The 57,131-nt window shown below is 45.7% G+C and carries 57 protein-coding genes (2 of these 57 cut by a window edge); 37 read left to right on the top strand and 20 right to left on the bottom strand.

The window, feature by feature from the left end:
* Positions 1-1,039 carry the 3' portion of a MacB family efflux pump subunit gene (locus R7P80_RS14350; RefSeq protein ID WP_029855402.1) on the top strand. 926 nt of this gene lie to the left of the window's left edge, so only the last 1,039 of its 1,965 coding nucleotides appear in the window; the start codon falls outside the window, past its left edge; its stop codon occupies positions 1,037-1,039.
* A 14-nt stretch (positions 1,040-1,053) separates the two neighbouring features.
* A complete protein-coding gene (locus R7P80_RS14345) occupies positions 1,054-2,430 on the top strand; it encodes an efflux transporter outer membrane subunit (RefSeq protein WP_225491663.1) in 1,377 nt (458 codons plus the stop codon).
* A gap of 96 nt (positions 2,431-2,526) precedes the next feature.
* Here the strand turns inward: R7P80_RS14345 and R7P80_RS14340 are convergent, their stop codons facing one another.
* Positions 2,527-3,069, bottom strand: a complete 543-nt coding sequence (locus R7P80_RS14340) for a carboxymuconolactone decarboxylase family protein (RefSeq protein WP_005374097.1) — start codon at positions 3,067-3,069, stop codon at positions 2,527-2,529.
* Between the two features lie 111 nt (positions 3,070-3,180).
* On the opposite strand from R7P80_RS14340, the gene R7P80_RS14335 reads away from it, so the two are divergent.
* On the top strand, positions 3,181-3,780 hold the full coding sequence (locus tag R7P80_RS14335) for a TetR/AcrR family transcriptional regulator (protein ID WP_213874378.1): 600 nt from the start codon (positions 3,181-3,183) through the stop codon (positions 3,778-3,780).
* A gap of 155 nt (positions 3,781-3,935) precedes the next feature.
* Here R7P80_RS14335 and R7P80_RS14330 read toward each other — a convergent pair whose 3' ends face one another.
* Entirely contained in the window at positions 3,936-5,192 is a 1,257-nt protein-coding gene (locus R7P80_RS14330; RefSeq protein ID WP_017819748.1) for a type 2 secretion system lipase, read from the bottom strand.
* A 466-nt stretch (positions 5,193-5,658) separates the two neighbouring features.
* Between R7P80_RS14330 and R7P80_RS14325 the strand changes: the two genes are divergently transcribed.
* The gene (locus tag R7P80_RS14325; RefSeq protein ID WP_053307150.1) at positions 5,659-7,689 is read left to right on the top strand and encodes a S8 family serine peptidase; all 2,031 of its coding nucleotides are present in this window, start codon (positions 5,659-5,661) and stop codon (positions 7,687-7,689) included.
* Between the two features lie 9 nt (positions 7,690-7,698).
* Positions 7,699-8,061, top strand: coding sequence for an ATPase (locus tag R7P80_RS14320; RefSeq protein ID WP_225491664.1), 363 nt, complete (start codon positions 7,699-7,701; stop codon positions 8,059-8,061).
* 218 nt (positions 8,062-8,279) lie between these two features.
* On the opposite strand, the gene R7P80_RS14315 is transcribed toward R7P80_RS14320, so the two are convergent.
* From R7P80_RS14315 to R7P80_RS14305, 3 genes are read right to left on the bottom strand one after another with little or no spacing between them, the layout of a single operon-like run.
* The gene (locus R7P80_RS14315) at positions 8,280-9,536 is read right to left on the bottom strand and encodes a PTS ascorbate transporter subunit IIC (protein WP_138939774.1); all 1,257 of its coding nucleotides are present in this window, start codon (positions 9,534-9,536) and stop codon (positions 8,280-8,282) included.
* Between the two features lie 9 nt (positions 9,537-9,545).
* Positions 9,546-9,833 carry a PTS sugar transporter subunit IIB gene (locus R7P80_RS14310; RefSeq protein ID WP_005374080.1) on the bottom strand — a complete coding sequence of 96 codons (288 nt, stop codon included), beginning with the start codon at positions 9,831-9,833 and terminating at the stop codon, positions 9,546-9,548.
* Between the two features lie 58 nt (positions 9,834-9,891).
* The gene (locus R7P80_RS14305) at positions 9,892-10,335 is read right to left on the bottom strand and encodes a PTS sugar transporter subunit IIA (protein WP_005384357.1); all 444 of its coding nucleotides are present in this window, start codon (positions 10,333-10,335) and stop codon (positions 9,892-9,894) included.
* A 214-nt stretch (positions 10,336-10,549) separates the two neighbouring features.
* On the opposite strand from R7P80_RS14305, the gene R7P80_RS14300 reads away from it, so the two are divergent.
* Positions 10,550-11,578, top strand: a complete 1,029-nt coding sequence (locus R7P80_RS14300; RefSeq protein ID WP_005442357.1) for a LacI family DNA-binding transcriptional regulator — start codon at positions 10,550-10,552, stop codon at positions 11,576-11,578.
* A gap of 86 nt (positions 11,579-11,664) precedes the next feature.
* Here R7P80_RS14300 and phnX read toward each other — a convergent pair whose 3' ends face one another.
* From phnX to phnW, 3 genes are all read right to left on the bottom strand, one after another.
* Positions 11,665-12,480, bottom strand: coding sequence for a phosphonoacetaldehyde hydrolase (gene phnX / locus R7P80_RS14295; RefSeq protein WP_064376695.1), 816 nt, complete (start codon positions 12,478-12,480; stop codon positions 11,665-11,667).
* A gap of 356 nt (positions 12,481-12,836) precedes the next feature.
* Entirely contained in the window at positions 12,837-14,216 is a 1,380-nt protein-coding gene (locus tag R7P80_RS14290; protein WP_225491665.1) for an aspartate aminotransferase family protein, read from the bottom strand.
* Positions 14,217-14,242: 26 nt separating this feature from the next.
* Complete coding sequence (gene phnW / locus R7P80_RS14285) at positions 14,243-15,346, bottom strand: 2-aminoethylphosphonate--pyruvate transaminase (RefSeq protein ID WP_225491666.1); 1,104 nt, start codon at positions 15,344-15,346, stop codon at positions 14,243-14,245.
* A gap of 266 nt (positions 15,347-15,612) precedes the next feature.
* Between phnW and R7P80_RS14280 the strand changes: the two genes are divergently transcribed.
* The 5 genes from R7P80_RS14280 (at position 15,613) to R7P80_RS14260 (ending at position 21,655) form a co-directional block, all read left to right on the top strand.
* Positions 15,613-16,623, top strand: coding sequence for a putative 2-aminoethylphosphonate ABC transporter substrate-binding protein (locus R7P80_RS14280; protein WP_115386467.1), 1,011 nt, complete (start codon positions 15,613-15,615; stop codon positions 16,621-16,623).
* A gap of 506 nt (positions 16,624-17,129) precedes the next feature.
* Complete coding sequence (locus R7P80_RS14275; RefSeq protein ID WP_009705055.1) at positions 17,130-18,236, top strand: putative 2-aminoethylphosphonate ABC transporter ATP-binding protein; 1,107 nt, start codon at positions 17,130-17,132, stop codon at positions 18,234-18,236.
* Between the two features lie 8 nt (positions 18,237-18,244).
* Entirely contained in the window at positions 18,245-19,969 is a 1,725-nt protein-coding gene (locus tag R7P80_RS14270) for a putative 2-aminoethylphosphonate ABC transporter permease subunit (RefSeq protein WP_225491667.1), read from the top strand.
* Positions 19,970-19,978: 9 nt separating this feature from the next.
* Positions 19,979-20,683 carry a phosphonate utilization transcriptional regulator PhnR gene (gene phnR / locus R7P80_RS14265; RefSeq protein WP_005442366.1) on the top strand — a complete coding sequence of 235 codons (705 nt, stop codon included), beginning with the start codon at positions 19,979-19,981 and terminating at the stop codon, positions 20,681-20,683.
* Positions 20,684-20,749: 66 nt separating this feature from the next.
* Positions 20,750-21,655 (top strand): EamA family transporter, encoded by a 906-nt coding sequence (locus R7P80_RS14260; protein ID WP_025768027.1) that lies wholly within the window; start codon positions 20,750-20,752, stop codon positions 21,653-21,655.
* Positions 21,656-21,723: 68 nt separating this feature from the next.
* Here the strand turns inward: R7P80_RS14260 and R7P80_RS14255 are convergent, their stop codons facing one another.
* Both R7P80_RS14255 and R7P80_RS14250 read right to left on the bottom strand, forming a co-directional pair.
* The gene (locus R7P80_RS14255; RefSeq protein WP_005374044.1) at positions 21,724-22,275 is read right to left on the bottom strand and encodes an outer membrane beta-barrel protein; all 552 of its coding nucleotides are present in this window, start codon (positions 22,273-22,275) and stop codon (positions 21,724-21,726) included.
* A gap of 12 nt (positions 22,276-22,287) precedes the next feature.
* Positions 22,288-23,214, bottom strand: coding sequence for a VirK/YbjX family protein (locus R7P80_RS14250; RefSeq protein WP_005384371.1), 927 nt, complete (start codon positions 23,212-23,214; stop codon positions 22,288-22,290).
* 412 nt (positions 23,215-23,626) lie between these two features.
* Here R7P80_RS14250 and R7P80_RS14245 point away from each other — a divergent pair, with 412 nt between their 5' ends.
* The 5 genes from R7P80_RS14245 to R7P80_RS14225 all read left to right on the top strand — a co-directional run bounded on the left by R7P80_RS14245 (position 23,627) and on the right by R7P80_RS14225 (position 29,348).
* Positions 23,627-23,986 carry a DUF3316 domain-containing protein gene (locus tag R7P80_RS14245; RefSeq protein WP_064369428.1) on the top strand — a complete coding sequence of 120 codons (360 nt, stop codon included), beginning with the start codon at positions 23,627-23,629 and terminating at the stop codon, positions 23,984-23,986.
* A 218-nt stretch (positions 23,987-24,204) separates the two neighbouring features.
* Entirely contained in the window at positions 24,205-25,605 is a 1,401-nt protein-coding gene (locus R7P80_RS14240; protein WP_149192176.1) for an FAD-dependent oxidoreductase, read from the top strand.
* 113 nt (positions 25,606-25,718) lie between these two features.
* Complete coding sequence (locus R7P80_RS14235) at positions 25,719-26,843, top strand: M14-type cytosolic carboxypeptidase (protein ID WP_017819760.1); 1,125 nt, start codon at positions 25,719-25,721, stop codon at positions 26,841-26,843.
* Positions 26,844-27,297: 454 nt separating this feature from the next.
* A complete protein-coding gene (locus R7P80_RS14230; protein WP_005374035.1) occupies positions 27,298-28,278 on the top strand; it encodes an OmpA family protein in 981 nt (326 codons plus the stop codon).
* A 200-nt stretch (positions 28,279-28,478) separates the two neighbouring features.
* Complete coding sequence (locus R7P80_RS14225; protein WP_025768024.1) at positions 28,479-29,348, top strand: LysR substrate-binding domain-containing protein; 870 nt, start codon at positions 28,479-28,481, stop codon at positions 29,346-29,348.
* Between the two features lie 68 nt (positions 29,349-29,416).
* Here R7P80_RS14225 and R7P80_RS14220 read toward each other — a convergent pair whose 3' ends face one another.
* Positions 29,417-30,292: a LysR family transcriptional regulator gene (locus R7P80_RS14220; RefSeq protein ID WP_225491668.1), complete on the bottom strand. Its 876-nt coding sequence runs from the start codon at positions 30,290-30,292 to the stop codon at positions 29,417-29,419.
* 248 nt (positions 30,293-30,540) lie between these two features.
* Between R7P80_RS14220 and R7P80_RS14215 the strand changes: the two genes are divergently transcribed.
* Positions 30,541-30,777, top strand: a complete 237-nt coding sequence (locus R7P80_RS14215) for a hypothetical protein (protein WP_005374030.1) — start codon at positions 30,541-30,543, stop codon at positions 30,775-30,777.
* A gap of 121 nt (positions 30,778-30,898) precedes the next feature.
* Here R7P80_RS14215 and R7P80_RS14210 read toward each other — a convergent pair whose 3' ends face one another.
* On the bottom strand, positions 30,899-32,269 hold the full coding sequence (locus tag R7P80_RS14210) for an L-serine ammonia-lyase (protein WP_225491669.1): 1,371 nt from the start codon (positions 32,267-32,269) through the stop codon (positions 30,899-30,901).
* A 131-nt stretch (positions 32,270-32,400) separates the two neighbouring features.
* Here R7P80_RS14210 and R7P80_RS14205 point away from each other — a divergent pair, with 131 nt between their 5' ends.
* Entirely contained in the window at positions 32,401-33,243 is an 843-nt protein-coding gene (locus R7P80_RS14205) for a YdcF family protein (RefSeq protein ID WP_225491670.1), read from the top strand.
* On the opposite strand, the gene R7P80_RS14200 is transcribed toward R7P80_RS14205, so the two are convergent.
* Together R7P80_RS14200 and R7P80_RS14195 are read right to left on the bottom strand one after the other, a co-directional pair.
* The gene (locus tag R7P80_RS14200) at positions 33,233-33,889 is read right to left on the bottom strand and encodes a hypothetical protein (protein WP_005374025.1); all 657 of its coding nucleotides are present in this window, start codon (positions 33,887-33,889) and stop codon (positions 33,233-33,235) included. The two genes, R7P80_RS14205 and R7P80_RS14200, sit on opposite strands and share 11 nt — an antisense overlap.
* A 249-nt stretch (positions 33,890-34,138) precedes the next feature.
* A complete protein-coding gene (locus R7P80_RS14195) occupies positions 34,139-34,405 on the bottom strand; it encodes a DUF333 domain-containing protein (RefSeq protein WP_005374023.1) in 267 nt (88 codons plus the stop codon).
* Positions 34,406-34,682: 277 nt separating this feature from the next.
* Here R7P80_RS14195 and R7P80_RS14190 point away from each other — a divergent pair, with 277 nt between their 5' ends.
* Entirely contained in the window at positions 34,683-35,201 is a 519-nt protein-coding gene (locus tag R7P80_RS14190) for an NUDIX hydrolase (RefSeq protein ID WP_005374021.1), read from the top strand.
* A gap of 436 nt (positions 35,202-35,637) precedes the next feature.
* Here R7P80_RS14190 and R7P80_RS14185 read toward each other — a convergent pair whose 3' ends face one another.
* From R7P80_RS14185 to flgA, 4 genes are all read right to left on the bottom strand, one after another.
* Positions 35,638-36,384 (bottom strand): lytic transglycosylase domain-containing protein, encoded by a 747-nt coding sequence (locus R7P80_RS14185; protein WP_053349351.1) that lies wholly within the window; start codon positions 36,382-36,384, stop codon positions 35,638-35,640.
* A complete protein-coding gene (flgN, locus tag R7P80_RS14180) occupies positions 36,365-36,802 on the bottom strand; it encodes a flagellar export chaperone FlgN (RefSeq protein WP_005374018.1) in 438 nt (145 codons plus the stop codon). The genes R7P80_RS14185 and flgN overlap by 20 nt, the downstream gene beginning before the upstream one ends.
* Before the next feature lie 20 nt (positions 36,803-36,822).
* Positions 36,823-37,104 carry a flagellar biosynthesis anti-sigma factor FlgM gene (flgM, locus tag R7P80_RS14175; protein ID WP_005374016.1) on the bottom strand — a complete coding sequence of 94 codons (282 nt, stop codon included), beginning with the start codon at positions 37,102-37,104 and terminating at the stop codon, positions 36,823-36,825.
* Positions 37,105-37,238: 134 nt separating this feature from the next.
* On the bottom strand, positions 37,239-38,036 hold the full coding sequence (gene flgA / locus R7P80_RS14170) for a flagellar basal body P-ring formation chaperone FlgA (protein ID WP_225491671.1): 798 nt from the start codon (positions 38,034-38,036) through the stop codon (positions 37,239-37,241).
* 77 nt (positions 38,037-38,113) lie between these two features.
* On the opposite strand from flgA, the gene flgB reads away from it, so the two are divergent.
* From flgB to R7P80_RS14110, 12 genes are read left to right on the top strand one after another with little or no spacing between them, the layout of a single operon-like run.
* On the top strand, positions 38,114-38,476 hold the full coding sequence (gene flgB, locus R7P80_RS14165) for a flagellar basal body rod protein FlgB (RefSeq protein ID WP_005374013.1): 363 nt from the start codon (positions 38,114-38,116) through the stop codon (positions 38,474-38,476).
* A gap of 2 nt (positions 38,477-38,478) precedes the next feature.
* Positions 38,479-38,913, top strand: a complete 435-nt coding sequence (gene flgC / locus R7P80_RS14160; protein WP_005374012.1) for a flagellar basal body rod protein FlgC — start codon at positions 38,479-38,481, stop codon at positions 38,911-38,913.
* Positions 38,913-39,596 carry a flagellar hook assembly protein FlgD gene (gene flgD / locus R7P80_RS14155; protein ID WP_005384410.1) on the top strand — a complete coding sequence of 228 codons (684 nt, stop codon included), beginning with the start codon at positions 38,913-38,915 and terminating at the stop codon, positions 39,594-39,596. Before flgC ends, flgD begins: the two co-directional genes overlap by 1 nt.
* A 27-nt stretch (positions 39,597-39,623) precedes the next feature.
* Positions 39,624-40,820 carry a flagellar hook protein FlgE gene (flgE, locus tag R7P80_RS14150; RefSeq protein WP_005374010.1) on the top strand — a complete coding sequence of 399 codons (1,197 nt, stop codon included), beginning with the start codon at positions 39,624-39,626 and terminating at the stop codon, positions 40,818-40,820.
* A 12-nt stretch (positions 40,821-40,832) separates the two neighbouring features.
* A complete protein-coding gene (gene flgF / locus R7P80_RS14145; protein ID WP_064369422.1) occupies positions 40,833-41,564 on the top strand; it encodes a flagellar basal-body rod protein FlgF in 732 nt (243 codons plus the stop codon).
* Between the two features lie 24 nt (positions 41,565-41,588).
* A complete protein-coding gene (flgG, locus tag R7P80_RS14140) occupies positions 41,589-42,374 on the top strand; it encodes a flagellar basal-body rod protein FlgG (protein WP_005374008.1) in 786 nt (261 codons plus the stop codon).
* A 32-nt stretch (positions 42,375-42,406) separates the two neighbouring features.
* Positions 42,407-43,078 (top strand): flagellar basal body L-ring protein FlgH, encoded by a 672-nt coding sequence (gene flgH / locus R7P80_RS14135; RefSeq protein ID WP_017635111.1) that lies wholly within the window; start codon positions 42,407-42,409, stop codon positions 43,076-43,078.
* Positions 43,063-44,199: a flagellar basal body P-ring protein FlgI gene (locus R7P80_RS14130; RefSeq protein WP_139831986.1), complete on the top strand. Its 1,137-nt coding sequence runs from the start codon at positions 43,063-43,065 to the stop codon at positions 44,197-44,199. The genes flgH and R7P80_RS14130 overlap by 16 nt, the downstream gene beginning before the upstream one ends.
* 10 nt (positions 44,200-44,209) lie before the next feature.
* Complete coding sequence (locus R7P80_RS14125; protein ID WP_005374002.1) at positions 44,210-44,758, top strand: rod-binding protein; 549 nt, start codon at positions 44,210-44,212, stop codon at positions 44,756-44,758.
* On the top strand, positions 44,759-46,132 hold the full coding sequence (flgK, locus tag R7P80_RS14120; protein ID WP_005374000.1) for a flagellar hook-associated protein FlgK: 1,374 nt from the start codon (positions 44,759-44,761) through the stop codon (positions 46,130-46,132). It begins immediately after the preceding gene.
* 13 nt (positions 46,133-46,145) lie between these two features.
* Positions 46,146-47,045: a flagellar hook-associated protein FlgL gene (gene flgL, locus R7P80_RS14115; protein WP_005373998.1), complete on the top strand. Its 900-nt coding sequence runs from the start codon at positions 46,146-46,148 to the stop codon at positions 47,043-47,045.
* 18 nt (positions 47,046-47,063) lie between these two features.
* Complete coding sequence (locus tag R7P80_RS14110; protein WP_136976308.1) at positions 47,064-48,104, top strand: flagellin; 1,041 nt, start codon at positions 47,064-47,066, stop codon at positions 48,102-48,104.
* An 88-nt stretch (positions 48,105-48,192) separates the two neighbouring features.
* Here the strand turns inward: R7P80_RS14110 and R7P80_RS14105 are convergent, their stop codons facing one another.
* Complete coding sequence (locus tag R7P80_RS14105) at positions 48,193-50,856, bottom strand: DUF2339 domain-containing protein (protein WP_406707482.1); 2,664 nt, start codon at positions 50,854-50,856, stop codon at positions 48,193-48,195.
* Between the two features lie 440 nt (positions 50,857-51,296).
* Here R7P80_RS14105 and R7P80_RS14100 point away from each other — a divergent pair, with 440 nt between their 5' ends.
* From R7P80_RS14100 to R7P80_RS14085, 4 genes are all read left to right on the top strand, one after another.
* Entirely contained in the window at positions 51,297-53,096 is a 1,800-nt protein-coding gene (locus tag R7P80_RS14100) for a cation:proton antiporter (protein WP_005373994.1), read from the top strand.
* 238 nt (positions 53,097-53,334) lie between these two features.
* Positions 53,335-54,354: a type 2 isopentenyl-diphosphate Delta-isomerase gene (fni, locus tag R7P80_RS14095; protein WP_213903198.1), complete on the top strand. Its 1,020-nt coding sequence runs from the start codon at positions 53,335-53,337 to the stop codon at positions 54,352-54,354.
* A gap of 194 nt (positions 54,355-54,548) precedes the next feature.
* Positions 54,549-54,812 (top strand): DUF3012 domain-containing protein, encoded by a 264-nt coding sequence (locus R7P80_RS14090; protein WP_005373992.1) that lies wholly within the window; start codon positions 54,549-54,551, stop codon positions 54,810-54,812.
* A 251-nt stretch (positions 54,813-55,063) separates the two neighbouring features.
* Complete coding sequence (locus tag R7P80_RS14085) at positions 55,064-55,462, top strand: GFA family protein (RefSeq protein ID WP_033906292.1); 399 nt, start codon at positions 55,064-55,066, stop codon at positions 55,460-55,462.
* Positions 55,463-55,558: 96 nt separating this feature from the next.
* On the opposite strand, the gene R7P80_RS14080 is transcribed toward R7P80_RS14085, so the two are convergent.
* Positions 55,559-55,909, bottom strand: coding sequence for a rhodanese-like domain-containing protein (locus tag R7P80_RS14080; RefSeq protein WP_151515805.1), 351 nt, complete (start codon positions 55,907-55,909; stop codon positions 55,559-55,561).
* A gap of 267 nt (positions 55,910-56,176) precedes the next feature.
* Here R7P80_RS14080 and R7P80_RS14075 point away from each other — a divergent pair, with 267 nt between their 5' ends.
* Both R7P80_RS14075 and groL read left to right on the top strand, forming a co-directional pair.
* On the top strand, positions 56,177-56,467 hold the full coding sequence (locus R7P80_RS14075) for a co-chaperone GroES (protein WP_005373989.1): 291 nt from the start codon (positions 56,177-56,179) through the stop codon (positions 56,465-56,467).
* Between the two features lie 33 nt (positions 56,468-56,500).
* Positions 56,501-57,131: the start of a chaperonin GroEL gene (gene groL / locus R7P80_RS14070; RefSeq protein WP_053304624.1), read on the top strand. It continues 968 nt past the right edge of the window; 631 of the gene's 1,599 nt are visible here — the first part of the coding sequence; its start codon is at positions 56,501-56,503; its stop codon lies beyond the right edge, outside the window.

The raw sequence follows: 57,131 nt of genomic DNA, 5'->3' as shown, positions 1-57,131 counted from the left end.
GAATATTTCATCCATGGGAACAAACACCATTGATGTCAGGCCGGGCAAAGGGTTTGGTGACCGCCGCTCCGGACGAGTGAAAACGCTAACCGCCGACGATGCTAAATCGTTGGAGAGTCTACCTTTTGTCGACAGTGTCACGCCGTCTTTATCCAACAGCTTAACCGTGCGTTATGCCAATCAGGATGCAACCGCGTCTGTGGAAGGGGTTGGGGAAGATTATTTCCGTGTGCGCGGTTATGAGATCGCCAAAGGTCAGTTTTGGGATGAAGAGAGCGTGAATTCGCTCGCCCAAGAAGCAGTGATTGATGACAACACCAGAAAGGAAATGTTTGCGGATAGAAATCCGATTGGTGAAGTGATTTTTCTTGGTTCATTGCCAGTGCGTATTGTGGGTGTCACGCAGAAAAAAGAAGACGCGTTTGGCAACAGCGACGCGCTGAAAATTTGGGTGCCATACACCACCATGTCGGGACGAATGATGGGACAACGCTACCTCAACGGCATTACTGTACGGATTGATGAGAACGCCCCAAGCGCAGCGGTAGAACAGAGCATCATCAACTTGTTAAAAATGCGCCACGGTACAGAAGATTTCTTCACGATTAACACTGACACCATTCGTCAGAGCATCGAGAAAACCACCGCAACCATGACGTTACTGATCTCAGCGATTGCGGTGATCTCCCTAATTGTCGGCGGAATTGGCGTAATGAACATCATGTTGGTGTCGGTGACAGAGCGCACGAAAGAGATCGGTGTACGAATGGCTGTGGGTGCGCGGCAAGCGGATATTTTGCGTCAGTTTTTGATTGAAGCGGTACTGGTGTGTTTGTGTGGTGGCATTGCTGGTATTGGCTTGGCATTTTTGATTGGTTTTGCATTCAGTACATCTGGCAGCAGCTTCCAAATGATTTACTCAATGAACTCGATCATCTGGGCGTTTATTTGCTCAACGTTGATTGGCATCGCCTTCGGCTTTTTACCCGCTCGCAATGCCGCCAAACTCGATCCGATAGAAGCGCTAGCGAGAGACTAAAAATGAGTAACACAATGAAATTCAAAACTCGATTGGTCGCGGCTGCCTTAAGTGCAGTGTGGTTGTCAGGTTGTGGGTCGCTTATGCGTAGTGACTATCAAGCACCTGCGGTGCAAGTGCCTGCAAATTGGCAACAGATGCATGTTGCGGGTGATGTCAGTATGGATCCTTGGTGGTTGGCGTTTAACGACCCAACGCTTAATCAATACATTACTCAGGTGTTGGCTCAAAACAACGATTTGACGCTGGCAACGCTAACGCTAAAGAAAGCGCGTTTACAGCTGGGTTTAGCGCAAGATGACCTTTTCCCTACGTTGAGTTCTTCCACATCAGGACAAGTTCAAAAATCTCTTGATAGCGGGGAATCGGCAGATAGCTACAGCACTAACTTGTCCGTCAATTACGAGTTGGATTTGTGGGGAAAAATCTCGGCGGACGTTGACCAAGCCAAGTGGACGGCGATGGCAAGTCAACAAGATCGCGAGGCGACCGCACAAAGTTTGGTGGCAACGACGGCATCGTTATATTGGCAAATCGGCTATCTGAAACAGCGTTTAAACCTCAATCAGCGTAATGTGGAAGGCGCAGCTCAAACGCTACAATTGATTGAAAAACAGTACCAACTTGGCGCTGTGGATCAGTTAGATGTGCTTGAAGCCAAACGTACGTTGGCAAGCTTACAAGCGCAGCAAAGTGAATTTGAACAGAGTTTACTTGAGGCAAACAACGCCTTTGCGATTTTGTTCAATCAACCGCCGAAGAGCATCAGTGCGACCATCCAAATGCTGCCTGAAGGCGATATGCCATCGTTGAGTGTTGGTGCTCCGTCTGATTTATTGATCCGCAGACCCGACATTAAAGCAGCGATTTACGAAGTCAAAGCCGCGCTAGCAAATAAAGACGCAGCAGATTTGGACTATTTGCCTAAGCTGACGCTCACTGGGGCTTTGGGTGGATCGTCACAAGCGCTCAAAGACCTGCTTTCCAACCCGATCGGCAGTTTAGGTGCGGATATGACGCTACCGTTTTTGCAGTGGAATGAGATGAAAAACAGCCAAGCCATTGCCGATTTAGACTATCAATCGGCCATTGTGAGCTATCGCCAAGTGTTGTACGCCGCCTTCCAAGATGTCGAAAATGCCTTGTCAGCACGAGAAAAATTGAAGTATCAAGCGGCGCGTTTACAAGAACAATATGATGCCGCAAGTGCCGCTGAGTCCATATATGCTGCGCGGTATCAGTATGGCTCGACATCGATCATGGACTATTTGAATGCCCAAGAAGACACCAGAAACGCACAAGCTTCTTTGTTGGAGAACCGCTACAACCAGTTTCTCACTCAGGTTACGCTTTACCAGTCTTTAGGAGGAACCGACGTTGCGCCGTTGTAATTAGGTGTCAGCTCACACTAGCGAAGCGCCATGCAACAAAGCCTTTTTTGAAGGTATTACTGGTCCCATGAATGGGACCAGTAATAAAAGCTTAAGTTACTTGGCGAACTTCTTGAAAGGTGCATCAACCGGGGTGTCAGCTAGGTGATTGGTGTAGTTACTCATCACTTTTTGCGCTAGACCAAGAACAATTTCAAGCAGTTGCTGCTGTCCGTAACCTGCCGCAAAGAATTTCTCTATCTGAGACTCTTCCACTACACCACGTTGACGCACCATTTGAAGCGTTGTTTCTCGTAGTGTTTCAAGTTTTTCGTCTGCCAATGGTGTTTGGTTGACGAGAGCATCAACAATCTCCTGATCCACTTTCATTGACGCCGCGATCGCACTATGAGCAGGAACGCAGTAGTGACAACCATGTTCAACGTTGATGGTTTGCCATACGACGGTCAATTCTTCTGCGTTAAATGATGTTTGTTGAAAGAGCTCATGCACAACTTGATAACCCTCAAGCAAGGTTGGCGCTTCAGCCATAACAGCATGAAGATTTGGTAGCATGCCAAACGCTTTGACTGAATTTTCAATCAGATGCTTTGATCCTTCGGGTGCGTTTTCTGCGGTATACAGTTTAAATTCTGCCATGTTTAAATCTCCTGTAATTGGATATGAGCGGATTAGGCAAGAACAGGATAGTTGATTTTGAGCGGTCGCTCAATATAAAATTGAGCACATGTTCAAAATTGATAATTGCTCATGGCGAATACAAAGAAATTCCAACGTGATGAAGTGGTGAAAGCTGCCTCGGATCTATTCTGGAAGAAAGGTTTTCATGCAACATCTACACGTGATTTACAAGATAGCGTTAATCTGCGTCCTGGAAGTATCTATGCGACGTTTGGGTCAAAAGAGGGGCTATATTGTGAAGCGCTAAAAATGTACGTTGCGAACTTACAAGCCCTGTTTGAGTTGCATTTAGCTCAGAACACAACGGTTCTAGATGCAATAGAAGCTTTCGCGATTGATGTGGTTATCAATCAGCGAGACTCCAATCCCAGTGAAGTGTGCATGTTAGTCAAATCAGCAAGTGAATTTGCTGAGGATTTTAATGCGCTGCGCAATCAAACAAACAGCTTAGCAAACCAATTTGAATCTTTTCTTGCAAAGCTGTTTGAGCGAGCAATCGAGAATGGCGAAATTGAAGCCCAGGATACATTGCTTCTTGCTCAGTTGTTCCAGGTTCAGTTTACGGGTATACGAGCCTACTCATACCGCAGTGATGATGAAACCTTAAAGACGTTGATCTCTATTATGGTGAACAGCTTCCGCGGTAACGTACCAAAAACAGAAAGCTGAATGAGGCTGCTCAAAGTCAACGTCTCTAAATCAACGGCTTGAACTAAGCGAGCTCAAATAAACCCGTTATCGGGGTTCGATATCGATAAAAAATGACCACGAAGCATCGTGGTCATTTTTATGCAGATTAACTTGCAATGAACAACAACGGCTTATTAAAAGCGAAACTCTTCTAAGTTATTGCTGCTTTCTAACATTTTTTCAGCCACATAACGATGCGTTGCTGTGGTTGGGTGAGTCACATCCCAGAACACGAACTTATCTGCGCCAGATGCTGCACATTCAGAACGTAATGAGTGAGTGTACATGTAGTCAACAGAGGATGAACGGTTGATGTCTAAGCAAGGGTCGCTTGCATTTACGAAACCATGTTCTTCTGGTGCCGAGGTTAACTTCTCAAACAGTGCGTGTGTATCAAACAATGCGATGTTGTAGCCTTGGGCTTTGTAGTACATCGCTTGTGCTTTGATGAACTCGTTCATTTTCAATACTTTCGCACGAATCGTTTCAATTTCTTCCTGTGTTGAGTATTTGAACTGTGGTGCTTTGGTTGCATCAGGCAGTGTCATCAACATGAAGTTCTTAGCGCCAGCGTCTGTTAAACGAATCAGAGCTTCAGCGTAATCCGCTTTTACTTCCGGCACGCTACGGTTGTAGTTCATGAAATCATTTAAACCAAACTCTAACGTAAACAATGTGTTAGCAGGGTTGTAGTTCTTCGCCAGCTTTGTGTAGGTTAAGTAAGAAGAAACTTGTTCGCCGACACCAGTTAGCGCGATGTATTGGTTTTCACCTGCTGCGCCACCAACTGCCCAGTTGTATAGCGGTAAGTTTTTGGCTTTAGCAACGTATTCCGTCCAAACAAAACCGTTTGAGAAGTGACCCAAGAACCAGCTATTCGGGTTAGGAAAGCGCCATTGGGACGCGTTAAAGATGTTGCCTGTATCAGACAAGCTATCGCCTAAAGCCACTACTTTGTTTATCTGATCTGGCTGCATTGCAGCATCATTGCTCCAGATCGTGTGGTTATAAGAATAACGATTGTCAGCAGCAAAAAATGTAATGTCTGCGTTCTCGTTCGCTAGATCTAGTGTTTCTTCACAACGCTGACGAATTACGTTTTGTGAGGTATTGGTGTAGAACATGTTTTTAAATGAAACAGAGCTCCACCAATAGCCATCGATAGTGAAGTCACTACCATCTTGGTTTTTTGCCCATTTCCAATCGGTAGCCGCATCGTCCTTAGAGTGGCTCGTACGATACCAGCATCGAACGTACGTATAAGTTTGATTTTCTTGCGCGCTAACCACTTCAGCCGCAGAAACCATTGCTGGTGATAAAGTTGGCTCCTCTGCAATGGCGGAGGCAAGCGGAAGTAATGCAGTTAATAGTGTGATTGTTTTTTTCATCATTCACTCTTCTTGTAATGGTTATTGTTCCGAATGCGTGAATACGCTCGGCTATAACAGTATTTAGATGAGAATTTTTCTCACTAAACCTTCTAATTCTGAGTAAATGCTCAAGACAGTCAACAACTAAATATTCAATATTTCAGTTTTGGCACCACGGTCAAAAAATCCATTCAGCATAGCAATCGATTAAATGGGTGATATTTAGAATAATTACTCACTAACATTAATTTAACATTCACTTTTTGTTAATTAAGTAATTGCTTTATAAGGTTTTGTCGGTGATTTTTAATGTTAACTTAAAGTGTTTATTGAATGATCTTTTGTACAAATTTGTATATTCATGAAACAAATTGTTTGGCATTTTTGCTCTGTAAACTATAGCTGAAGCTCTCATGCAAACATCATGATGATGACTTTTCATGAGAATATAGTGAATAAAAATTAGCTCAAATAAGGAATAGGGCAAATGCACTACACAACAAGTAAAAAACAAGGCTTATTTTCGTTGTCTGCCGTAGCAATAGCACTGACCACTTCGATGTCAGCGTTTGCGGCTCCACCAATGGGATTTGATGAATCTAAGTTACCGACGAAGTACATCGTCAAATTCAAAGAAGATGCAGTCAGCCGTTCTTCAATGGGTGGTAACTCATTCTGGGGGCCACGAATCGCGCAGGAGTCTGTTCTAGAACAGGTGAAGGCACGTAAGGTGGAAAAACTAGGCAATCGCGCCATTTACAGCGTTGAATTGGATGGCGATGACTTAGAGCCGCTTCGCAATCGTAGTGATGTGGAATACGTGGAAGTCGATCCACCTCGCTATTTGCTCAGCGAAACGACCCCATGGGGATATGAAGCGGTTAATGCTCAACTGCTAGCTGACTTCAATGCGGGTAATCGCACTGTATGTATTATCGATTCAGGGTACGACATTTCGCACAACGACCTAAGCGGTAACCGCGTTGCTGGTACTAACGATAGTGGTACGGGATCATGGAGTGATCCGGGTAACAACAATGCCCACGGTACTCACGTCGCGGGTACGATTGCTGCGATTGCCAACACCGAAGGTGTAAAGGGTGTGATGCCAAACCAGAATGTTAATTTGCACATCGTGAAAGTATTTAACGAATCGGGTTGGGGTTACTCATCTGGGCTTGTTAAAGCTATCCAGACCTGTGCCGATAATGGTGCTAACGTTGTGAACATGAGCCTTGGTGGTAGTCAATCAAGCCGAACTGAGCAAAATGCACTGCAAAATATTTACGATCAAGGCGTTCTATTGATCGCCGCTGCGGGTAATGATGGCAATACAGCGCACAGCTATCCAGCTTCTTATGACTCAGTGATGTCTGTTGCGGCTGTTGATAATCAAAATGATCATGCAGCGTTCTCACAATCTACTAATCAAGTTGAGATCTCAGGCCCGGGTGTGGCGATCTTATCAACGGTTACGGTAGGTGAAGGTAAACTTTCTGATATTACCTTGAATGGTGTCAGTCAGTTTGATCGTGGGATTGTTCCTCACAATCGTTTGATCAATAACGGTTCTTCGTATGTTCCGGATCCAATCGCGGGTTCAGTAACGGCAACGCTAGATAGCTGTGATGTCTCTGGCGGTAACGTTAACTGTGGTGATATGTCGGGCAAAATTTGTTTGACTGAGCGTATCGGCAACCAGTCTTCAGGAAACTACCCTGAAGTAGATGCGGTTCAGGCTTGTTACAATGCGGGTGCGCGAGCTGCAATCGTGTACAGCAACTCTGAACTACCTGGTTTACAAAACCCTTTCTTGGTAGACACAAACAACGCTTATCGTATGGTTTCGGTAACGGTTGATCGTGCATTTGGTCAAGAGCTGTTGGGGTATGTTGGTCAGGAAATTACTGTTGCAACAACCTCTGGTGAAGATTACGAGTACTACAATGGTACATCAATGGCGACACCGCACGTAACGGGCGTAGCTGGCTTGGTGTGGAGTTACCACCCAACCTGTACCGCAGCGCAAGTACGTAATGCCCTAGTGAAAACTGCAACAGATATTGATGTTGCTGGTCGAGACAACCGTACTGGCCACGGCCTAGTTAATGCTGAAGCGGCGAAGCTGTTCTTGGACGCTGGCTGTAATGGACCTGATGGTGGTAGCTCTTCGGACTCTAGCTTCTCAAATACCAGCCCTGTTGCGATTCCAGATAATAAATCTTCTGGCGCAATCAGTGCAGTAGAAGTCGATCGCTCTGGTGATTCAGGCACAGTAAGTATTGACGTTGATATTAGCCACACTTACATCGGTGATCTACGAGTGACTTTAACGTCACCGACTGGTGGAGAAGTTGTACTTCACAATAATACTGGCGGCAGCGCTAACGATATAAAAAACACGTTCCAAGCGGATTTTTCTGGTTTTGAATCGCAAGGTACATGGGAACTAAAAGCGGTGGACAGTGCCAGAAGAGACACAGGCACCATCAACAGTTGGACTCTGACCTTTCAATAAGGAGTGGCTATGAAGAAGTTGACCTTACTTTCTTTGTCTGCGGTAGGCGCTACCGCACTATTGGCAATCGGACTGAGCTCAAGCAGCTTGGCAAACAATCAAGGATTTCCTCTCGTGGATGAACGCCAAGATCAAGCCGAGCAGCAACCTGCACGTTACTTTGTTAAGTATCATGAAGGAAAAGAGAGCGAAGTGAGAGCGCTTCTTCGTCAGCACAACATTGAAGTGGTCGATGCTCTGGTGAAACAACATGTGTTGATTGTGGTGGGTGAACAGGCGGAAATCGATAAGCTCGCGGATCACGATGCGGTCGAATACACTGAGCAAGAGCCGACAAGAAAGCTGCTATCTAACGGAAATACGCTTCAATAAGCCAAACCTCCTTAAGATAGTGCCAAAAAGAAAAACGCCCCTCACGTGAGGGGCGTTTGTTTTCTTTCTACGATTGTTTTCTATGATTATTTTTTATGACTGGTTTCTTCTAAAGCCAGTCGTTTGCTATGACGAGATATTCTTGAAGATTGATGCCGATGAGCCTATTCGCGCATCAATCAAGTCAGTTATCAGCTAGTTATATTCAGACTAACTACTTAGCGAACAATCAGACCCAGTAGGATACCAACAGCGCCGAAGTCTGCGTCACTAAAGGTCGTGTTAGCAAAGCCTAGGTCACCCAGTACTGGCATTAGGAATACTGGTAGGAAGGTAATCAGTAGACCTTGTGCAAAAGCACCCAAGATTGCACCGCGACGACCACCTGTAGCGTTACCAAATACACCTGCCGCTGCACCTACAAAGAAGTGTGGAACGACACCAGGGATAATCACAGTAAGCCCCATCACGTAAAGTAGGAACATACCCAAAAGACCCGCCGCAAAGCTCGATAGGAAGCCAACCAATACTGCGTTTGGTGCGTATGGGAATACAACCGGACAATCAAGCGCAGGTTTCGCGTTTGGTACTAGTTTGTCTGAGATGCCTTTAAACGCCGGAACGATTTCTGCGATAACCATACGTACACCTTGAAGGATAACGTACACACCACCGGCGAATGTGATGGATTGCATCAGCGCGAACATGAACCAGTGCTTACCACCGCTAACTTCGCGTACAAAGTCACCGCCAGCGAAGATACACGTCACCATAAAGATGATGCCCATGGTGAACGAGATTGCTACTGGCGTATCACGTAGGAACAACAAGCTCTTAGGTACGTTCATCTCTTCAGTAGAGTGTTCTTTGTTACCGAACTTGCTGCCAATAAAGCCCGCTAGCACGTAAGAAAGGGTAGAGAAGTGACCAATCGCAACGTCGTCAGAACCTGTTACTTGCTTCATGTACTTGTGAACAATCGCAGGGAAGAACACCATCACAGAGCCCACAACCAGAGAGCCAAGTGCGATCAGTGGAACACCTTTCATGCCGCTAGAAGCAAGGATCGCCGCTACCATCATCGACATAAATAGCGTGTGGTGACCTGTTAGGAAGATGAATTTCCATGGCGTGAAGCGAGCGATCAAGATGTTCACTAACATACCGAAGAACATGATCATCGCCATCTCTTTACCAAACGCTTCTTGCGCGATAGAGACGATAGCTTCGTTGTTTGGAACCACGCCAGTGATGCCGAACGCGTGTTGGAAAATCGTCGCAAAGTCACCCAGAGAAGTTACAACCAGACCCGCACCCGCACCAAGCACGATGAAACCAAGAATGGTTTTTACCGTGCCTTTAATGCACTCGGTGACCGGTTTTTTCTGGGCAATTAAGCCGATTAGGGCGATAAGACCTACCAGAACCGCCGGCTCTGATAGGACATCGTTCATTAAGAAACTGAAAAATTCCATAACGCCACCTTATAGAGCGCCAAGCTCTTGAAGTGCCACAGATAGACGCTCTTTCATTGCCACTTTGTCGACCATGTTATCAAGCGCAACGATGCGTGGTTCAACGCCCAGTGCGTTCAACTGCTCAACGATGTCGTTAGTACCGATGAAGATGTCACAATCCGTACCTTTTGCAGAGCCTAGATCGATATGATCCACTTCTGCGTTTACATTCAATTCTTTCACGATGCCTTTGATGCTCATTTCCATCATTAGGCTAGTACCAAGACCGTGACCGCAAACAACCATAATTTTCATAATTCAGACCTTTTCTTTTTATAGGGGGGTATGCCCATTTCGAAGGGCACATCAGGAGTTAGTATTTTTCGATGATCGCAAGAACATCTTGTGTGTTTTGAGCGGTGCAGATGGCTTCTACATGCTCTTCATTCATAAACAACTCAGCCAGTTTAGAAATCGCATCCACGTGTGAATTACTGTCTGTCGCGGCTAGCGTAACCAGCATTTTTACTGGATCGTTACCTTCAGAATCGAAGTTCACGCCGTTTTGAATCACCGTGATAGCAAGAGACAAACGGTTAACGCCATCTTCAGGACGAGCGTGTGGCATTGCCATACCAGGACCTACCACGTAGTAAGGACCGAGCTCTTCGTGTGAGCGGTAAATAGCGTCCACGTAGCTTGGCTCAATCGCGCCATTTTCAATCAGTGCTTCACAGGATTTGCTCACCGCATCTTTCCAGTCAGTAGCATCAGAATGGATGCGAATCACATCAGAGGTAATCAGTTCACGTAGCATTGGATCTTTCCGGTTTGTTGTTTTGTTGATGGGTACTTTATCGATCAATTTGTCAGAAAAACCTGAGAATGATCACAAATGGTAGCGCTACCATTTTTATCAGTCATCCGAGTTTCATATGCTTGTGATCGACTTCTAATGCGCTAATATCAAAACCACTAAAACGCTGTGGTAAGATGTCGCGGCAGAAAATAGAGAACACTAAATAAGAACAATGAGCGAACCTCGCAAACGAAGAAGTACTGGCAATGTCACCTTGGCGGACGTCGCTAAAAAAGCCGGCGTAGGCACCATGACGGTGTCGCGAGCATTACGAACGCCCGAGCTAGTATCTGACAAGCTGAGAGAAAAGATTCAACAAGTGGTTGATGAGCTCGGCTATATCCCGAATAAAGCGGCAGGGGCTTTGGCGTCTGCTGAAAGTTACTCCATCGCTCTTATCATTCCTTCCTTGTTTGAAAAAGCGTGCGCGCTTTTCTTACCGAGCTTTCAACAAGCGTTGAACAAAGCAGGTTATCAGTTGCTGCTTGGCTACAGCGACTACTCGGTAGAGCAAGAAGAGAAACTGCTTTCGACATTTCTTGAGAGCCGCCCAGCCGGAGTGGTGCTGTTTGGTAATGAACACAGCCAACGTACTAATCAGCTTTTGGAAGCCTCGAACACGCCAGTATTGGAAATTGCTGAGTTAAGTTCGAAAGCCAGTTATCTCAATATCGGTGTTGACCATTTTGAGGTGGGCAAAGCCTGCACCAAACACGTGATTGAACAAGGCTTTAAGAACGTGGGCTTCATTGGTGCACGTGGCGATCACTCCACCTTGCAACGTAAGCTACACGGCTGGCAAAGCGCGATGATTGAGAACTACCTTGCGCCGGACCATTTCTTAACCACCCACGAAGCACCATCTTCACAATTAGGTGCGGAAGGGTTGGCAAAGCTATTGCTGCGCGATTCAAGTTTGAATGCTTTGGTATGTAGCCATGAAGAGATTGCGATTGGCGCGTTGTTTGAGTGTCACCGCCGAGTGCTGAAAGTCCCGACCGACATTGCGATTATCTGTTTGGAAGGTTCTTCCATGGGTGAGCACGCCTATCCAAGTTTGACCTGTGCGGAATTCGACTACGAACGCATGGGGACGAAAGCTGCAGACAAGTTACTGCAAGCCATTAAAGGTGAGCCTGTAGAGCATGCAACGGATATGGGCTTTAAGCTAAAACGCCGAGCGAGTACTGCGATCAACTAACCTCATTTGGTTAGAAACTAATACGTGATACAAAAAACCTCTCGATGCTGAGAGGTTTTTTTATGCGTGAGAACAATGACTGTGGACTAAGGACGCTCACCTGCTGCTAGTCGACGTTCGATATCAGCAACCACTTCTGGGAAGTCAGCGATCGTATCGATAAGGTAGTGCGGCGAGCTCTTGAGCAATTTTGCACGCGCTTTTTCACGAGCGGCATTAAGCGTTGCTTCGTCCGCGGCTTGGTATTCTTCAAATGTTAGACCTGCTTCGTTACCAGACAGCAGCAAACCAACGGTCCACATACCAGCGTTATGACCTTCATCGATGCCCGGTGCGGCGTCATCCACTTTGATACACGCATTAACGTCCGTTACATTCAGCTCAATCACGTTTTTCAGTGCCATAAATGGTGCTGGGCGACCACCTTGCGGCAGGTCATCCGTTGCTACTACGTAATCCGGTTTGTAGCCGTAATCCGCTGCCACTGGAATCAGTACGTCCATTACTTCGCGAGGGTAACCAGAACAAGATCCGATCTTGATGCCTTTTTCTTTCAGGCCGTTCACAACTTCAATCGCATTAAGGATTGGGTCTGCATGGTCTGCCACTTTTGCTTTTTGCAGCGGCATGAATGCTGCGTAGATCGCGTCGATGTCTTCGCTGGTCATTGAGCGACCAAACTTCTCATTCCAACGCTTATCAACCGCAGGAATACGACCCACTGCTTGGATGTGATCCCACTTACCAAGACCCATTGGTTCGCGCGCTTCTTCAAGGTCGATTTCAAAATCAAAGCCTTGTTTGAACGCTTCCACAAAGATGCTGGTTGGCGCAAAAGAGCCGAAATCGACGATAGTGCCAGCCCAGTCAAAGATCACTGCTTGAATTGGTGAGTTGCTCATGTTCAATCCTTTTTCTTGCTTGCCAGAGCGCTGCCTACACATTGGAACCGCGCTCTGGATAAATTGGTTTTTGTTGAGGTCTATTGACTCTAGGTTTTGTTGACCTTTTGCGGTTAAATTTTGTTCGAGATAAAAGCGTTTTAATCGCGGCGAGAGGTTTGTAGCCTAGTCATTCTAAGCACAACACCTCACAACAAAGAGTAAAACGCTTTTAGCCGAACCCTTCGGGCAGCGTTTGTGGTTCCTTTCTTCTGCGTTATCGGCTTATCAGGTAGGACAGCTACAACTCAAAGCCTCTGCCTTGCATAAAGAACCCACAAACTGCTGCAAAAATCAGCTCAAAAGGTCAACAAAACCTAAATGTAGTTAAAGTCTTTACACACTTTGGCGATGGCTTCTTCGAAGATCGCCAACGCTTCTGTCAGTTGTTCGCGAGTGATGATCAGCGGTGGGCTGAGTTGAATCACGTTACCTTGCGATACCTTGAAACTCACTCCGTTGTTGAGGCATTGGTACAGCACAGCTTCCGCTTCGTCATACGCGCGTGCTTTGCTTTCGTGGTCAGTGACCAGTTCAATGCCCCACAACATGCCGATGCCACGAACATCGCCAATCACAGGGTACTTGGCTTTCATCTCTAGCAGCTTTTCACGCATGAATTGGCTGTCGGCTTTGGCTTTATCTAGCAAGCCGTCTTGCTCAATGGCTTCCATGGTTGCCAGTGCTGCAGCACAACCGATAGGGCTTTTCTCATGAGTGTAATGACCCATGGAGATTTGCTCGGCGGTGTTGTATTTGTCTTTGGTTACCATGGCTGCGATAGGCACTAAGCCTCCGCCCAAACCTTTACCGATGCAGAGCATATCTGGCTCGATGTCGTAGGCTTGGTAGGTAAACCATTCTCCGCTGCGACCCATGCCATTCGGGATGTCGTCGATGATCAACATGACATTGTGTTTGTCACAGATTTCTCGAATGCGTTTCCAGTAGGCTTTGCTCGGCACTTGTACGTCGGTATTACGAACTGCTTCTGCGATAAACGCGCCCACGCCGCCTTCTTTCTCAATCACGTATTCGAGGTAATCGGCGTAATGCACATCGCTGCCGTCCGCGACTGGGAAAGCACCACGGTAAGATACGGCTGGTGGGATGCGCTCAACACCTGCCATTAATGGTCCCATACCTTGGCGGAAACACGCTTCGCCGCCTACTGAGATGGCATCCAACGATGCGCCGTGGAAGGAATCCCACAGAGACACCACCTTGTAGTTGCCCGTGATGTGGCGCGCTAGTTTAAGTGCCATGCCAACCGCAGATGTGCCACCCGGAGCAAACAGCACGCGGTTCAATTCGCCGCCACAGATTTGGGTGAGCTTTTCGGCACATTCAATTGCGGTCTCGTTGGTAAAACGACGTGGTGAAAACGGCAGTTTGGCAATTTGCTCTTGCACGCGTTTAATCACATGCGGGTGAGCATAGCCCAGCTGATGGACGTTATTGCCATGGAAATCCATGTACTTTTTGCCTGTAGCATCTTGGGTGTAGATGCCTTCTGCTGCTTCCAAGGTATCTAAGCAAGGTGTCGACATTGCTTGATGAAGAAATACCTCTGAATCACGCTTTAACAAGGCTTGCGTGCGTTCGTCGTCCATCGATGCATTCCAAGCTTGGCGCGCTGGTGTCGTGTTGACATCACCTTCGCTGCGGAAATGGGTCGGTTTGATATTCTGAGTCATAACGCTCTCTCAATCAGAAGGCTGCTTTACGCAACTTGCCAGTACATTGCTTTTTCAATCGCACCGATTAAGCGCTCGATATCTGCTGGGTAAACTTCACCAATGTTGCCGATGCGGAAGCAATCTGCGTTCGATACCTTACCCGGATAAATCACAAAACCTTGCTCTTTCAAACGTGTGTAGAACACTTTGAACTGGTAATCACTGTGCGTTGGAGAGTAGAAAGAAGTGATGATTGGTGAGTGTAGGTCATCACTCAGTAGTGGTTCGAAACCCAAAGAACGCATACCTGCAACCAGTGTTTTCTGGTTAGTTTGGTAGCGGTTATGACGAGCCTCAATGCCGCCTTCTTGTTCCAGCTCTAACAATGCTTGATAGAAAGCGCGAACCGTGTGCGTTGGAGACGTAAAACGCCATTTGCCGTGGTTCACTTCCATGCACTTCCACTGGTCGTAAAGATCAAGGCTTAAAGAACGTGCCTGACCTTGGCACTTTTCGAGCTCTGTTTGTTTTGCAATCACAAAGCCAAAACCTGGTACGCCTTGAATACATTTGTTTGCAGAGCTGATCATAAAATCGATGCCTAGCTCAGCGATATCGATAGGAATGCCACCAAAGCTCGACATGGCATCGAGAATCACCACTTTACCGTGTGCTTTTGCTGCAGAAGCAAATGTCTCAATTGGGTTCAGCATGCCAGTGGTTGTCTCGCAATGAACAATTGCCACGTGTGTGATAGCAGGATCCGATGCCAATGCAGTTTCCACCTCGTTCAAGTGTGGCTGTGATGTTTCGCCTGGGGAAACTACATGGCATGGAATATTTAGGTAATCAGCGATCTGAGCGATACGCGCACCGTAAGCGCCGTTGTCGACAACCAACAACTTCCCATCTTTGCCAATGGCGCTGCCAATCGTTGCTTCTACTGATGCGGTGCCGCTACCTTGTATTAGTACGCTGGTGTAGCCGTCTTGCTCCGTCGCTAGTTTTACAAGCGTAGTGCGGATCACTTCTACAATGTCTTTGTTGTATTCATCATCCCAAGTACACCAGTCTTTTAGCATGGCTTCACGTACTGTTTCAGAAGTAGATAGAGGACCTGGAGTCAGTAGTAGGTATTCGTTTTTCATCTCGATTTCCATCAGAATAGTCTAATTGGTCTACACCAAATTTCAAGCTCACTCTAGCGAGGAAGAAAAGGGCAGTAAATAGGCGAATATCCAATTTCATAAAACTTTAATATCCAGAAAATGGCGGATCAATTGAACAATTATTCAGCGCAAATTTTCGTAAAACTGCCATTTAATGGTCATGATTTCGTCACAAAGGCTCAGTAGGGTGTATATCGTCAACTGGTACAGACCAAATTAAAACTTAGCCAAATTAACTGGAGAAAATGATGAAAAACCGTTTGATGAAAGGATCGCTGGCTGCACTTGTCTCTCTGCTAGCTACGAATGCAATGGCAGCACAGGAAGTCACGGTTTACACCGCTTTCGAAACTGACATTCTTGCGAAATACAAGTCTGCGTTTGAGAAAGATAACCCAGATATCAAGATTAAGTGGGTTCGCGATTCAACCGGTATCATGACGGCGAAATTGCTGGCAGAAAAGAACAACCCTCAAGCGGAAGTGGTTTGGGGTCTGGCTGGCTCGTCAATGGCACTGCTTAAAGATGAAGGTCTTCTTAAGCCTTACACACCAAAAGGTTTGGAAGAGCTGCATGCGAACCTAAACGACCCTCAATCAAATCAAGCTTGGTTTGGTAACGATGCGTTCTTTAACGCAGTTTGTTTCAACGAAGCGGTAGCGAAACAACTTAACCTGCCTAAACCAACGTCTTGGGAAGACTTAACGAAGCCGGTTTACAAAGGTCACATTGCAATGCCGAACCCAGCGTCTTCAGGCACTGGCTATATGCAAGTTTCTGCTTGGCTACAAAACATGGGTGAAGATCAGGCATGGAACTACATGCGTGACTTAGACAAGAACATTGCACACTACACGCACTCTGGTTCTAAGCCATGTGTTCAAGCGGGTATGGGTGAAGTGGCTATCGGTATTTCGATGGCGAGCCGCGGCGCGAAGTTGAAAACACAAGGTGCACCACTAGCGGTTATCACACCAAAAGGTATCGGCTGGGAATCAGAAGCCGTTGGTCTAGTAAAAGAATCGGATGCAGCGAAACGTGTTGTCGACTGGTCAATCTCTAAAACGGCAAACGAGCTTTACGTAGAAATGTATCCAGTGGTTGCACATAAAGACGTGAAAGCGACCGTATCTAACTTCCCGAACGTTCAAGAGAACATGGCGAAGATGGACTTCGCGCAAATGGGTAGCAAGCGTGCAGAGATTCTAGCGGCTTGGTCTGAAAAGTTTGACGCGAAATCAGAGCCAAAGTCTTAATTGAATTTGCTTTGAGTTGAATGCTGAAATCCACCTCGGTTGAGGTGGATTTTTTGTTTTCTCTGTTATTTCAGAGTTTGCTGTAAGTAGATTCCTAGTCTCACCTAGGTTCGCTGGAATGACGGACTTAAGAAAGTTGGGAGCCTCTATCCGCACTCACAACGTCATTCTCGAGCGCGACGGAGGAGCGAGTCGGGAATCTCAGAATATAGTACTTGTAAGAGATTCCGGATGGCTCGCTTAGGCTCGTCCGGAATGACGATCTTAAGTATATGGAGTGAAGGTCAAAACTTGTTGTTCTGAGCCGCGAATGTGATTTCAGAATTTGTAATCCACACTCATCACGTCATTCTCGAGAGCGACGAAGGAGTGAGTCGGGAATCTCTAATTACCACTTGAACAAACCTCCCGCCCTTCATCTATTTGTCATCTTCTGGCTATAAATTTGTCATTGGAACGTAACACTCCAAAATTAAAGTTGGTATATACCATTTGGAGCGTGTGTTATGTCAACTAACCAACATTACCTAAATATCGAAAATGTAGTGAAGCAATTCGGACAGTTCACTGCATTAAAGAAGATCTCGCTAGCGATTGAAAAGGGCGAGTTTGTTTGTTTTCTTGGTCCTTCTGGCTGCGGTAAAACCACTCTGCTACGTGCCATTGCAGGTTTAGACTTGCCAACGTCTGGTGCGATTTTTCAAAACGGTCAAGAGACCACATTCCTACCACCAGAGAAGCGCGATTTCGGGATCGTATTCCAATCTTACGCGCTGTTTCCGAACCTTACCGTGCAAGAGAACATTGCGGTGGGTTTGAAGAACCAAGGCATGTCGACCAAAGAAGCGTTAGAGAAGGTGGACTACTGGCTAGAAACCATTGGTCTTCCAACCTCTGGCGAGAAATTTCCTAACCAACTTTCTGGTGGTCAGCAGCAGCGTGTTGCTTTGGCTCGTGCATTGGCGTTGTCACCGGGTTTACTGTTACTTGATGAGCCGCTGTCAGCGCTAGATGCAAAAGTACGTGTTCACTTACGTGACGAGATTTGTAAGCTGCAACGTAAGCTGGGCATCACCACCATCATGGTTACGCACGATCAGGACGAAGCATTGTCGATGGCGGATCGCATTGTGGTGATGAACCATGGCGTGATTGAGCAAGTTGGCACACCTCAAGAAATCTACCAACAACCAGCCACACGCTTTGTTGCTGAGTTTGTCGGCAGCATGAACTTTATTGAAACCTCAGCCGCAACGGATTCGCAGGTACGCATTGCAGAAACCCTGATGCCAGCGCCAAGCTTGACTAATCGTAAGATCCAACGCGGTGACCGCTTCGACCTTGCGGTGCGTCCTGAAAGCATCAAGTTCGTTGAAAACTACACCAACTCTTTACCAGTACGAGTTACCGCAACCGAGTTTCTTGGGGCGTTTTTCCGCATTGATTGCGTATTGCAAAACGACAGCTCAACGAAAACCATCGTCGTGGATGTGCCTGTGGAAACGGTTCAAAAACTCAATATCAAGGCGGGCGATGTACGTTACATCCAGTTTGCTGAAGAAGGGCTGCATGGTTACGCCGTGCCCTCGGTTGATAAAGCGCTAGCGGCGTAGGTGTAAACATGGATGCGAAGACAATGACGATGAATAGCCTGACCACACAAGACAAAGCAAAATCCTTACTCGGGCGTGTTAGCCGCGACAACCTTGTGTTGTTTGGTTTGCTCGCTGGCTTGTCGACCATGATGGTGCTGTTCATCTTAATGCCGCTTTGGGCAATGTTGACCAAGAGTGTGCAAAATGCCAATGGCGAATTTGTCGGATTGGCAAACTTTGCGACGTACTTTTCTTCTTCAAGCTTGTGGGTGTCGGTGGGTAATACCTTCACTTTGGGCGTGATTGTGACCTCGGTAGTCGGTGTGCTTGCGTTTGGTTATGCCTACGCGCTGACTCGTTCATGCATGTCGTTTAAAGGTTTGTTCCAAATCCTAGGTACTGCGCCGATTCTCGCGCCTTCGTTGCTACCAGCGATCAGTTTAATCTTCCTTTTCGGTAATCAAGGCATTGCCAAAGAGATGCTGTTAGGAAGCTCGATTTACGGCGTGATTGGTATCTCGATGGGTTTGATTTTCTGGACCTTTCCTCATGCATTGATGATTTTGACCACTTCGCTGCGCACTTCAGATGCCCGTTTGTATGAAGCAGCCCGCGCACTGAAAACCTCACCAATCAAAACTTTCTTTATGGTGACGTTACCTGCGGCGAAATACGGTTTGATCAGTACGCTTATCGTCGTCTTTACACTGGTTATCACGGACTTTGGTGTGCCGAAAGTGATTGGTGGCAGCTATAACGTTCTGGCGACTGACATCTTCAAGCAAGTTGTGGGACAGCAAAACTTTGCCATGGGTGCGGTGACCAGCATTATGCTGCTATTCCCTGCGGTAATGGCATTCGGCGCAGACCGCTGGGTACAGAAAAAGCAAAAGAGCTTATTTGACACTCGCTCGGTGCCATATCAGCCAGAACCTAACAAAGCGCGCGACAGCATTTGTTTGGTTTACTGCAGCATCATTTCTATCGCAGTGTTGGCGGTTTTGGGTATGGCGGTGTATGGCTCGTTAGTGACGTTCTGGCCTTGGAACAAAGCGTTGACGCTAAACAACTACAACTTTGCTGAAATGAGCACTTACGGTTGGAGCCCATTCTTCAACTCGCTAACGCTGGCAGGTTGGACAGCGGTTATTGGTACAGCCATCATCTTTGTCGGTGCTTACTGCATTGAGAAAGGGCGTGCGTTCGGTCCAATTCGTCAAGTGATGCAAATGCTCAGCGTGGTGCCAATGGCGGTTCCGGGTATGGTGCTTGGCTTGGGTTACATCTTTTACTTCAATGATGCGAACAATCCTTTGAACGTGCTTTATGGCACCATGGCATTCTTGGTGATTAACACGGTAGTGCATTATTACACGGTGGGTCACATGACCGCCCTGACAGCGCTAAAGCAGTTGCCATCGGAGATTGAAGCCACAGCAGCATCGGTGAAGCTTCCTCAATACAAGTTGTTCTTTAAAGTGACATTACCTGTGTGTTTACCTGCGATTTTGGACATTGCGACTTACTTGTTTGTTAATGCATTGACCACCACTTCTGCGGTAGTATTCCTTTACTCAACCGATACGATTCCGGCTTCGGTCTCGATTCTGAATATGGACGATGCAGGTCAAACTGGCGCTGCAGCGGCAATGGCCGTGATGATTATGATGGCTGCCGCAATTGCGAAGATTGTTCAGATGACTTTGGGTAAATTGTTAGAGAATCGCACACAAGCTTGGCGCAAAAGATAAGGACACTTCGTGCAATACGTAAAAATTAAAGATTCGATTGTTGAACAGATTGAAGCGGGCATGCTATCGCCGCGTCAAAAACTGCCAGCAGAGCGTAAGTTGGCGGAGTCGTTCGATACTACACGCGTTACTTTGCGTGAAGCTTTATCATTGCTAGAAGCGGAAGGTCGAATTTATCGCGAAGATCGCCGAGGTTGGTTTATCTCACCTGAGCCATTGCGTTACGACCCAACCCAAACGCTAAACTTCCCGAACATGGCGAAAGCGCAAAATCGTGTGCCAAAAACGGAGTTGGTTGCAGCAAAAGGGACGTTGGCAAACAAACAAGCGGCGCGTTTGCTGGACTTGCAGCCTTTCTCGGATGTGTATCGAGTCGACCGTGTGCGATACCTTGAAGACAGACCTGTGGTATTCGTAACAAACTACATTCGTCCAGAGCTGTTTCCGAACCTGCTGGATTACGATTTATCAAATTCACTGACGGACATTTACCGCGATCATTATGGCGTGACGTATCAAAAGATTCGCTACCGCATTTCAACCAGCACTTTGTTGGGTGAAATGGCTCAGGCATTGCGTGCGACAGCCGGTACGCCTGCGATGGTAGTGGAGCGCATCAACTACAACCAACACGGTGAGTTAATTGATTGCGATATCGAGTATTGGCGACACGATGCCATCAGCATTGAATCTCTGGCGGAACTCAATCGTTAAGTGGATTTTCTCATTATGTAAGGCTCCATCTCGGGGCCTTTATTTTATTCAGACAGGAACATTGAAATGGATTTGTTGGCGATTGGTCTCGTCGTTTTTTCTGCTGTTCTCCATGCGGGGTGGAATATCCTTGGTAAAAGCAACTCAGGTTCTGGACTCGCGTTTACCATGGCCGCCAGCTTCTCTGCATGTTTCATTCTTACCCCTTATTTGATTTGGTATTTGGCGACCATTGGCTGGACATCATTACCGAGCGAGTTTTGGGGATTGCTGTTCATTAGCGGCATTTCACAAATGGTCTATCTAGTCGGTTTGATTGTCGCTTATAAGCATGCAGACGTGGGGGTGGTTTATCCAATTGCTCGGGCGTTGCCTGTGATGATGGTCGGCGCAATCAGTGTGGCATTAGGGCATGAATTATCCAGTCAGCAGTGGCTTGGATTCTTGCTGATAACCCTTGGTTGTATGCTGGTACCACTGACGAACTTTCGTCAGATGACGCTGAGCTCTTATTTGAATGTCGGTGTGTTCTGGGCATTAATTGCCGCAATAGGCACAACGGGTTACTCGGTAGTCGATAAAGAAGCGCTGAGTTTACTCACAGGACAAGCATCAGAGATCTTGAATGATCAGTACAGTGCAATCTTCTACTTGGGCGTGCAGTTTTGGGCAATTGGTATTCCTGCCCTTGTGTGGTGCTTAGTTACGGACAAGCCAGATGAGATTAAGACAGCGTGGCAGATCCGCAAAACAGCCAGCATGGCAGGGGTAATGATGGCATCCACCTACGGCTTGGTGCTGTTTGCGATGACCATGACCGACAACGTGAGTTTGGTCGTAGCACTAAGGCAAATCAGCATTGTGTTTGGATTGTTTATGGGGATTTGGTTTCTGTCTGAGAAATGGTATCTCACCCGAGGGCTTGGCGTTACTTCTATCGTGGCGGGGATCATTCTCGCGCTTGCGTATTGACCTATATTCACGAAAAAAGGCAGCGAATGAGCCTCTCGCTGCCTTTTGTATTAACTTGTAAGCCTTGTTTAAAAGCGCAGTTGCGCACCAAACATCACGCCGCTAGAGTCAAAATCGCTGTTTTTTGAGTACACATATTCTGCATTCAAACCAAAGTGTTTATAGCTCCAGCCGATACCGCCAGCCGCTTCACCTCCGACACTTGAGTGTTCGATGTTCTTGCTCTGACCGTTCACTTTATAAGTGTATTCGAGAGTGTAGAGAGTGACACCTGCCTTGCCGTACAGTTCGAAACCTGAACCCAGAGGATAGCTAGCATAGCCACTCAAGCGAGGTCCGGAGAAGCTCGTATCGGTGACTTCTGAAATCGGACTCACGAGTATCGAGCCGATACCGTCAAACGCGCCTTTATAACCTGCTTCAATACCAAAGTTATGTGTTGGCATGTAGCGGTAATATATTTCACCTAAGAACATGTCGCCTGATTCTTTGCTTGTCGGAGCATCGTAGTTCACATCGCCATAGCCAATGTTTGTACCTATGATGTGCTCACTGGTTTCTGCATTGGCTGACAAAGAAAAAGCCGACAACACTAAAGCAGTAATGAATGAATAACGCATGAACGCTTCTCCTTAGCTTTTAGCTTGCTCGCCTTTTAATATTTGTTCGAAAGTGATCTTGGTGTTGTCTAGCCATTCATAACGGCGACGATACATCGAACGCTTAGAGCGCGACATGCCTTCGATATCTCGACGGGGTGCATTTACATCAATTGAGTAAAAATGACGATTGTATTCGGTGCCGCCTAATTCTTGCCAGAGTGCATCGTAATCTGTTTTGATTCGCCCTTTGCTGTAGCGCTTAGCTGCGTAAGTATGGGACTGCGTTTTCACTGCTAGAATCGTGTTCACTTCCCAAATTTGTGCGAGCAAAGTGAGCAAGCTCACCATCAAGCTTTTTGGTCTCTGTCCGTAAAGCTTACGAGTTAGCTTTTTAATTTTCGCGTTGTTTTCTTCACTGCTTCGCGGTCCTTGTAAGCCGCCAATCATAATGCTGCGTCCAGATTCGATGTGGCCGAGCGTAAAAGAGAGCGTGTAGAAGTTGCCATCTTCAGCGCTGTGCAGCACTAGGCTCATGTCGCCTTCTTTTTGATAACGTGCTTCGTATACTAATCTCACCGAGTACAGGATTTCGTCAATTTCAAAAGAGGCTAATGTTAGGCCTTTCGAGTCTGTGTAGATTTCTTCGATTGTTTGTTTAGAAAACAGTTCTGAAATCGTTTTATAGTGATCAACCACCAAGTTAGAACGATCGAACGCTGAGTTGTTTTTGATGATATACGGACGAAACGGTTTCTCTAAAAACCGATGCGTACGTGTACAAAGCAACTCTAACAATGACGATTCAATATTGTCTGAAAGGTGCTTAAATGCACGTTTGTAATAAAGCGCACGTAAGATGAACTTAGCTCTGTAGGTCCAAATTGGCTTGTAGACATCAGCATAATCATCTGAGTAAATCGATTTGCTATGGTAAAAAATGGATTTGTTCGCGGTCATTTTCACTCCAGATTAACTTGTGCTCAATAGCGACAATTAAGAACCGACGGACGAGCAGCGAAGAACCCGAAAAGGAGGAATGCAAAGCACGACTGAAAAGAGGTGGTTTTTGCTGTGTCCGACGTTTTTGTAAGGTTTTGAACACTGTTCTTTTGCTGGAATTCTAAGAGAAAATTGACCTTAGGTATTGTATGGTTTGGTAAGGAAATGTCAGGTTGAAACCCATTGTTCAAAAGGAAGAAAATGCGAATGTCGGCTGAATATGACGTTGAGTTGCTAAGTTAATGTGAAATAAGTTGAACGAAAATTGAACATTATTTGAAATTGTTTTGACGTGTTTTAGGTCTTTATACGTACCTTATAAGTATCGAGCCAATTTTGGCCCGATGTAAAGGTAAGTAAGGAGAGGTTTATGAAACGCTTAACAACTTTAGCAAGTACGATTGCTCTGATTGCTGCACCTTCTATGGCTCTTGCTGGTGGTTATCATTGGACAAACGATACCGAAACTATCCATGGCGACGTAATGGATAGCAAACAAGCGGCTTATGAAATGGGCCGAGACATGATCCAAAGCTACCAAAATAAATCATCTGGACAACTCCGTGATGAGTTTACGAGCCTTACAACGTATGTTGATCGCCAATCGTTTTCTATCACTGACTCAAAAGTCATGGTAAATGAGTTCTTGCAAAGTGACGGGCAAGTTGTTTACCAGCCTATTCTCAATGTTCAATACGAGTACCGCATGCGTGATACCGGTAAATATTAACCAGTAAGACGGACTCGAATTGTTTACCACTAATATTTTTGCTGTTTGTTTTGGGGAGCCACGAGCTCCCCATTTTGTTTTTGTTGGAAGCGAAAATTCGCACACTCTCAGTGCAACATTTTCTATCGCTCAGCGTTAGATTTTCTTGCTCGTTGATTGTCATCATCGTTTGTAAAGTGTTTGCGGAAATGGATGTAACGCACTAACGAGGATACCCGATGACACATCATTCATATTGGTTCAAGCAGGCAATTGAAGCTGAGCAACCAGAAACGCCACAACCGTTACAGCAGAACATTAATACTGACGTTGCGATTGTTGGTGGCGGATACACCGGACTTTGGACCGCGATTATGATTAAGCAGCAATCTCCGGAAAAAAAGGTAGTCGTGATTGAAAAAGGCCTTTGTGGCAGTGGTGCATCGGGCGCAAACGGCGGTTGTATGCTGACTTGGTCTACCAAGTTTCCGACATTGAAACGGTTATTCGGTGAAGAACATGCTGCTTGGTTAGTAAAAGAGTCGGAACAAGCAGTGCTAGAGATTGACGACTTTTGTCAGCAGCACAACATCGATGCGCAATTATCGTTGAAAGGGGTTTATTACACTGCAACCAATCAGGCTCAAACTGGGGGAATGCAGCCAGTTGTGGACGAGTTAAAGCGATTAGAAGTGAACAGTTGGCGTCGTTGCTCGGTGGAGGAACTGCGTGCCAATGCGGGTTCACCTCGACATATAGAAGGCTTTCACTCTCCAGTTGCAGCCAGCGTTCAACCTGCATTATTAGTGAGGGGGTTACGCCGTGTTGCTATTGATCTGGGTGTAGAAGTTTATGAGAACACGCCGATGACGCGTCTAGATTATGGAAAACCTGCCACTGTCTGTACACCTAAAGGAAATGTTCAAGCGCAGCAGGTGGTATTGGCATTAAATGCATGGATGGTGGAGCAGTTTAAACAGTTCAAAAACAGTATCGTGGTGGTCTCTTCCGACATGGTGATCACCAAGCCGCTTGGTGACGCACTACCTCTATCTGGTTGGCAGGCAGGTTCTAGCGTGTTGGATTCACGTATCTTCGTCCACTATTACCGAGATACGCCAGATGGCCGTTTGATGTTGGGGAAAGGCGGCAATCAGTTTTCTTTCAATAACCAAGTTGACGCAATGTTTAACAAGCCAACACGCTACCAAGGTCTACTGCGCAAGTCGTTCGATAAGTTGTTTCCTCATTTGAGAGGAGAGGAGTTTGCTTATTCATGGACGGGGGGCTCTGATCGTTCTGCTACTGGTTTCCCTTTTTTCGGCGAGCTAGATAAACAGAGCAATATCTTTTACGGATTTGGTTATTCAGGCAATGGTGTAGCGCAGACTCGAATGGGCGGAAAAATCTTATCTTCGTTGGCATTGGGAATCGATAATGAATGGACGAAAAGCGGTTTAGCCAAAGGGCCGTTGGGGCATTTCCCGCCAGAGCCATTCCGTTGGACGGGAGCAATGATGGTACGCAACGCGGTACGTCGCAAAGAGGAAGCAGAAGATAACGAGCAGACGCCATTCATCTGGGATAAGTGGCTAGCAAAACTCGCGGGACCAGCAGGCAAAGCGGATAAGCTTGACTAAACTGAAGACTTTAGCCACAAACGAGACAGTTTGCAGTGAAAGTCATTGGGGCGCGATGAAGCCTTGTGTTAGCCTCTGTCTTTCAAGCTCAGATTTAAAAGGTGAGTCATAAAATGAAAGTATTCAGCAACTTCGATAGCGGCAGCATTCACGTAGTGAAAGCGGACGACAAAAACGACATCCAACTCAAAATTCCTAACGACAATATGTCGGAATTCTACCAGTGGTTCCACTTCCGTCTTGAGACAGAAGCCGAGCAATCACACACCATCAAATTGCTTGATTTGGCTAAATCGGCTTATCCAGAAGGATGGCAAGGTTACGATGTGGTTGCGTCTTACGATCGTGAAGAATGGTTCCGAGTACCGGCAGAGTTCGATGGCGACACGCTGACTTTCACTGTAATCCCTGAGCGCAGCTCAATTTACTTCGCGTACTTTGCGCCATACACGTACGATCGTCATTTAGACTTGTTACACATGGCACAAAGCGCGCACCACTGCCAACTTGAAACACTAGGCCACACATTAGACGGCAACGACATGAGCTTGCTTACTTTCGGTGAGCCAGAAGAAGGTAAAAAGAAAATCTGGATGATTGCACGTCAGCACCCAGGTGAGACGATGGCAGAATGGTTCATGGAAGGTATGATCCAACGTCTGTTAGATGAAAACGACACGGTTGCGCGTGCATTGCTTGAAAAAGCGGTGCTTTACGTCGTACCAAACATGAACCCAGACGGTGGTATTCGCGGTCACTTGCGTACCAACGCAGTAGGTGTAAACCTAAATCGTGAATGGCAAACGCCATCAATGGAAAAGAGCCCAGAAGTCTACCTTGTGCGTCAGCGCATGCTGGAAACGGGTGTTGACATGTTTTTAGATATTCATGGCGATGAAGCGATTCCGTATAACTTCGTCGCTGGCTCAGAAGGTATTCCTTCTTACGATGAAAATCTTGCCGCTTTAGAGACATCATTTAAGCAAGCGTTACTGACTATTACGCCAGAGTTCCAAGATGAGATTGGTTACGATAAAGATGAGCCTGGTAAAGCGAATTTGACTGTGGGTTCAAATTGGGTTGCAGAGCAGTTCAAATGCTTGTCTTACACAATCGAAATGCCATTTAAAGATAACAACAATCACCCAGATCCACTTTACGGTTGGTCTCCTGAGCGTAGTGTCTTGTTTGGGCAAGATGTATTAGCTGCAACGTTAACCGTAGCGGATAAAATTTAGCGCGACGAGTTAACGCTTTTTCATTATTTCGAAAACAGCTCATTTAAATGAGCTGTTTTTTTGTGCTCTCCACATCCATGCTCCCCTGTAAAAATTTGTTGCCATTCACAAGCTTAAATGATGATTCTTAAATTTGAGAAAGTGGCTTTTTATGGTGATTTGCGTCACAGAAAGTTGGCTTCTTTGTGATATTCTCCGCAACGAATTGACTATGGCTAAACCAACGCAACGAACTTTATTTTTCGGTTGGGTATGCGGATGAAGCTCATGAATAGATGGTCTTGAGGTTACCTTTTTCCGTTTTACGTCATTGGCGTTTGAATATCATTTTTGATTCTTTCCTACGCTATTTAGCTATTTCTATTTGAAGAAAAGAGAAAGTTACGGCTTCATATTTTACGGCAGTATGCTGCCGCGGTGTGTTGCTTTGTGTACAAGAAAAAGGAAAAGAATAATGAAAAAAATCGCTATAGCAGTGGCTACTGTACTTGCTGGTGGTGTGATCTCAAACGTTGCACTTGCTGACACTTACATGGGCGGTAAAGTAGGTTACAACTCTCTAAACGATGCGTGTTACCTAAACGAACCTTGTGACGACGACAGTTTTGCAGCATCTATGCACTTAGGCTACAGCTTCAACAAGTACGTTGCAGCGGAGTATGGTGTTGATTACCTTGGTGACTTCACTGCAAACTTCAAAAAGCCTGGCCTAAACACAGTTGACGGTGACCTATGGGCACTAACTCTAGCTCCTAAGTTCAACCTACCACTAACGGATTCTTGGAATCTATTCGCGAAAGTTGGTGCTGCATACATGATGGCTGGTGACGAGAAAGATTTCGTACCAACTGGCTCTCTGGGTGCTGAATACCAAATCAACTACAACTGGAGCCTACGTGCTGAATACCAACGCTACCAAGATATGTCTGATGATGTAATTGAAGACATGGATTCAGATTTCTTCGGTATCGGTTTCAACTACAAGTTTGGTTCTGAGCCAGTCGTTCAAGAAAAAGCCGTTGAAGAGGTGGTAGAAGCACGTCCTGCAACACGCATTGTAGATCACGTTTACCCTGCTCAAACAACAGCGACAGTACAATTCGACTTAGAAAGTGCAGAAGTGAAAGACGCGTCGAACCTTTCTGGTACCGTTGATTTGATGAATACTTACCCACAAGCTCAAGTTGAGATCACGGGTTACAGCGATACGACAGGTTCTGCTGCTTACAACAAGCAACTCACAGAAAAACGTGCGAAAGCCGTTGCTGACGAGTTCCAAGCAAAAGGTATTGCGGCTGAGCGTATGACAGTGAAAGGCATGGGTGAAGCTAACCCAGTGGCAAGCAACGAGACACGTCAAGGTCGTCAAATGAACCGTCGTGTTGAAGTGGTTGTTCCTGCGTTTGAATACCAAACAACTGAAAAAGCAGAATAACTCCTGCTTAAGATAAAGTTCCAAAAGCCAGCGTGTATCACGCTGGCTTTTTTGATCCCGCTTAACAAACTAAGTAGTTGTGTAGAAACATAGTTATATCGGGACGCTTTGACATATGCTCAACATACGTAAACTCAGCACCTTCATCAATTTGTCATCACCAGTTCATAGCATGACAGCCAAGTGTTTGGGAGAATGATATGCAAAGTTTACCGCCGCTCAATTTGCTCCGAGCTTTTGAAGCCACGGCGCGACTACAGAGTTTTACAAAGGCCGCAGAGGAGCTAAATGTGACTCGTGCGGCCGTCAGCCAACAGGTGAAATCGCTAGAGTCACAGCTCAATGCGACGTTATTCGAGCGCAAGGGCACGCACCTTACGCTGACCTGCTCAGCACAAGAATACTGGCCTGTGGTTAATCATGTGCTTCAAACATTATCGACCACGACGCAGCATTTATTTACTCGTCCCAAGAATACGCAAGTTAACTTACATGTCGCTCACAGCTTTTGCTCTCAGTGGTTAATGCCAAGATTGGCTGATTTTCAGCGACAATTCCCAGACATTTCCTTTAAAATCTCGACCACTGCTAATACGGTTCCAAACGCCAGTGCGATTGCGGATATCGAAATTATTAACGGAGATGGAGATTGGCAAGAGCAAGAAGCCATACGATTAACCCAAGAAAACTGGATCGTTGTCGCAAGCCCGGGCTTTATGCATTTAAACCCGATAAATGACCTCTTGCAGTTAACTAAAGCGCCTAAAATCTGTACTAGCGGTTATCATGAATCTTGGCAAGAGTGGCTTACGCACCAAGGTTATCAAGGGAAGGTGAGCAAAGTCGTCGCCGAGTTTGAACACTCATTGCTTGCTATTCATGCTGCGATGAATCAACTTGGCGTGTTGCTGGTAAGAGACTTTCTTGTTGAGGATGAGCTGCAACAGGGCGTATTAGTCCAGGCTGGAAATTGGAATATGCCAAGTTCCGGTGCACATTATATGATGGTTCGAGCATCCGAAAAATCACACGTAAACACCTTTGCTCAATGGTTAATACAGAGTCTTTAATGTTCGTTCAGCGAGTGAGTAGAGCGCATGTATGGTTTGGCTATTATTAGCAGTAGCAAGTCATCAGTCTAGGACTGAGCGACATGCTTAATGACATCTAATAACCACTGATTTACCGGAGCTTGCTGTTGAGAGCGACGACAGCTCATCACGTAGCGAACATCAAGCTCTAGCCCAGCAGGAAGCGTGATACTTCGGCAACCCTTAGGAACATGTCCACTCATCGTTATGCCAAAATGATTCGTTTGCAGAAGCACTTTTTGAATCATCGCTGGGTGCTCAATTTCCACTTTAGGTGTGGTTCTAAAACCCATATGTTTGAGCCTTTCCAACACAGGGTACCGGTAGTCGTTCCATCCCGGCGTTTTAAAAAGTATAACAGGGTACTCTTCTAGCTCTTGGGAGTTTTGAGCAGGATGATCTTGTCGAACAAAAAATACCGCTTTTCCTCGCCCCAGTTCGGTCTGAACAATTGACTGTGGCAGATCTTCATCAAAGTAATGAATCGCAATGGCGTTTTCACCGTCAATTAATCGTTTTTTTGCTTCGCTACCCCAGCGCAAACATGAGAATTTTGCTTCTGGAGCGTGCTTTAGTAACTCCAAGTAAAACTTGTCACCGAAGTACTCCCAAAACAATGTGTTGGCATAAATAGTGATTGAGCCGTCAAAATGAGCTGGTGAAAAATGCTGTGGTTTGATGGAATCAATACTGTTGATTATTTGCTCAAAATGCGCAATGTTCGCTTCCACAAAAGCTGTTGGTTCAAAGCCATTTTTGGTCTGAACGAATAGCGGATCATTGAGCTGAGTTTTCATCTTTGTCAGATTTTTGCTGATTGCTCCTGACGTTTTACCGAGTGATTCTGCGACTAACCGGACGTTACGTAACTCATACATCCGTTTTAATACCAAAATATTTTGAATATCCAGATTAACGCTCATACATTGTCTCGCTTGGCTTTTTTCGACAAATCATATCGCTGAATTTCTTAAGAAAAGACAACGCTCGGTCAATTTAAGTTGCTGCCTTATCCCTGATTTATTGAAGGTAACGATAAGTTATTCTTGGTTACATCAGTTTATTAGCATGGATTTCCATTTGGTAAATAATGGCTTTCCTCGTATGAGCGCGTTTCTGTTGTTACAGTTTTTCCACCGAAAGAAAGTAAGAACGATAATAGAGGTGATGTATGAAAAAACTAATCGCACTTGTTTTGATGGTTTGCTCAACAAACGTAGCATTTGCTGGCGATGGGTCATACACGGGCACGATTGATATGACGATGGCAACGAAAAATCAGGTTGACGTAGAGCGTGCAGATTCTCAATTGACGCTGAAGGGTCGCAATGAAATGGCCTATGGCGGTGTAACAATCCATTCGGATGCTGCAACTCAAAAAATTGAACTTCGTGGTCGACGTGATTAATCGAATAGTTTCTTGTTAAGAAAATGCCGCGAAGAACGCGGCATTTCTATATGTAATATCATCAGATCATAATTACCAGATAAGCGTATGGTGAGAAGCTAAGCGCAATGACCACTTGCCATTATTCGCATGGCGGTGCCATATGAATGACAGCTAAGCCCCCCAAAGAGGTTTCACGGTATTTTTTATTCATATCTTTACCAGTCTGATACATGGTTTCGATAACTTTATCTAACGAAATTAAGCATTTACTTGTGCGCTTTAATGCCATACGCGATGCATTAATCGCTTTCATTGCTCCCATGGCATTTCTTTCAATACAAGGTACTTGAACCAAGCCGCCAATCGGGTCACAAGTCATACCCAATGAATGCTCCATCGCAATTTCCGCAGCAATACAAATCTGCTCGTTACTGCCCCCTCTTAGCGCTGTTAAGCCAGCGGCAGCCATGGATGAAGAAACCCCAACTTCTCCCTGACACCCCACTTCTGCACCAGAAATTGACGCGTTAGTTTTATATAAGATGCCGATAGCGCCGGCGACTGCGAGAAAGTCTTTTAGCTGTTTAACATCGAGCTCTTTGATGAAGCGATGGTAGTACATCAATACCGCCGGAATCACCCCTGCTGCACCATTCGTTGGAGAAGTGACGACTTGCCCTCCTGCTGCATTTTCTTCACTAACCGCAAAGGCAAAGAGATTGATCCAATCCATGATCTCCATCGGATCGTTTTCAACTGCAGCGTTGGCTTCGAGCTTTTTCAAAAGGTTTGGTGCTCGACGAGTGACATTTAGACCACCTTCCAAAATCCCTTCCGTATCGAAGCCACGTTGCATGCAGAGCGACATCACTTTCCAAATTTGCTCTGCTCTTTGGTTAATTTCTTCGTCTGAGCGAAATGCGAGTTCGTTTTGGAGGATCATGCCTCCCAAGCTGAAACCGTTCGTCTCGGCTTTTTCCAGCATCTCATCTGCGGATGTAAACGGAAATGGTACTGCGACCTCATTTTGCTGCGTGCCGTTCTCTAGTTCGTCGGCGGTGGCGATGAATCCGCCCCCAATGGAGTAATAAATTTCAAACGCTACTTGATCTCCAGCTGCGTCTAATGCCGTAATCGTCATACCATTTTCATGCAGGGGAAGGTTGTCGCTATGAAAGACGATGTCATGGTCGTAGCTAAACTCAACCTGGTGTGTACCGGCGAGCATGAGCGTATTATTGTCTATGGTATTTTGTAGCGCACTTTTGGCACTGCTCATTTTGATGGTATCAGGTTTATTTCCCATCAAACCAAGGACCGTGGCTCGGTCTGTATGGTGCCCTCTACCTGTCAGTGACAATGAGCCATAAAGGTCCACTTGCACCCGATGCACTTTCGCCATAGAGTCGCTAACTAGCTGAGTGAAATGGAATCCGGCAAGCATAGGACCATTAGTATGGGAGCTGGATGGCCCGACACCAATTTTAAATATATCGAAAATCGACAGCATAATTGACTTCCTTTAGCAGTGAACCTTTATAAAGGTCTCTAGAACAGTGTTGTTAACTAGATGTTAAAGCTTGTGGGTCGGGAGTGAAAGAAGATTTTTGTAACACTGCCAACTAAGCGCGAGATTTTAAAATGAAGTTAGACAACATCGTCATCGTTTTAGGTAAACGCCTCGTCAATAACAGGTTGACCTCTGAGGGCATAACCAGAGTCGAAGCTTTGTCTTGTAGGACTGCATCACTACCGATAGAGCGAACGGTGATTGTTTTTTGTGGCGGAGTAACGCAAGGACAAAGCGTTTCTGAAGCAGAGGCGATGTACGCGTATTTTAGAGCCCTAAACACAGACTCTGTGAATCCGTTCCCTGAACGTCATATACTCTTAGAAACGGAGTCGTTGAACACGTTTCAAAACATGCGTTATGTTTCCCAAGTTTTGTGCAAAAGTGGGTTGTTCGAGTTATGGTCGGGGCATCCGGTTGAGGTTATCTTGCTGTCTAATGACTACCACCTCGAACGAATCATTGATATCCAGAATTTGATGGATGAGCAAGGCTTATTACGAGTACTTAAATCCGATTGCGAATCCATGGGGGTGACCCTCAATATTCCACTGGATATCAGCAAACATATTAGCGTGCCATACCCACATAAAGGGCTTATGGCGGAGACATTCTTGCTACTCGATGAACTCACAACCTACCGAGTTTATTTAGAAGGGGTCAAGCATGGCGTATTTTTCCGAGATTTATCAATTGTCCGAAAAAAGCCACTGATGATCGCAAGAGATGCTATTCACAAATTGCTCTCTTTCCCGCTCGATAAAGAGGCTTTGCAAGATATTGAAGAAATGAAAAAGGCCGTCGAAATGACGGCCTTGGATGAATCTGTAGGTGCTGCGGAAAAGGCATTAAGTATCTTCCATCCGATACTGACTGCATTGAACCGTCGCTTTGATCCTGAGTCTATTCATTAAGCTCGCGTTTTGTGCGGACGGCGCTTAATGCGATCAAACAGTAGCAAAGCAGTTCTATACCTTCTTCTGAGATATTTTTAACATCACGGATGTAATTTTCATCCATCACTTGTTGCCAAAAACTGCCCATACCATACAAACGAGAGAAGACTAATAATAGCATCACAGCGCCTACTAATAGCTTCATATGTGGCACCGTTAAAATGGTCGCCATTTCGTTCATGGTACCTTTACCACCTTGGTAGGCTTTGGCGCAAGCCAGTGCGGTGACAGCAAGTGCTGGGAAAACCCAAGAGCCATGATGAATCATGTCTGTCCAATAGTCCGTTTCGCGAATAATAAGTACTGCAAAAAATCCTGCAATCAAAATAGCCGCATGCTTTAGCTGAGGCTGTTGTTTCGATAAGCTGAAAAACGACCATGATGCAATAGCAAGCATCACAAGCTGGAGCGTTTCTGTAACGGAAAGCTCGCCAAGGCTTGATCCCAACACGACATAATCAAGACGAAGACTAAGGTTAACGAGAATACTGATAGCGACAATCATCAAGGCGTTTAAACTCGATTTATAAATAATGCGCTTCGATTTTTCAGTAACAACGTTGCTTGGGGCTGACTCGGCTTCTTTTACTATTTGTGTTTTCATCTTGCTCACCTGTCCCAGAAAATGTGGAAGAAATGTGAATTAGTGTGATCTGTGTTTGGAATTTTATTGTCCAAGTGGAAAGTTATGTCAGGGGAATGTCAAGAATAGAACACTGTTCGATATAGGGTCGATGTGCGGTAAAGTCAGAGATATGTAAAAACAACGTAAGAACACTTTGATAAATCAAATAAAAAAGGAGCCCAAAGGCTCCTAAGTGATAGAGGGAAGGTGACGTATCGATAAAAATAATTAGTAGTTGTCACCCTCATTTTCTTTGTGATTCTCGCGATAGTATTCCCATTGCTCGACGCGTTCATTGTCCGACAGCACACAGTAAGTGACACGTTCGCCGTTTTCCGACACGGTATCCAGCTCACCACCTTGCTGAACACAGTATACGGCTGCGGGATTTGCAACGGAGGTATACTCAGTTGATCGGGTCGCTCCCTCGTAAGTTGAACAACCAGCCAGTACCAATGTTGCAGCCATAGCCATCATTAAATTTGTCTTTTTCATTCTTTATCTCCGCATGGGGTGGGCGAGTATTGTATTGATTATAGGCAACTTTAAGAGATTATTGTCTTATCGATGTTAAAAGTAAGAGGGACGTATAAGAATTTAGATATTCTCATTTATTGCTGATTAGCACGTCACACTTCTGTTCTTGGCGTATTGTTGTGAAGGTCATATCAATCACTTCCTGACAAGCGCTCGAACGTACCTGGCCTACAACAATGATTTAAAGTGTGAAATTCGGTAATATGCGCACAAAACATTGACCGTGGTATTTTCGATGAGACATTTAAAATCGACCGTTCATCCAGACATAGAGCATTTGGATGACAAAATTGTTTTTCAGCGCAATGCAGCGCGAGCCATTGTACTTGATGGTGAAGATGTGCTGTTGCTCTATACAGAACGTTACCATGACTACACGCTACCAGGCGGTGGTATTGATGATGGTGAAGATGTCATTGCTGGATTAGTCCGTGAATTAGAGGAAGAAACGGGCGCCCAAAATATACATGGTATTAAGCCTTTCGGAATCTTTGAGGAGTTTCGTCCGTGGTACAAGGATGACGCTGACGTGATGCACATGGTGTCGTATTGTTATACGTGTAAAATCGAACGTGAGCTAGGCGAAACGGCGTATGAAGATTACGAAGTTAAAAATGGAATGCGCCCGGTATGGATGAACATACACGAAGCAATTGCACACAATGAAAAAACGATGGCAGAAAGCCCGAAAAAAGGCATGAGCATTGAGCGCGAAACGTTTTTACTTCAGTTGATTTCTAAAGAATTACTATAAGCAGCTAGCTTGCATTATTACGACTTAGCTTCTGTTGGCTCTATTGTGGGCAAAGATTTTAGAGCAATAAAAAAGTCCGGACTCCCCCCCCCGGAACCCGGACTTATTCCAGACGCGCAAGCGAAGCGTCATCTTGATATGTTAGATTTGTTTCGAACTATGAAAACAATAGCTGTTTTACATTTAGTGTGTAAATAATTATTAGGTCTGACCATTGGTTTTCATGTTTTTTGCAAACACAATGTGACGCATATCTACCCAATTGCCAAGCGTAATTGGGGCGCTTTTTAGTAAACCACTACTCTTTCTTATCTTTGAGATACCTTACCTCAACTTTTTTGCACACGTTTGCATAGAGATCACGAGTTTTCAAATTCGCCGAACAGGATCTTGTAATTTTACGTTTCTCTGACATTGAGCGCTGTCGTCGCTTTTATCACAAATTAACTAGCGGAGGCAGTCGGCTAAAGTCGACCAGCGGTTGTGAAATCATAGGAGCGTCTGGAGCAAACAAGAGTAAAGGTTGAAATGATGAGGATTGTAACTGACCGATATCTATCAACTTTTCCAATGCATAGAAGCGGCTGACGTATTGGCGAGTCTCGTTAGGCAGCGTGAGTTGTTGGAAATCTCGACTTCCTGCTTGCTGAATAGCACGTGCAACGCGTCCTTCTCCGGCATTGTATGCAGCTAAGGTCAGAGCCATATTTTGATCGAATTTGTTGTATAAAAACGCCAGGTACTTGAGCGCGGCCGTTGTGCTAGCTTCTGTGTCAAAGCGATCGTCTTGTTTTGTATTTATCGTTAATCCGAATCGTTTCGCTGTGGTTGGTATCAATTGCCAAAGTCCGGCGGCGTTAGCGTGAGAAACGGCTTTGGGGTTGTAAGAAGATTCTAACATTGGTACTAAGGCTAGGCTATTTGGTAATGAGTGGTTTTGAAGCTGTTTGAAAATGTGGTTAATTACCGGTTTGGATGAATCGAGACGCTTGGCAATTTGTGGTTTGTATGGTGCTAATACTTGATACTGCGTTTGAATATCGACAGCATTTGGTTTTGCCTGGCATGTGATTGGAAGGTAGGACAGAAAGGCAATAAAAATAAAAAGGCCTACAGTACTCAGCCGAGATGGCGACTGAATCTGTAGGCAAGACGAACATCGTTTAGAACGATTTATCTTCATAAGTGTGTTGCACAGGTTGTTTGAGTTGACTGACCAACTCATGGAACGCCGCAGAGCTGTGGCCATTGCTCTGATTGTATTGTTGGCACTGACTTACCAACGTTTCCAATAGCGCCCATTGTTTTCTAGCTTGCATACCTATTTGGGCAGGCAAAGCATTGAAAATTCGTTTTACGCTGGCGTCATTACACGCTAACCCCAGCGCTCGCATACACTGGCTTCTGTCATTGGCGGAGCGGCTGAGTTTATTGAGTATCGGCATTTGTTTCTGAACATTGTCGTTCAGTGCCTCTCCATCAAACTTTAAGTACAATACCTTTTGCTGCTGAAGCAAAGGAAGCAGTTGTTGATAAAGCTTAATATCCTCAGATATAGAGCGAACAAATTGTTGAATTCGCTGCGATACTGCGCTTGCCATGATGTCTTCCTAGCGTTTTATTACTCGTGACCTGTATGGAACTGCATGATTGCCTTGGATAGCACTTTTGTATCTAGGCTAAGTTCACCACGCGCTAATGCGTTGCGTACTTGTTCTACTTTTTCCATATCAACATCAGGTAGTGATGCCATTTCAGCTTGAGCGCGATCTATCGCTACGGTATTCGCTTGAAATGCAGGCTCGTGTACTTTGCTCTGTTCGACGACGTCGACAGGCTGTTTGCTTGCTTGCTGTAATTTTGTTTGTGGGACATGACCGCCCGCGACTTTGTCGATTTTCATGCTGTGGTCCTCATCATCATGTTCTAAATTAAGTAGGCGGTTAGAATGTGATAAACATTAAATATTTTTTGTACTCGAAGTTCAGTGTTACTGACGAGAGCCAAAATTAAAAAATGTTACCCCGAGTCAAAAAATCAAAATTGAGTATGAACCTGGTTTAATCCAGTTACGACTGCTCTTATGACCTTGCCCGAACTTGGGTTTTCCACGTCAATTTGTTGCCCTTTCGCTCCATCTTCTAAGGCGACTCCTTTTGTGCTGGCACTAAATCCATTTTTGCTCGCAATGACTATGACTTCATTGCCTTTCTCGATTAGAGGTGGGGCCGACAAATTGGATGGATTAACCACTTGTCCAGCCCTCAAACGACGAGAGGTTTCTAAGCCTACTGCTTGCTCGGGGCGAGTATAAAAATCGTCTTGGTGAGAGATGGTTCGGGTTTCAAGCTTTATGTGTTTAGCCGTTACGACTTCATTTCGGCCAACCGTGGTTGTCGCGACCAAAACAGGCAGAGTCAGCGAAGACTTTATCGTAACGTTAATTCGCCATGGTGATGCGATATTGTCGCAGCTGACTGAGCGCTTGAGGTTACCGACTGGCAACGTGTTGTTGTCACGACCTGTGATAACTAAAGGCGATTGACATTCTGGCAAGTGATTGGCGGAACCGGGCACCCACATGTCGAAGTCCAGTTTGTACTTCCCCCACTGATTGGAGAGCGCTACGCGATCCACCTCTTGTTCGAAATCCGTTGCTACAACGGACCTTATCTCTTCAACGCTTAGGGTTTTGTCATTGGTGTTGGCGAATGCTTGTTCTGATGTCAAAGCGAGTAACGTCAGCATTATTGTTGAGGAAGTGGACACTTTCCTCTTGTTTTTAATGCTTTCCGAGAACCGGAAGTTTGGCTTCCATCCTTGTTTGTAAATCATTGATATATATAGCTATTTTTTATGGCACGTATCTTGTTTGTATGTTGGCGTATTCGAGCCAACTGTAAGGAAGATGCATGGCGATCACATTTGAAAATGCTTTAGGAGTACATCCAGAGGCACTTAATTTTCGCGTTCAGCGTACCAAAGTCCTCGCCAGTAACCTAGCAAATGTTGACACCCCTGGGTATTTGGCGAAAGACCTAAGTTTCACCACCGTAATGAACCAAGTAACGGCAGGTGGTGTGAACAAACCGGTGCCAAAGTTCCAGGTTCAGGCCCAATACTCGGTGCCTTACCAGAATAGCAAAAATGGCAACACCGTAGAGCTTGGTGTTGAACAAGCAAAATTCACGCAAAACAACATGGACTTTCAAACTAGCCTGACGTTTCTCAACATGAAATTTAATGGCTTAGCGAAAGCGATTGAGGGACGTTAATTATGTCATTCACTGATATTTACTCGATCACTGGTTCCGCGATGACAGCACAAACTGTGCGTCTGAATACGGTAGCCAGTAACTTAGCAAACGCAGATGCAGTATCTGCAAATCCAGAAGATGCTTATAAAGCGCTTAAGCCAGTATTTGCAACTGTGTACCAAAAAACGCAAATGACAACAGAAAATGGAGCTTATCCCAATGCAGAAGTTCGCATTGTTGACGTTGTTAAAAATGCTGGAGATGCAGAGAAGCGTTTTGAGCCGAACAACCCACTGGCTAATGATGAAGGCTATGTGTTTTACCCAGATATTGATGTAGTTGCTGAAATGGCAGACATGATGTCCGCAACACGCAGCTTCGAAACGAATGTTGAAGTATTAGCCAATGTAAAAAGTATGCAGCAAGGTCTGCTTAGATTAGGGCAGGGTAGCTAATGAGTATTGCACAATACACCCCTTTATCGTCTGACGCTCCAGTAAATACAAAAGCAAAAGACAGCAACGGTATCTCACCAAACCCTAAAGACATGAACAGTGCTTCTTCATTGGAGAATGAGTTTATTTCTTTGATGGTGGCTCAAATTCAAAACCAAGACCCACTTAATCCCCTTGATGGTACGGAATACGTTGGTCAATTGGCTCAGTTCTCGCAGGTACAAAGTACCGAGAATATGTCTAAGACAATGCAACAGAGCATGGTGTTACTGGACAACATGCAAGTGCTGTCAACAGCGGGCCTTGTTGGGCAAACGGTTTACGTCAACGCGGATGAATTTCAGCTTGGTGAAGACGTACAAAACGGAAAAATCGAACTCGCTCATAGCTCAAACCAAGTCACGTTAGTTGTTAAAGATGAATTTGGTCAATCAACTAAAGTGCCACTAGGTGCTCACGGCAAAGGTGACGTCGACTTTTCAATTAATCCTGAAGAACTTGGTCTTAAACCAGGCAAATACTCAGTGGCCGTAGAAGTGCAAGAAGGGCAAGCAAGTCCAAATGTGCTGATGGCAGGCACTGTTGAGCAAGTGCGCATTCCTAATACCGGTGGCGCAGCATTAGTCAATGTCCATGGCGTTGGCAACGTTCCTTTCTATCAAATCACTCAGTTTGGTGCTTAACCAAATACGGAAATCAGAGGTCTATTTATGAGTTTTAACATCGCACTAAGTGGTCTGGACGCGACCAACACAGAGCTAAACACAATCAGTCACAACATTGCCAACGCATCAACGTATGGTTTTAAAGGTGGCCGCACAGAATTCTCCGCTGTATATAACGGCATGCAACCTGGTGGTGTGGAAGTCGCGTCAATTTCACAGAACTTCGACAAAGACGGCAGTATCACAGGAACTGGCCGTGCGATGGACCTAGCTATTAATGGCGGTGGCTTTTTTGTTACTAAAGATAATATGGGTCAAATGTTGTACACACGTTCAGGTGTGTTCTCAACGGATAAGAACAACTTTGTTACGGCTAACAGCGGTGCAAAGCTTCAAGGTTACAGTGTCGATAGCAACAACAACCTAATGACAGGCTCTGTGGGTAATATTCAGGTATCGACTTCCTCGCTGAATGCTAAAGCAACAGACAGCTTAGATTTTGTTGCGAACTTCGACGCAAGCGCGTCTGTTATTGATAAAGCCGTAACGCCATTCAATCCAAAAGATCCAAGCTCATTTAACTCGTCTTACACAACAAAAGTCTACGACTCATTGGGTAACTCGCACACGGTAACTCAGTACTTTACTAAGACTGCTTCTAACTCGTGGGAAGTGAACGTTCAAGTAGATGGCGGTACGACGCCAGTAGCAACTGTGCCTGTAACGTTTGGTAAAGACGGCTCGCTTTCAGCACCAACTGCGCCGTTTAATGTTTCATTCCCTGCAGCAGGCGCGAACGCGATGAGTGTAGACATTAACCTGAAAGGCAGCACGCAATTTGGTGCAGCTTTTGGCGTAAGTACTAATAGCCCTAACGGTTACACATCAGGTGAACTTGCAGGTGTACGCGTTGAAGGTAACGGCATGGTTTACGCGACTTACACTAACGGCCAATCACAGCTACAAGGTCAGGTTGTTCTTGCTGATTTTGCAAACACACAAGGCTTAGCGAAAGTGAGTGGAACATCATGGACTCAAAGCTTTAGCTCAGGTGCTCCAATTATGGGTGTTCCGGGTTCAGGTACGATGGGTGACCTAACTCCGGGTGCATTAGAAGGTTCTAACGTTGACTTAACCAGCGAGCTTGTTGCTCTAATGACTGCACAACGCAACTACCAAGCAAACGCAAAGACAATTTCTACCAGCGACAAGCTTACTCAAGCTTTGTTTAACGCGGTGTAATGGGAGTTTTGCATGGATAGTTTGTTATTTACGGCAACGTCGGGTGCCAGCCGAGTTCTTAAAGCGCAGCACGTTCGTTCAAACAACTTATCAAATGCTGATACTGCGGGTTTTCGAGCGGATATGGAGCGTGTGCGTAGTGTAGAGATGCAAGGCCCAGGTTTTGATGGTCGCACTATGGTTGTGACCAACTCTGCCTCAACACGTTTCGACGCTGGCGATATTGTGAAAACAGGACGTCCGTTGGACGTTGCGGTTATGGGGGAGGGATATCTCTCTGTAGAAACCCCAGCGGGTAACGAAGCTTACACCCGTGCAGGCAATATTCAGGTCGATACTTTTGGCGCTCTAACAATCAATGGGTTCCCTGTCCTCGGTGAAAATGGTCCTTTGGTTGTGCCGGATTATCAAAAGATTGAAATCAGCGAGCGTGGTCAAGTCTCAGTGATCCCACCAGGTGGCGGCGCAGAAATTGTGGCAGGCACTTTGAAGTTGGTTAAACCGGAAATTAATCAACTGCAAAAAGAGAGCGATAGCTTGCTGCACAGCGTAGATGGCGTGCCATTCGCGGCAGATGAAACCGTGCAACTCTCTCCTGAGCACATTGAGGGCAGTAACGTATCTGCTATTGATGAATTGGTTAGTGTGATGTCGCTGACGCGTAACTTTGAAATGCAAGTTCGCATGATGAAAACGGCGGAAACTCTAGCAAAAGCTGGTAACAAATTAATGGCGGCGAGCTAAGTCTCGCCCCGCAAGGAGTAAAAAATGCATTCAGCATTATGGGTAAGTAAGACAGGCATGGCAGCGCAAGACACGAAGATGACTGCCATTTCTAACAACCTAGCAAACGTAAACACGGTTGGCTTTAAGCGTGACCGAGTCGTATTTGAAGATCTTTTCTACAGCATTCAGCGTCAACCAGGCGCTCAAGTAGACCAAGTTAACGAACTACCAAGTGGTATTCAGCTAGGTAGCGGTGTTCGCGTTGTTGGCACACAAAAAGTGTTCACGCAAGGTAATACCCAAAACACAACGCAAGAGTTGGATCTTGCTGTAATGGGTCAGGGTTTCTTCCAAATAGAAAACTCGGACGGACAGATCATGTATACACGTAATGGTCAGTTCCATCGAAACTCAGAAGGCTTAATGGTGAACAGTCAGGGCCTGCCTTTAGAGCCTCAAATCCAGATCCCTGACAATGCGGTCTCTTTCTCTGTGGGTGTTGATGGCACCGTGACTACAACAACAGCAGACGATCCAACACCTCAGCAGCTTGGTCAAATTACACTTGCAAAATTCATCAATCCAGCCGGCTTAGAGGCCATGGGTGGCAACTTATTCCGTGAAACGGAAGCCAGCGGTCCAGCTGATGAGCTGATTGCAGGAGCTGATGGTGCCGGCATTATCAAGCAAGGTGCACTGGAAGGGTCAAACGTACAAGTAGTAGAAGAGATGGTCGACATGATCACCACTCAACGTGCGTATGAGATGAATGCGAAAGTGGTCTCTGCTGCAGATGACATGCTGAAGTTTGTTTCGCAATCAATGTAAGTATGAAATTGGTGATGATGAAGGAAAAAGCAATGAAATGGCTTTCTAAGAGTTGGGCAGTAGCCGCCGTGTTGCTGGTGGGATGTGCTGGCCGTCAGGAATTTATTCCGCCTGAGCCGAATGCTGAGGAATATGCACCACCAACGCTCGATTACACGCTGCCGGAAACCCAATCTGGTAGCCTTTATCGTCACCAATACACGATGACCCTGTTTCAGGATCGTCGTGCTTACCGAGTTGGCGATGTATTAACGGTTCAACTATCAGAAGAAACCTCATCGAGTAAAAATGCGGGTACTAAGTTCGGTAAAAGTTCAGCAATTAACTTTGTGGCGCCGACCATAGGCACGAAAACTATCGATGAGTTAGGGGTTAGCGTGGATGGCAAACGTAACTTCGATGGCAGTGCATCAAGTTCACAAGGCAACAAGCTTCAAGGTGCCATTACGGTAACGGTACACGAAGTATTACCTAATGGCGTATTGCGTATCAGCGGTGAAAAATGGCTTCGTCTTAATCAAGGCGACGAGTTTATTCGCCTAACCGGTATCGTCCGTGTGGATGATATTAACCGCAGTAACCAAGTTTCTTCTCAACGAATTGCTGATGCAAGAATTACCTACGCAGGTCGCGGAGCCCTAGCTGACAGCAACGCAGCCGGGTGGCTAACTCAGTTCTTCAACAGCCCATGGGTACCTTTCTAATGAAGACAATGCAATCTTTCTTTATGTCTCTCCTATTGGTGTTGACCTTGGGACTACCAGGCACTTCACGTGCTGAAGCGGAAATTCCGATCATGGACTTGGTCGATGTTCGCGGCATTCGAGAAAACCAACTGGTTGGTTATGGTTTGGTAGTTGGCTTAGCCGGCCAAGGTGACCGAAACCAAGTGAAATTTACCTCTCAATCTATTACCAACATGCTACGTCAGTTTGGGGTTCAAATTGATGACAGTATGAACCCTAAGCTACGAAATGTGGCTTCTGTGAGTGTGACAGCGTCCGTTGACCCAATGGCAGGCCCAGGACAAACGTTGGATGTGGTTGTGTCTTCAATCGGTGATGCAAAGAGCCTTCGCGGTGGTACGTTATTGCTAACGCCTTTACGTGGTATTGATGGCGAAGTGTACGCGATTGCGCAAGGTAACGTGGTTGTGGGCGGCTTATCTGCAGAGGGGCGAAGTGGCTCCAAAGTAGAAGTAAACACACCAACGGCGGGTCGCGTTCCGAATGGTGCGACTTTAGAGAGAGAAATCAAAACCGATTTCAACCAACGTGATGAAATCACCCTAAACCTGCGCAAGCCTAGCTTCACTACAGCAAAAAATATTGCGCGTGAAATTAACAACACTTTTGGACCTAAAGTTGCAGTTGCGATCAATAAAGCGCGCATTGATATGCGTGCACCAAAAGATACACAGCAGCGTGTCGTCATGATGTCGATGCTTGAAGAAATGAGCGTCGTTGAAGGCCGTAAACCTGCTCGTATTGTCTTTAACTCTCGCACTGGCACCGTAGTGATCGGTAAGAGTGTCAAAGTGAGTGAAGCAGCAGTAAGTCACGGTAACTTGACCGTGCGAATTTCTGAATCACAACAAGTTAGTCAGCCTAATGCGTTTGCAAATGGCGATACGAAAGTCGTTAACCAAACGGACCTTGATGTGAATGAAGATCTCGCTCAGATGGTGATTTGGCCTCCAGGCACGGAACTTAACACCATAGTTAATGCGGTAAATAGTTTAGGTGCCACGCCTACAGACTTGATGTCTATCCTGCAAGCTTTGAGTGAAGCGGGTGCATTGAACGCTGAATTGGTCGTGATATAAGGAGTTAAGGATGAAGCTAGACAGTACCAATGAACAAACTCAGTTAAATTCGATGCTTTATCACGACAATAGTGCATTGGCTAACATCAAGCATAGTCGTGATCAAGAAGGCGCACTTGAAGTCGTCGCAGGTCAATTTGAGGCAATGTTCCTACAAATGGTGTTACGCCAAATGCGCAGCAGTAGTGATGCTCTTGCTGATAAAGACAGCCCGTTCGCCAGTCAGCAACAAGGGGTATTCCGTGATATGTATGACGGTCAGCTGGCGATGGAACTAGCAAAGAAACAGAGCTCAGGCATTGCCAATATGCTCATCCAGCAGCTGAGCCCGTCTATGCGTGAGGTTGCTTTCGATGCTGCGCGCAACATCTCATCCGCTAACGATGGTAAAGCTTCGAATTCTGAATCTATCTCACAAGTAGATTCTAAAGAGGTGGAGAAGAATTCAAGCCTATTTAATACCGCTTCTCAAGCCGTCGCCTCTGTTAAACAGGTATTCGGTGAGGCCGGTATGACTACCGCGTTTTCTCAGCCGTTGATCAGAAAAATGGAGCTGTAAATGAACCTAGTTAATATTGCCCTTTCAGGTTTAGGCGCGAACCGTGTGGCCCTAGACGTAACCGCGCAAAACGTGGCAAACGTCAATACCGTGGGTTACAGTCGTCAACAAGCGTTGATGGCGTCTGTCGATGATGGTAAAGCCAATCGCTTAAGTCCAGGTTTAGGGGTAGAAGTCACTAGCATTCGCCGCGTTACTGATCAATTTCTGATTAAGCAAACGTGGTCGACTAACAGTATGGCGGCATACGCATCTGGATACACCAGTAACATGAGTCAGCTGGAGAATACGCTTGGTGCCGATGGTTTCAGTATATCGGCTGGCTTGGACTCGCTAAACGCTGCGCTTAACGATGCGACCGTTAAGCCGGAATCCATACCTTACCGCCAGCAGATCATTAACGAATCTGAAGCTTTGGCCCGCCGTTTTAATACGCTTACCGAATCTTTATACAATCAACATAAAGACATGAGCGATCAACGTAATGCAGCGCTTAACCACGCGAATAGCCTTATGGAAAATATCGCGAAGGTGAACAAGCAACTGGTAGAGATGCAAGGTACAGGTGGTAACCCATCACAGTTAATGGATGAACGAGATAGGTTAATCGGTGAGTTATCTCAAACCATTGAAATCAAAACAACACAGCAGCATGACGGCAGTGTTCAGGTCACACTAACCTCTGGTCAACCGCTTGTGATGGGTACGGACCATGGCAAACTGGAAGCCATTCCTGACCCGAGTGATCCTTACTTGGCGGACTTACACGTCACGTTCTCGAATCAAAGTTTTGCGATTGGTGACTCGCTTGGTGGCAAATTAGGTGCGATTAATGACTATCAAACCGAAGTGTTGAAACCAAACCAATTGGCTCTGAATGACATGGCGAAAGCTCTCGCGGATGAATACAACGCCGTGCTTGCGACTGGCAAAGACTTAAATGGCAACCCAGGTAAACCTTTGTTCAGCTATGACCCAGCAAACCCTGCAGCCAGTTTGGATATTACCAAGCTAACTCCAGATGAGCTTGCGTTCTCAAGTGATGGAACACCTGGTAACGCAGATGCGTTGCAATCATTGATCGAGTTAAGCAACAAGCCAGTGGCGGTATCAGGTTACGGCTCAGTAAGCTTGAACGATGCCTTTAGTTCAATGGTGGGTCAAACCGCAATTAAAGCACGCCAAGCTAATGCTGATTATCAAGCGAAGTTAGCCATGAACAAGCAAGCGCACGCAGCTCGCGATAATGTTAGTTCCGTAAACAGCGATGAAGAAGCGGCTAACCTAATGATGTTTGCTAATGCGCACAATGCCAACATGAAAGTGATCAGCACAGCAAATCAACTGCTCGATTCTATTCTGCAGTTATTCTAAGAGGAAAGTTTAGATGCGAATTAGTGACAATCAATTTAGTCAAATGATGTTGCACAGCTTGCAGAGCAATAGCGCGGGATTAGGCGAAGCTCTGCAACAGATGTCTACTGGCAAGCGCTTAACCAAGCTGTCTGATGATCCAATGGCTTCGATCAAGTTGCTTAACTTAGACCGAGAAACCAGTGCGATTGCTCAGTACAAAAACAACATTGAAAACGTAAAAACGACGCTATCGAGTCAAGAAACCCATTTAGATTCGATCAAAGAAAGCTTAAAAAGCATGCGAGACATCGCGCTTTGGGGTGCGAACGGCTCTCTTACTGACGAAAGTCGTGGCGGTATGATTACAGAGCTTAAGAGTTACCGTGACTCTATTGAGTCGTCTTTTAACGCGCAGGATGAAGAAGGGCACTACCTTTTCTCTGGTACTAAAACGGATACTGCGGCTGTAAGTAAAGCGAGCGGCAGCTACGTAATTGAAGGTAATAGTGACAAGCGCGTAGTAACAATTGCTAAAGGTGTCACGATGGATTCCAATATGACTGCAAAAGAAATATTGGACCTTGGGGGAGGCCATAACGTGCTTAACCAAATTGATGCGCTGATCAAAGAGTTTGAGAGCCCTACCGCCAACTTCAGAGCTGAAGTTGAGGCGAGTATCAGCGCTATCGACGATACTTTTTCAAACGTACTAGGGACCATGACTGAGATTGGTGGTCGACACAACAACTTAGATCTTGTTGGTGGCGCGCACAGTGAAAACAAGCTGTTCGTTGACAAAGTATCTGGAGACCTCTCTGCTCTGGACTATGGTGAAGCGTCGGTACGATTGAGTAATTACATGGCCGCTTTGCAAGCAACGCAAGCAAGCTATGTGAAGATCGATGGTTTGTCGCTGTTTGACCGTTTATAAGGTTAGGAAGTTCTTTTTATGGTAATGAGTACAGTAGAGGTTAGACCCCATAGCATACGCTTAGGTGGACAAGAACAAGCCTCTATCATGCCGACCCGTTCTGCAGACTCAAGTACGGCAATTAAACCGCGCCCGGCGCAAATTCAGGCTGACACTGCGTCAGCCTACTCTGTATCTGGTATTCAGCTTACGCAGGGTCAGCAGCAAGCCACGGCGGTTCAGATCGCGTCCAAATCACTGCAGGTGATTGGCAAAGAGCTCACGCAAATTAAACGTGGTTTGACGCAAGCTGTTAATCAAGGCGTACAAAATGTTCCTGGTTTGCAGGATACATTGGTTCGCTCTAAAGCCACCATCCAAAAAGTCGTTGAGCAAGCACGTTTCGATGGCCAGAAAGTCCTAAATAACGAACTGCACTTAAAACTGGATAAAGCGGATATTCGTCGCTTTTCTATTCCAGGTTTGAATGTTCATCGCTTAAGCGACAAGGCCGAGCAAATCCGTTTGGATTTTCCTCAAGGTCAAGCGGTGATGATTCAGTTTGATGGACAATCAGACGGTGAGCGAACGGTCAAAATGCTGGATCGCAGCTTGATTGCGTTAGGAATGCGAGCCTCATTAGCCGATGATGGCAGCATTTTATTTGAAGCCAGAGACAACGCTTATCAACAAATGCAGCAAAAGGTGATGGTAACGGGGGAAGGGCACCGATTCCCTGCGGGACAGCCTAACGTTTTGAACTTAAAGTCTGAGCCAGATGGTATTGCGGAGCTCGGGTTTGATCTAGGCTCACGCGACGGCATCAAGCAGACGATTGCCAAAGTAAATCAGCATCTGAAACAAGTTCAAACGAGCTTGCAGGAAGCGAAAGCTTTTCATGGTGAACTGAATACTCAAATGCGTTCTATCCAAACCAAAACCGCACAGCTTTCAGTCAATGAGGTGAATGCAAAACTGGATGGATTCATGCAAAAGTCTGGCGAGTTTACTTCGACTTTTCAGGCATTGAATGCGCAAGCAAACGTGCGTCGTCATACTGTGGTCGCTTTACTGAAGTAACGAACACTCCAATGATTCCCGGCTTTACACTGTTATCGTCCCCCAATAACGAAAACAGCGCACTGTCGGGAATCTCTCTTTGACTCGTCTAGGGCTCGAGTGCTTTTGCCACCGAACGATTCAATTTCTGGAATAGCCATCCAAGTGCTATCAAAGACGCACCTAAGCCTAAGAAGCTTATCGCTCGCCAGAACCCATCCAGAGAGCTCACATCCCATAAGAATACTTTCAGTGCGACACAGGCAAGGACCACTAGACCGACACGCTGCATCATCAGCCCCTGTTGGGTCACGCCGCGCCAAGTAAGCAATCCACCTACGAGCAAGCCAGCCACTGAATAACTGAACAACTCTGCCATGCTGGTTGGCTGATACAGCATCATCGATGTGGTTTGCCAGAATTGACGGATAGACATCCCTAACCAAATGGCTGCAAGTAAAAAGCCTAGACTAGCAATCGCAAATCGATGAACTTGCAACGTATTCCAGCGCTTAAACGTTGCGATAAGCAGGATGCAAGCTGGTAACAGCCAGCCGATACTCAGCATGTTAAAGATGGGAAGTGCTTGTGCCGAGACGTTATCAGTCACCAACGGCGATTCTGCCGTATTAAGCAAAATAATCAATATAGCGAACGCGCACCAAAGCAAGTAACTATAGATTTCGTAGATACGGCTTAAGCGTTGCGCAAATTGGCTGCGGTAGCTGTATACCAAACCCATAACTAATGCTTGATTGGCAAAGACTGCCGCACTTGTGAAGTCGATGTGCCCCAAGTAACCATATTGCCCCGTTAACCAGTAGTTAGTTTGGGTGAACAATGCCATTAAGAATACATGTAAAAACGCCCCTTCAAACCAGTTGGTCAGTTCTCGGTCCACTTGTTTTAGTGTTGAACGAGCATAAGACAAGATGAAGAGAGAAGGCATATAACTCACAAGAACCCAAGCCCAATGCCCAGCTTCTACCGGTTGCCACTCGGGGATGAAAGGTAGCAGCGTGAGTCGGATAACCAGTATTCCCATTGTCACTTTAATCGCCCAACTCGCAGGTCGAAATAACCCGACTTGAGCCTGTAAGGCCATTATCGCAACTTGTATTGAGATTGCTGTTGTTAACCAAGTATCGCTCAACCAAACAAAAGCGATACCTACGATTAAAGCATGCATAACGGCAGAGCATTCTAATGCCAACGAACGTGCACGCTGACCAAGCACAACGTAGTAAGTGGCCATCAATGCGCAGAATGCAGTCCAATACCACAGGTAGCCTTGCATAAATTCGTCAATATAAAACAACGTAATTAAGCTCATCGCGGGAGCCAGTACCAGCAGAAGCAGCCCACTGAGTTGCGAACGGTCACTAAGTGATTGGTAATATGTTCGATAGCAGATCAGCGCAATACTCACCGCCAATGCGAATAGGATGCTAGCTTCTCGCTCTAACATATACAGCGCATCAAAAGCGATAGTAAGAACAATCAGCGCGGTTGCCGAGACGAGAATGGATGGCAAAAATACACGTAATGACCAGCCTGTACGAAGTGCTGGTAGCCAGATGATCGCAACAAGCAGCGTATAACAGTACGCCATTTGTAGAGTGTTCAGCTCCGGCATTCTGGTGACGGCAGAAAAGGTCAATAAAGCAGTTGCGAGAGCGGTAGCGGTCGGCGAGTTTGTCCACTTGCTTTGATAGTGACGAAAGCGAGGATTGAGCATCCAACCCATTCTCGGAACCGCGAAAATGAGATACAAAGTGATGGAGAGATAAATCGCGAGCCACGAGAACAACAGTTCTGTTGGTACACTCTCAATCAACAGCAACATCCAAATGACATGTGGAATCGCGATACTTGGCGTAATCCATGACCTACGCACTTTTTGCATCAATAAGGTCGCCGCGAACGAAATTGCGCAGATGTATCCGGCTAACAAAAAGTAGTTGGGTTCATTACCCCCAATCCACAGTGGTGCTGTGTAGCCACCAATTAAGCCAAGCACGGCCATTAACGGCCCTTGTCGCAATGATAATGCTAAACTGAAAAATGCCGCTGAAGCCAAGATGATCAACGAGATACTCGGCGTTAGCATTTGATAAACCACAAAGGCAAAAATGACGGTGCAGTAAATGCCCGTTAATCCCGTACCGGTAACAGCAGCAGGAACATACGTAAAGCCTTGGGCTCGTGCTGCCCGTTGCGGATTCTGTTGTTCTTTACGGTGAAACCACTCGCCAACAAGCACCATAAGTAATGAGATCACAAAGGCAAAGGACACTCGCATAAATGGCGAAAACTGGATGTGACTACCAATCACCTGTACGAGATAACCTCCACCGATCAGCATGGCCAATGCGCCTACCCAAACCAACCAATTTTCTTGAATGTTGCTAAGCAGGCTCTGAACTTTACTCTGAAGGAATGACTCATTTTCTTGACTAAAAACATCCAGTTGCACTTCTCTTGTCTGGGCGTACCCTTGATTCGCAGCGCTCTGGTCCAAGTCTAGGTTGGCAGCTGGATCATGTTCCCCAGAGGATGAGACATTTTTCTGTGGTGATTCTATGTGAGGTGACGTCGCTACAGATGGTGTGTCTTTTTCGATGCTGGATTGTTGGTGCGCTTGTGGGTTTGAGCCCCCATGGACACTGGCTCGTAGTGATGTGACTTCCTCACGAAGTTTGGTTAGTTCTTTTTCTAAAAGTGCAGCTCGGTTGGCGGCTTTCACTCCGATGAGGATGGCGAGACACGCCATGAACAGTGCTAGTATTACGTACAATCCATTTCTCCTTGCGTACGTCGCGTGACCCACGATTCTTAACTTTGAGCACTTACGCTAAAGCTTAGTTCATGCTCTATGCCTTAGCCTCATATAGTGCTAGGTTCCGCGCTTTCTTCAGAAATCATTCTACATAATGAAACTCAATGCGTAATGATGAATTCGACAAAGTCGCACACTTGTGTGCCACTTTAAGACCTGATGAACAAAAATGAGTCGTTAAGTCATTGGGGGTCAACTATATTCATAGTTCTGATGCGATCGCCAAAGGACTTCAAACATGTGCGTTTCGTAGCGATGTCATCGAAGGTCAGTCGTTTGATTTGCACGTTCGGTTGTTTCTATTTGACCGTAAGGCTGAATGTATTCGGGTATAGCGCATTCACGCGAAAAAAGACAAAAACAGGTAATTATTGATGCAAGTGGGTAATGAAGCGCTGGTGCTGTCAGCGGTTGGGGTTATTGGTTTAGGTTGCCAATGGTTAGCTTGGCGATTGCGTTTGCCAGCGATTTTATTTTTGTTGTTGGCAGGGCTGATCGTCGGGCCATTTATGCAGTGGTTAAATCCTGATGAGATATTAGGTAATTTGCTCTTTCCGTTGGTCTCTTTGGCGGTGGCAGTGATTTTATTTGAAGGCAGTTTGACCTTAAATTTTAAAGAAATTCGTGGCGTGAGTGGTTCGGTATGGAGCATTGTTTCCATCGGGGCGATCATTTCGTGGGCGGCGACCAGTATCGCAACACACTATTTCCTCGGCTTTACTTGGGAGCTTGCCATGTTGTTCGGCAGCTTAACCGTAGTAACAGGGCCGACGGTCATCGTGCCACTTCTACGAACCGTAAGACCTAACAGTACGCTTGCTAACATTTTGCGATGGGAAGGGATTTTGATTGACCCGCTCGGTGCGCTTTTTGTTGTGATGGTTTACGAGTTTATCGTATCTCACAGCGCGATAAATAGCGTCGAAGTGTTTGGGACGATCATTGCTGTCGGTGTCATGCTAGGTGCGGCCTCAGGCTATGCAGTTGCGACGATCATGCGTCGCTCTTGGCTACCGGAATATTTGCAGCCATTTGCGGTTTTGATGGTGGTTCTAGGTGTATTTTCGGTCTCTAACCACATTGAGTCTGAAGCTGGGTTACTAACCGTCACCGTAATGGGTATGTGGCTCGCAAACGCTAAAGACATCAATATTCAGCAAATTCTGCACTTTAAAGAGCATTTAACCATTTTACTGATCACCGGATTGTTCATCTTCCTTGCGGCTCGAATCAGTCTGGATGATTTTGCTGCGCTAGGTAGCGGTGCGTTATTGTTGTTTGTATTTATGCAGTTAGTGTCGCGTCCGTTATCGATTTTTCTTTCAACCTTCCGCAGCAACTTGCGTCTTAAAGATAAGCTGTTTTTGTCTTGGGTTGCACCGCGCGGTATTGTTGCTGCTTCGATTTCGTCTCTTTTCGCGATCAAATTGACCGAATACGGCATTGATGAAGCGATTTTACTGGTCCCTATGACCTTCATGGTGATTATAGGAACGGTCGTGTTACAAAGTGCGACGGCACGTCCTGTAGCGCTGACATTGGGCGTCGCAGAGCCAGCACCACGCGGCTTCTTGTTGATTGGTGCTAACCGAGTAGCAAGAGAAATAGGGCAGGCGCTGGCGCGTTATGACCGTCGCGTATTAATGACTGACTCAAACTGGGAGTACATCAGTCAGGTTCGTATGTTGGGATTGGATTACTATTACGGCAACCCTATTTCTAGTCACGCGGACGACAACTTGAACTTGATAGGAGTTGGACAAGTGGTTGCATTAACGCCCGATCAGCATTTCAACATTATGGCTTGCATGCAATTCGTCGACGAGTTTGGGGAAGATAAAGTTCACTGCTTACAAAAAGTGAAAACCAACGGCAATGGCAGCGAGAAGCACTCCGTGGCTCAGGAGTACCATGGTAAATTGCTGATGGGCGGCAATGTAAGCTATACCCAGCTAGCCAGTATGTTAAGTCGTGGTGCAGAGGTTAAACACACGAAATTGAGCGATAACTTCACGTATCAAGACTATTTAGCGCATCACAAAGGTAGTTCAGTTGTACCGCTGTTCCATGTAGAAGAAAAAGGAAAAATTCAATTCTGTGATGATCCCGAACAGTTTGAACCAACGACGACAAGCACTGTTGTGTCGCTAATTCTGTCGGACAGCGTAAAGTAAACCACAAAGCAATGTGATCCATTTGCATCATGGGTATCATACGCTGATTATCTCAATTTGAAGAGAAACTTGCCGGCTTGTTGAAAACGGAAAGCGAGTTTCTTTTCTTATAATGTCAGGGGGAGTCGAGATTCATTACTCGTTTCGGAAAAGTAATCCGGCAAATTCACAAAATTCGCATTGACGTTACTGATAAGGATCGCAATACTGCGCGACTATTTTACTTTAGGGTGACATTATGGCTCCGCAAACTAACCGAAAAGATTTACACCTAGATGCTGTTTTACATCATGATATGAGCATGAAGCATAAAACGGCGGGTTTTGAGTCTGTCGAGTTTGAACACTGTGCGCTGCCAGAATGTGACTTTCACGCGATCGATTTATCGACAGAGTTTCTTGGTCATCAATTAGCGCTACCATTTTTGATTAGCTCGATGACTGGCGGAGCAAAAGACGCAGAAACGATCAATTGTCGTTTGGCTGAAGCCGCAAGTGAATTAGGTATTGCCATGGGCGTCGGCTCGCAACGGATTAGCTTAGAAGAAAGTCAGCATTCGGGCTTGGGTAAAACCATTCGTGAGTTGGCGAAAGAAGTACCGTTGTATTCCAATCTTGGAGCCGCTCAATTGCTCGATAAAGGTAAACTCGATAATGCGCAACGTGCGGTTGAGGCGATTCAAGCAGATGCCTTGTTTGTGCACGTTAATCCAATGCAGGAAGCGTTTCAGAAAAATGGCGACCACAATTGGGTTGGTGTTTTCCAGGCAATTGAGATGCTTAAATCTCGCGTGAAGGTTCCTATCATTATCAAAGAAGTCGGTTTTGGTATTAGCGGACACGTTGCGCAGCGATTAATTGATGCTGGTGTGGATGCAATTGACGTTGCGGGCGCGGGTGGTACAAGCTGGAGTGCGGTTGAAGGGTATTGCCAAGATAATCCGAGAATGCAGCGTGCAGCCGAGCTTTTCCGCGATTGGGGTGTCCCTACAGCAACATGTTTGGCTCAAATCCGCGCACTGCGTCCTACATTACCCTTGATCGCCTCGGGAGGTGTTCATAACGGACTTGAAGCGGCGAAAGCCATTCATTTGGGTGCTAATCTCATTGGGCAAGCTGGTGCGGTATTAAAAGCTGCGACGATCAGCACGCAGTCTGTCGTCGATCACTTTGAACAAATGGCATTAGAGCTGCGTTTAGCGTGCTTTGGTACTGGCTCTTTTAAGGTTGGTGAGCTAACAAAAGCGCGCTGCCTATAGCTTTTAGAATGGCGCGCTTTACACAGAGTCGCTCAATAATTTTTCGGTGTCTTAACACGTAGACTGATAATTTCGTTATAGTTGATACAAAAGTCACTTCAGCTAGTGACGCCTTTATTCAGACACTTGAATGGGCATGTGTTGAAGAGATTGAGTTTAATTTTACTATTGTTTGCAACTGGAACCTTAAATTTATGAAAAAACTAGTCATGCTGATGTTGGCGGCTTCTGCTTTAACCGCTTGTAGTGATGAAGTGGGCACTGAAGGCTGGTGTAACGACATGCGCGATAAGCCAAAAACAGAATGGACAGCAGACAACGCGGTAGACTTTGCAAAGCATTGTGTTCTGCAAGATGGTGTCGGCAGCGAGCAATGGTGTGAAAACCTGAAAGATAAGCCGAAAGGTGACTGGACTGCAAACGAAGCGACCAGCTTTACTAAACACTGCATTTTTTAAGCACAGCGGAAAGCGCCTTTTCTGAGGCGACATTCTGTGAGGTAAACACCAAGCGTTATTGCTTGGTGTTTTTGTATCTAAAATAGCTCGATTTTTCACGTGTCAGCGCACTTCCCTCTGAATGGAAAGTTTTACATTTTCGTTTCATTTTTGAAAACCTGTATTGCCTGTCTTTAATTTTTCGTATTGCAATGGCATGGTGTCGAGATAGCCATCTAATTCAATTAGATTCATAACAAAAAGGAATTCAAATGGAAGTACTAAAAGGCTCATGTCTGTGCGGCAAGGTAAAGTTGGAAGTGGCAGATGAATTTAAGTACATGGGAAATTGCCATTGCTCTGAATGCCGCAAGTTCACAGGTTCTGACTATTCATCTGCCGGTGGTATTGCGTTGGATAAACTGCTTATTATCCAAGGGAAAGAAGATATTCAAACTTATCAGAAAAGCGAAAATACCATGCTATGCTTTTGTCGCCACTGCGGATCGAGCCTGTATTCGAAAAAGAACAATGGGATCGTCAATATTCGCCTTGGTATCTTGGATGACACACCTTCTCACAAGCCTGATTTCCATATTTTTGTCGCGTCGAAAGCGCCATGGATCGAGATATCGGATAACCTGGCTCAATTTGATGCAGGGCCCAGATAGTAGAGTTGTTGTAGATAAGTATTTAGAAACAGAGCGCGTTACAATACGCTTGCGACACGCTCTGTGCTTTTACTTTGTATATTAGAACGGAGACGACTATTTGGCGTCTTGTAGTTCTTCTAAGCCACCGGCATTGTGCAGATTCGTAAAGCCTTGTGATTGTAAGTATTGATACGCTTTGCCAGAGCGGTTACCACTGCGACAGTACAACACGATAGCTTGATCTTTATCGACGTCTTGAAAATGTTTATCAAGTTCAGATAAAGGGAAGTTGACGGCATTATCCAAATGCCCTTCAGAAAACTCTTGCGGCGTGCGCACATCGACAATCATCGCGCCCTTGTCAATCAATTGCCACCCTTGTTCAGCGCGTTCAGAAGCCGACACGTTGGGGGAGAGGAAGCTCACGCACAACGTTGCAAGAAATAGAGATACGGCCTTTTTCATTGTTTGATTATCCTTTTTAAGAGTACGTAACCACTCTAGATTTGATTGAGCATATTTTCCATCATAAAGAGATGCTAAGTAGTTGTGAATGCGATAATTCGATAGAAAATTTTATTTAATTTAATAAAAAATTTTTATCAAATTCACCTCTTGAACTCTAATTTTTCGACCTTATTATTTTCATCGAAAGCGAGCTGTCGACTCGCAAATCCATCTTGATGTTTATTTTGTCTTTTATTTTTGGTTCCAAGTAGGAGGCACTTAAAAATGAAAATTCGTCCTTTAAATGACAAGCTAATTGTTGAAAGACAAGAGGTGGAAAATAAATCTGAAGGGGGAATCGTTTTAACTTCTCAGTCGGTGAAAAAATCAAACCGCGGGAAAGTCATCGCTGTTGGTTTGGGTAAACGCCTCGAAAATGGCGAACGCGCTGCGATGGAAGTCAAAGTGGGCGACCAAATCATTTTCAATGACGGTTACGGCGTGAAAACCGAGAAAATTGACGGCGCAGAATACTTAATTCTGTCCGAATCTGATGTGTTAGCAATCGTTGAGTAATTATTTTTGTAGTAGTTTTTTGAGGAGATAACCATGGCTGCAAAAGACGTATTATTTGCTAATGACGCACGTCAAAAAATGCTGAAAGGTGTGAACTTACTGGCGGACGCAGTAAAAGTGACACTAGGCCCGAAAGGCCGCAACGTTGTGCTTGATAAATCTTACGGCGCGCCAACCATCACCAAAGATGGCGTGTCTGTAGCGAAAGAAATCGAACTGAAAGATAAGTTCGAAAACATGGGCGCACAAATGGTGAAACAAGTGGCGTCCAAAGCGAATGATGAAGCGGGGGACGGTACAACGACGGCTACCGTACTGGCGCAATCTTTCATCAATGAAGGTCTTAAAGCGGTAGCCTCTGGCATGAACCCAATGGACCTAAAACGTGGTATCGACAAAGCCACTGAAGCGGCGGTTGAGAAACTACGTGAAATGTCTAAGCCATGCAGTGACAAAGAATCCATCACCCAAGTGGGTAGCATTTCTGCAAACAGCGATCGCGCGATCGGTGAAATCATTGCAGAAGCGATGGAAAAAGTGGGTCGCAATGGCGTGATTACGGTTGAAGAAGGCCAAGGTCTAAACAACGAATTGTCTGTGGTTGAAGGTATGCAATTCGACCGCGGTTACTTGTCGCCATACTTCATCACTAACCAAGAAAATG

Origin of the sequence: Vibrio sp. 2092 (assembly GCF_033339635.1) — a bacterium.
GTDB classification, from domain to species: domain Bacteria; phylum Pseudomonadota; class Gammaproteobacteria; order Enterobacterales; family Vibrionaceae; genus Vibrio; species Vibrio alginolyticus.
Note: the sequence above shows the minus strand (reverse complement) of the source record. Positions and strands in the feature narration are given on the sequence as shown.

Bases quoted from the DNA above. Each gene is read 5' to 3' on its own strand.
- R7P80_RS14345 (WP_225491663.1), top strand. From the start codon at position 1,054: ATGAAATTCAAAACTCGATTGGTCGCGGCTGCCTTAAGTGCAGTGTGG.
- R7P80_RS14340 (WP_005374097.1), bottom strand. From the start codon at position 3,069: ATGGCAGAATTTAAACTGTATACCGCAGAAAACGCACCCGAAGGATCA.
- R7P80_RS14335 (WP_213874378.1), top strand. From the start codon at position 3,181: ATGGCGAATACAAAGAAATTCCAACGTGATGAAGTGGTGAAAGCTGCC.
- R7P80_RS14330 (WP_017819748.1), bottom strand. From the start codon at position 5,192: ATGATGAAAAAAACAATCACACTATTAACTGCATTACTTCCGCTTGCC.
- R7P80_RS14325 (WP_053307150.1), top strand. From the start codon at position 5,659: ATGCACTACACAACAAGTAAAAAACAAGGCTTATTTTCGTTGTCTGCC.
- R7P80_RS14320 (WP_225491664.1), top strand. From the start codon at position 7,699: ATGAAGAAGTTGACCTTACTTTCTTTGTCTGCGGTAGGCGCTACCGCA.
- R7P80_RS14315 (WP_138939774.1), bottom strand. From the start codon at position 9,536: ATGGAATTTTTCAGTTTCTTAATGAACGATGTCCTATCAGAGCCGGCG.
- R7P80_RS14310 (WP_005374080.1), bottom strand. From the start codon at position 9,833: ATGAAAATTATGGTTGTTTGCGGTCACGGTCTTGGTACTAGCCTAATG.
- R7P80_RS14305 (WP_005384357.1), bottom strand. From the start codon at position 10,335: ATGCTACGTGAACTGATTACCTCTGATGTGATTCGCATCCATTCTGAT.
- R7P80_RS14300 (WP_005442357.1), top strand. From the start codon at position 10,550: ATGAGCGAACCTCGCAAACGAAGAAGTACTGGCAATGTCACCTTGGCG.
- phnX (WP_064376695.1), bottom strand. From the start codon at position 12,480: ATGAGCAACTCACCAATTCAAGCAGTGATCTTTGACTGGGCTGGCACT.
- R7P80_RS14290 (WP_225491665.1), bottom strand. From the start codon at position 14,216: ATGACTCAGAATATCAAACCGACCCATTTCCGCAGCGAAGGTGATGTC.
- phnW (WP_225491666.1), bottom strand. From the start codon at position 15,346: ATGAAAAACGAATACCTACTACTGACTCCAGGTCCTCTATCTACTTCT.
- R7P80_RS14280 (WP_115386467.1), top strand. From the start codon at position 15,613: ATGATGAAAAACCGTTTGATGAAAGGATCGCTGGCTGCACTTGTCTCT.
- R7P80_RS14275 (WP_009705055.1), top strand. From the start codon at position 17,130: ATGTCAACTAACCAACATTACCTAAATATCGAAAATGTAGTGAAGCAA.
- R7P80_RS14270 (WP_225491667.1), top strand. From the start codon at position 18,245: ATGGATGCGAAGACAATGACGATGAATAGCCTGACCACACAAGACAAA.
- R7P80_RS14260 (WP_025768027.1), top strand. From the start codon at position 20,750: ATGGATTTGTTGGCGATTGGTCTCGTCGTTTTTTCTGCTGTTCTCCAT.
- R7P80_RS14255 (WP_005374044.1), bottom strand. From the start codon at position 22,275: ATGCGTTATTCATTCATTACTGCTTTAGTGTTGTCGGCTTTTTCTTTG.
- R7P80_RS14250 (WP_005384371.1), bottom strand. From the start codon at position 23,214: ATGACCGCGAACAAATCCATTTTTTACCATAGCAAATCGATTTACTCA.
- R7P80_RS14245 (WP_064369428.1), top strand. From the start codon at position 23,627: ATGAAACGCTTAACAACTTTAGCAAGTACGATTGCTCTGATTGCTGCA.
- R7P80_RS14240 (WP_149192176.1), top strand. From the start codon at position 24,205: ATGACACATCATTCATATTGGTTCAAGCAGGCAATTGAAGCTGAGCAA.
- R7P80_RS14235 (WP_017819760.1), top strand. From the start codon at position 25,719: ATGAAAGTATTCAGCAACTTCGATAGCGGCAGCATTCACGTAGTGAAA.
- R7P80_RS14230 (WP_005374035.1), top strand. From the start codon at position 27,298: ATGAAAAAAATCGCTATAGCAGTGGCTACTGTACTTGCTGGTGGTGTG.
- R7P80_RS14225 (WP_025768024.1), top strand. From the start codon at position 28,479: ATGCAAAGTTTACCGCCGCTCAATTTGCTCCGAGCTTTTGAAGCCACG.
- R7P80_RS14220 (WP_225491668.1), bottom strand. From the start codon at position 30,292: ATGAGCGTTAATCTGGATATTCAAAATATTTTGGTATTAAAACGGATG.
- R7P80_RS14215 (WP_005374030.1), top strand. From the start codon at position 30,541: ATGAAAAAACTAATCGCACTTGTTTTGATGGTTTGCTCAACAAACGTA.
- R7P80_RS14210 (WP_225491669.1), bottom strand. From the start codon at position 32,269: ATGCTGTCGATTTTCGATATATTTAAAATTGGTGTCGGGCCATCCAGC.
- R7P80_RS14205 (WP_225491670.1), top strand. From the start codon at position 32,401: ATGAAGTTAGACAACATCGTCATCGTTTTAGGTAAACGCCTCGTCAAT.
- R7P80_RS14200 (WP_005374025.1), bottom strand. From the start codon at position 33,889: ATGAAAACACAAATAGTAAAAGAAGCCGAGTCAGCCCCAAGCAACGTT.
- R7P80_RS14195 (WP_005374023.1), bottom strand. From the start codon at position 34,405: ATGAAAAAGACAAATTTAATGATGGCTATGGCTGCAACATTGGTACTG.
- R7P80_RS14190 (WP_005374021.1), top strand. From the start codon at position 34,683: ATGAGACATTTAAAATCGACCGTTCATCCAGACATAGAGCATTTGGAT.
- R7P80_RS14185 (WP_053349351.1), bottom strand. From the start codon at position 36,384: ATGAAGATAAATCGTTCTAAACGATGTTCGTCTTGCCTACAGATTCAG.
- flgN (WP_005374018.1), bottom strand. From the start codon at position 36,802: ATGGCAAGCGCAGTATCGCAGCGAATTCAACAATTTGTTCGCTCTATA.
- flgM (WP_005374016.1), bottom strand. From the start codon at position 37,104: ATGAAAATCGACAAAGTCGCGGGCGGTCATGTCCCACAAACAAAATTA.
- flgA (WP_225491671.1), bottom strand. From the start codon at position 38,036: ATGATTTACAAACAAGGATGGAAGCCAAACTTCCGGTTCTCGGAAAGC.
- flgB (WP_005374013.1), top strand. From the start codon at position 38,114: ATGGCGATCACATTTGAAAATGCTTTAGGAGTACATCCAGAGGCACTT.
- flgC (WP_005374012.1), top strand. From the start codon at position 38,479: ATGTCATTCACTGATATTTACTCGATCACTGGTTCCGCGATGACAGCA.
- flgD (WP_005384410.1), top strand. From the start codon at position 38,913: ATGAGTATTGCACAATACACCCCTTTATCGTCTGACGCTCCAGTAAAT.
- flgE (WP_005374010.1), top strand. From the start codon at position 39,624: ATGAGTTTTAACATCGCACTAAGTGGTCTGGACGCGACCAACACAGAG.
- flgF (WP_064369422.1), top strand. From the start codon at position 40,833: ATGGATAGTTTGTTATTTACGGCAACGTCGGGTGCCAGCCGAGTTCTT.
- flgG (WP_005374008.1), top strand. From the start codon at position 41,589: ATGCATTCAGCATTATGGGTAAGTAAGACAGGCATGGCAGCGCAAGAC.
- flgH (WP_017635111.1), top strand. From the start codon at position 42,407: ATGAAATGGCTTTCTAAGAGTTGGGCAGTAGCCGCCGTGTTGCTGGTG.
- R7P80_RS14130 (WP_139831986.1), top strand. From the start codon at position 43,063: ATGGGTACCTTTCTAATGAAGACAATGCAATCTTTCTTTATGTCTCTC.
- R7P80_RS14125 (WP_005374002.1), top strand. From the start codon at position 44,210: ATGAAGCTAGACAGTACCAATGAACAAACTCAGTTAAATTCGATGCTT.
- flgK (WP_005374000.1), top strand. From the start codon at position 44,759: ATGAACCTAGTTAATATTGCCCTTTCAGGTTTAGGCGCGAACCGTGTG.
- flgL (WP_005373998.1), top strand. From the start codon at position 46,146: ATGCGAATTAGTGACAATCAATTTAGTCAAATGATGTTGCACAGCTTG.
- R7P80_RS14110 (WP_136976308.1), top strand. From the start codon at position 47,064: ATGGTAATGAGTACAGTAGAGGTTAGACCCCATAGCATACGCTTAGGT.
- R7P80_RS14105 (WP_406707482.1), bottom strand. From the start codon at position 50,856: ATGGCGTGTCTCGCCATCCTCATCGGAGTGAAAGCCGCCAACCGAGCT.
- R7P80_RS14100 (WP_005373994.1), top strand. From the start codon at position 51,297: ATGCAAGTGGGTAATGAAGCGCTGGTGCTGTCAGCGGTTGGGGTTATT.
- fni (WP_213903198.1), top strand. From the start codon at position 53,335: ATGGCTCCGCAAACTAACCGAAAAGATTTACACCTAGATGCTGTTTTA.
- R7P80_RS14090 (WP_005373992.1), top strand. From the start codon at position 54,549: ATGAAAAAACTAGTCATGCTGATGTTGGCGGCTTCTGCTTTAACCGCT.
- R7P80_RS14085 (WP_033906292.1), top strand. From the start codon at position 55,064: ATGGAAGTACTAAAAGGCTCATGTCTGTGCGGCAAGGTAAAGTTGGAA.
- R7P80_RS14080 (WP_151515805.1), bottom strand. From the start codon at position 55,909: ATGAAAAAGGCCGTATCTCTATTTCTTGCAACGTTGTGCGTGAGCTTC.
- R7P80_RS14075 (WP_005373989.1), top strand. From the start codon at position 56,177: ATGAAAATTCGTCCTTTAAATGACAAGCTAATTGTTGAAAGACAAGAG.